This window comes from Nostoc sp. DedQUE08, from assembly GCF_034530895.1.
GTDB lineage: Bacteria > Cyanobacteriota > Cyanobacteriia > Cyanobacteriales > Nostocaceae > Nostoc.
The window spans coordinates 1-55265 of the sequence record NZ_JAVRCD010000045.1; the positions used below are offsets into that span (position 1 = coordinate 1).

Sequence of the window (55265 nt, forward strand, 5' to 3'; positions counted from 1 at the left end):
CTTACGACTTTATTCTTGAAGCCTTATTTAGCGCAGCTTCATAAAGAATTGGTATAAGCAACTTTGCAAAGTCTCAACTGTTGGCTCGCAGTACAGTTACAAAATTTTTCAAAGGTGAGCCAATTCAGCTTGATTCCTTTAAAAGGATATGTGAAGCACTGAAATTGAATTGGAGAGAAATTGCAGAGTTAACAGAAGAACAACCAAACCAGTTACCAACAAGTAATTGCAGTAGCCCTAACAGTGATGAGGTGGTAGAGCAAGTGCAACCAGAACGCCGTCAAGTAACTGTAATAGATAAACAAAGTAAAAAAAATAGATTAGTTATCACTTTAGAAGGTGATATACATTCAGTTCAAAACTGGAATATTATTCAATCTGTTCTACGAGAATATTCAGGTGACACTATAGAAATTACTGATATCAAAGAAGGCAGCATCAGATTATTTGTCGAAGGTTCTCTAAAGGATATTAAGCGGCTTGTATCTCGCATTGAATCAGGAGAACTAAAAACAGTAACAGGCTTTCCTGTTGAAGATGTTGAAGTTTTAAGCGAAAGTTCAGATGATGACGAAAGTACTGAATCTGATGAAAAATGGCGCTTAGTACAGGAGATTGTTAGTCAGGGAGCCATACATCGAAACTTGAGTAGTGCTGACTTAAGCGATGCTGACCTGAGCAGTGCCGACTTGAGTGATGCTGACCTGAGCGGTGCCGACTTGAGTGATGCTGACCTGCGCGATGCTGACCTGAGCAGTGCCGACCTGCGCGGTGCCAATCTGATCGGTGCTGACCTGCGCAGTGCCAATCTGATCGATGCCAACCTGATTGGTGCCGACCTGAGCTATGCCGACCTGAGCTATGCCAACCTGGACGGTGCCAACCTGATTGGTGCCAATCTGAGCAATGCCGACCTGATGGATGCCAACCTCAGCAGTGCCAACCTCAGACGTTCCAACCTCAGACGTGCCAACCTCAGCAGTGCCAACCTCAGACGTGCCAACCTCAGCAGTGCAAACCCGATTGATGACGACCACTCCTTATTTTTCATGTACAGCTATACCGACTTCAGCGATGCCGACCTCAGCAATGCCGACCTCACCGGTGCCATGCTGGGTGATGCTAACCTGAGCGGTGCTATTGTTGCAAATGCCCTATTTAGATACACTTTAGGACTTACAGAGGATACTAAACGTGACCTAGAACGACGAGGGGCTATTTTTGGCGATCGCCCCCCAGTTCGGAGTCCAAGATAAGAAACGTCCTGAAAAATTTTTCACAACCGAGAGCGATCGCTCTTCAACCAACCGAAATTATCCACAAGTTATCCACATGACAGAGGTAACATTGTGATTTTACCCCCTGCATGACCAAATTTTGAACCATAGCGTGACCAAAAGTTAACGTAATTTCAAGCTTTTGAGCAAATCTTCAACTTAACTTTATGAATCAAATTATGTCCGCGTGTTTTAAATGTGAATCATAATACGACCAAAAGTTTTATTTTTTGACTTGGTAAAAAATGCCGAGTAAGACACACTAATTTCGCCGAAAATTTTAAACTTTCGGTCAAAATATGATTCAAAACGTCCACAATATGGTTCAAAAACATGTTTAGTCGAAAATTCAGTGATTAAGCGATCGCCCGATACTTGGTTTTAAAAGCTCTCGATCAATAACACGTACAAATGAACTATAAAACCCACGTTGCTTTCTAGAATTAAGTTTTGAGGTTTTGGACTCCATTTATAACTTTGAAGTATATGTTGTCCTAGTGCGGTGTGAAGCGTATCGTGTCCGTTTGGTCAAAATATGGTTCAAATCACAAACATTTTGGTGAGGGCGATCGCTTTCAATAACCTGAAGTTAGCCAAAAAGCGATTTGGGCAAGGGCGATCGCGCTATCGTCTGCCTACTTGCTTGGATATCTAGGTATCCAAGCAAGTAGGTATGTTTTTGGTAAAACGCGATCACACTTATGTGTGCGCCAGTTTTGAGCAAGTCGCGATCGCTTAAAGTAGCTGAAAAATTCGTGAGTCAGTGAAGCGATTTTCGGGGCTTCGTGAGCTTCACTTGATTGGATAACTAGTTATCCAATTGTAAAACAAGCTGATTGCACTTTGATTGCTTCTGTAACAAAAACAATCAGACACCAGCCTTCAGTTGACTGCGGAAGACAGCAACGATCTGTTGTCGTAGAATAGTGTATACACGCGGTAAAAAAGCTGTAAATATAGTTTGTCAAGGTCAAACAGTTCTTAATTGGTGTTGTCCAAAGGCGCAAAAAGTAGGAGAGTGTAGCGGTGTCCACTGCGATCGTGATTTTTACTCATGAGTTTGAGCAGATCCGACAAAGAAAGATCAGCACATCATCGAATTTTGAGCAATTAACTGCCAAGATTCGTAAATTAACCCATAGAGTTAAGCAGGAGTGGAGCAATCTTTCTGTTGAAGACCGCGAAGGGTTAAAAGAGTTTGCATATAATTGGCTCGAACCACCAGCACCAAAAGGTGTGTTTAGCTTGAAACTAGAAATTTGGGCAATAATTTACTTTTTCTATTTGCGCGCAACCAATCAGAGAGAAGCTTTCAGGTCTTGCATGAAGGCTATGAATACACTAGTTGAAACTATTTTGGATGCTGTTGAGCGCCAAGAACCTAGCTATCAATCGGTTTTATCTGATACTCTAGAACAATTGTACTCAGGTGCAATCCAGGGTGAAGAGCTAAAACCGGAGGAAACCCGTGACTGGTTGCGAAGCTTATCAGATGAGGCGCTTGGAGAGGTTTAATACTAGCCTCAAAAAACTAATCAAAAGTCATTACCGTAAAAATGAAAGAGCTAGAAATTCTTTTTTGGAGTTAGTAGAAGACTACATAGACAAACTCCGTGAGAATCCTGGCTCTAATTCATTTTCAGAGGATGAAGGATTTCCTAAAGGGTCACATCAACCAGACTTTAAATTCAGGAAAATCAAGTTTAGAACGCCAGAATTAGATGGCGCTGCTGGGCAATGTCGTTTCATGTATGTGGTTTATGAAGCAAGGCATATTGTTTATCTGTTGTGGATATACACCCACGAGGAATTTGCCAAAAGACCATCTGACGACGATTTAAGAAAAGAATTTGTCGGCATTCAACAAGAGGTAGAGCAAGAACAAGTTTAGGCTTGCCCAAAAATTTTTCACATCCCCGCAGCCATAACCTGACCTCGTGAAAAATTATTCATGATCTTCGCCGCGTCATCAATAGGGTTAGCAGTGGAAACAGAAATACTTCGCGGTGTATTAGCCAAAGTGATAATCGCACTACTCAAAGCATCCAGCCTCTGCTCAATCCCCTGGTTTGCCATTTTCAGCGCCTCCACAAATTGATTGCCTCCAGCAGACTCACGCGGTTGAATGCTAACCGAATTTAAAGCAAGAGCCTTTTATCCATTGGCAGATATCGGCTTTAGCCTATGCGGGAAATTTCACAGATTCACGCTCGCGTTTCATTTCCTACCTCTGCCGCTGATAAGCCTCAAACAAACTTTCTTCAGGCTTGAAGTTAAGCTTGGGCATCTGATTAATATCGATTCTTTGGGGAAGTGCTAACTCTGGATTAGCTTGCTTGTGTTCTCACCTCAGCAGACGACAAACTTATTTATTTACCCGGTTTTTTCCCAGTTTCTATCAAACCCAATGCAGTAGAACGTCTGCGCCTTGTTTCACCAGCTTGAAAGTTTTGGGTTTCTGTGCGTTTCTGTGCCTTGGTTAACTTTCTGTTCTTGAGTCTGGCAGCAATTTCAGGCTGGTCGTTCAGGTTAGCTTGGGCACTCTCTAAGTATAATTAGCTATATTTTAAAAATTCACTTAAACAAAACTTTTACTAGAAAAAGTATTGGTGACTGGTTATCTATAAGAAATAAGCCAAGATTTTATAAAGAACTAGCTCTTAAATAAATATTAAGTTTGTGGCTTTTAAATGCGACTTCACCTTGCAGCCGTCCGTTTATTTCGTCCATCGCCAATCCACGAGCGCTTTTCATTTGGTCTATAGTTTCGCTGGTTTGACGTGCGATCGCACTTCAAATTGTTGTTTCAGGACAAATTAGGCTTCTTGCCCAGCGTTCAATCAACTCAGAACGCGATATGTGTTCCTCTGCGGCAGCTTCAGTAATATTTTTGATAGCTGTGGGGGTCAGTGTTAGATTGAGTTTCCCCTTAACTTCTTCGTACAAAATTGGCGCACCTCTTCTTCGTGCTTTGCCTTTACGATAACCTTTAGGCATTTTGTAATTAGCTTTTTTTTCAATCATAGTAAAAGCCTCATTAAATTCAAGCTCAGATAATACGCCTGACCGAAATTTTACACTTTTTACAGACTGAAATTAAAAAGCAAAATTCTCAGAAGCCTTACCTGAGCTATAAGATTTACTAAATATAACTTTAGTTTATACGTATTTAATGCTATTAAATACGCCTTTACAACCGTTATATAACTTATATAACGGCTATTTTAATTTTTATATAACGCTTGACTGGCTTTTGATAGTTCATAATATAATTTTCATAGCCTAGTTTTCAGTTTTTACTAATAATATTTTTTTCTTCTAAAATACGAAGTAGAGTGTTTGATGCTCTTAGCATTTAAAGATAATATTAGTACTAATAGTAAGTGAAAACTTCACTAGTTAAGCGATTAGCGCAACAATCCGTTTTTTCCCCATACCTGCTTTTACCTTTGGTTTAAAGGGATATAAGTAGTGAATCAGATAACCGAGTGCATCAGACAGGTGGGTTAATAGCGGATTTTCTGACTTTTTGATTTGTCCCTCATCCCAGGTAACTTGCTCTAAATCTTTGATTAAATTTTGGCAATTTTCAAAGTGGATAAAAATGCGATCGCTGCGTAATGCTAAATTAACTGAGTGTACCCTGTTAGTGACATGGAGTGCACATTGCATTAAAAACGTTATGTAATGGAAATATACGTAATCCAACAGAACTTATAGGTTAGTTCTGGCGTATTAATTACGCATTGACAAAAATCAGTTTTTTTATATAACGCTGGGGATGTACACGATGACTAGTAAATCTGTTCTTGAACTTAAAGAGCTTTATATCAAGCAAGCAGAAAGTCAAAACCATGCTGGAATATTAAACACAATATTTACAAGATTTTTAGTCCCTATGTGGGGAGGAAACAAACCAAAAGGTGCAAGAGCTAATAATAAAGATATAGAATATGCTTCTAATTATTTAAAACAGATATCGCTTGATCAGCTTACGAATATTACACAAGAGTTTGAGAAATTGCTCATCGACAACAATGTAGCCTCACAAACCAAACGAGTTTACCGATTTGCGTTAAGAAGATTTTTAGATTGGATTGCAGAACAAAATCTTTCTGAATTGCATCAAAAATCTGAAGAAATTGAGCCACAAAAAGAAAAATTAAGTTTAAAGTCTCCTGCTGGTAGTCCTAGAGCAGACTGGCAACATTACAGTCCACACAAAATTAAGTTTAAAAAACCTTATACCCTTTGTGTAAAAGATAACAAGGGTAATCTTATCTATCCTAATGATTATATCAATCCTCAGTTAGCAATTGAAATAGAGGATTTTCAAAAACATAGAGCGAAAGTAGGATGTTCACTAGGTACTATAAAAACTGATGTCCAAAGAATCAAACAGCTATTAGGATGGTTGCATCGCCATAAAGAAATTCCACTAGATAAATTAAGCTTAACTAATTTATTTACGCATTCAACACTTTACGTAACAGGCAGCCGTGATCAAGACGAAGACAATATATCAGATTATCTACTAAAACAACATAAATCAAAGCAATTTGCTGAAAAGAATGCAATGCAATCAATATGTTTGATAGATGAGTATTTTGAATTTTTAAAATGTCATCCTCGCACTGAGGGGCATAATTTAACAACTTTTACAGCAATTGCTAAGTTTGTTTACAAGAATGAGCTTGCTGTACTAACTTCTAGCCCTGAAAATGAAATCCCAATCTTTAGACAATTAAAGTTATTGGCTGAAAGTATTGATAAAAGAACAAAGATTACTCCACCGACTGTACCTTTTATCTCAAAAAGCGTTCCTTGGGAGGTAGTAATACAAGTTTTAGAACGGCTACGAACAGAAGCAAGTGAAGAAGTGTTTGAAACAAACAGAAGAAGTAGAAGAAATTTTTATTACAGTATTCAAACTTTCTTGTCTTTAGCATTTATGACTGTAATTCCTCCTTTAAGACCTAGAGTTTTTTATGAGTTAGAGCTAGGAGAAACTCTTGTTAAAGGCATTTATAAAAATTCAATTTTTATCCCAGCTTCAAATCTAAAAAACCCAGATGAAGCTTTATGGTATATTCATTTGATGCCTCACCAATATAAAACAGGTAAAATTTACGGGGAATGGTGGAGTACAATACCAAATGTAGAATTCCCTAATGGTAAAAAACTTTATAGTTACATAGATGTGTGGCTTAAAGACGGAAGAAACTATGGTAGAGAATGTAATCATAATTACTTCTTTCGTAGAAAACAAACTTATGAACAATTAAATAGTCATGCGTGGAGGCAAAGACTTGAAAGAGCGTTTTTTAGGCTAACTGGTGTTCCAGTTTCACCCAAGGAATTAAGAAAAATTTATGTAACCTTTCTAAAAGACAGTGGAGCAACAGAAGTAGAGCTTGAAGCTGCGGCAATTGCAATGCAACATTCTCGGAAAATGCAATCCACTATTTATGATCAGCAAACACAACAAAACAAAATAGCTCCTATGCTAGCCTTCAATGAAAGAAAGTTGAAAGAAATCTGGGCTAAGTTAGGAGAATTAACTTTTAATTCCTCTACCATAACAGCAACAAATCAAGTAATTGAGAAAAGGTTTACTCGTTTAAATCTTTTGTACAAAGAGGCAATAAATGAAGTTAATAGGCTTCGCAAGGTTAACATGACCAATGAGCAAATAATTCATGTCTTATGGGACGCAACCCCAGTAAAAAGAAGTAAATACCAAGAAGCGATTGCAGAGCTTGAGGAATTAACGAAAGGGTAGTCACAATGAGGACTGATTCAATGTAGAATGTGCCAAACAATTAGTTTAAGTGAGTTTATCAAATGACTACTACTAATGATGAATTAAAAGCGGCTGCTATCGCAATGCAACACTCTAAAGAGCAGCAATCAAAAGCCTACGAAGTAATACTAGAGCAAAAGAAAAATAGTTAGAGAAACTAACAAAGTAGGTAAATGGGTGGCATGAGCCACCCATTTACTTATGAGAACTCAACTTGAGAGAATCGCAGTTCTAATAAGTGAACATTGCCAGAAGGCTAATTTTCGCCGCTCAAATGGGAATAATCACACCAAGGGGGAACAGTAAAAGGTGATCACACATGGATGTTAAAGATAAAATCCGCGATATCTTAAGCGAAACATAATCGGGCTTTAGAAAAATCCTGTCTTATGAATTAGTCGAAAGTGACCTCACAGGCAAAACATACGAAGTTACATTCAAAGAAGTTATCTGCGGTGTCAGTGGTGTAGATACTAAAAGAATATGGATCTCTATTAAAGACTTGGCGACTTAACCACACTCTGTAATAAAACAACCCTTTGGTCAAATTAACCCCCTTTCGAGGTCGTCAGATTTAATTCGTTCAGTCTGTCGGTGATTTTTGAATAGCCCAATCCCTCCCCCCGTAGTTGCTTGGCAAGTGCGATCGCACCTTTTTTAGGTTGCACAGTCACGAATAGCTGCAACCCTTGCACAATAGGGTTATTGGACAAGTTTAGCCATGATTAATGATTGTTTTGTTGGGCTGCACAGCCGAAAATGCCTGTAACCCTTATACAGTAGGGTTATTGGATTACTTTTTCTCTGATCGATAGCTGATTGACTTTGGTGCAGATTTTCAACAATGACTAATACCCCTGAAGGCTTACCCAGCATGGGTTAAGCCTGCATTAAATATAGTAATTTACCTATAAAAAAATGCAAGAACAACTGCACAGGATGGATATGAGCCAGGAGAGTGTCAACAGCCGCCTATGGGATGCAACGCCCTGTGCAGGGAAGAAGTGCCAAAGTGCGATCGCACCTGCGGAGACAGCTAAATGGCTCAAACCTTTGTATGTTAAGCTTTTGCTGTGATGTCATTTAGAAAATATAACTCTAAGCTGTGTAAAGAATGTGTGATTTGTAACCTTAGCTCTATACACTTAGTATTTTTTATTGCAATAATAATATAAACACAAAATTAAATAAGCTATTTGTAACAATGTTGATAACTTTTAACTAAATCAATTTCTGCTGCTTTTTTGACCGTATAAGAATTTCTACATTAGTAAAATCAAAAAATTAGTTTAGTATGTGGCAAAATTTCTATAAAGAATTATCTGATATATTATTTGAGAAAACAGAATGGAAAATTACGTTATCAATTTCTAAATGGTCACTACCAGAGATAAAAATATTATTTATAGATAAGGAAAATATCAATTCTCATCAAGTTTTAAAGAGAAAAATTTATGATATAAAACTATTAAAAGATATCAAAAAAAATAATAAAACTAGCCAAACATTTTACTATTATATGCCTATAGATACTAGCGATCAAACAGAAGTTATTAAATATATCCATATAGTAGAATATGATTCTTCTAAAGAGTATACACATAGAAATAGCTGTTTAACTACAAGAATATTCATTAATAAAGAACAAACCTCTAATATTGAATTTTTATCTAATAGAATAATAGAAGAAATTCCTTTTAAACCAGCAGACAAACTTCCCAAAATATTTTGATTGTATACTTCCTTAATATTCAACCTATCGCTATTGATAATGATTCAGCCGGAATACGCGCAAAACCGGACACATTATAAATTTTTGTTACGATATTATCGGCTTAATATGGGACGCGACACCCCGCGCACGAAAAAGAAGTACCAAAGTGAGATCACAGAGTTTGCTTACGCCAGATGTCACCCCCAAATTAGCCGCTAGGTGCAACGAAAACCGCAACGGTCATCAATGCAAATTCTGATGCAGTCGGAGCGCGATCGCTAACTCTCCTGATTGGGACTTAACCCCAATTAGGAACTTTAGAACTGTACTTTTTATTTACAATCGTGAACACTCAAACTCACGCCAGAATTGCCAGTATCGTTGGCAGCCAGATTCACAATCCCTACTTGACCCCAGAAGCATCTAGCGCGGGTTCCTACCTGGAAGGCGCAAAACCACATTATGCACAACAACCTGAGATCGAGCCAATTGGCTTTGGTTCTTACTGGGAAGGCAGAAAACCACGTTATGCGCGGCTTTATATAAGTCAAGCCAATTGGCTTTATTCCGTTGCAGTGCAACAGAAAACGCAACGCTCCTGACTGCAAATATTGATGCACTCGTAGCGCAACACCTAACTTCTAACTTGCAACTCCTAACTTCCAACTTCCACCAACTAGCTGATGGAAGTCGGAAGTCATTCAAAGTGCTAGTTTACGCTCAAGTCGTGCCTTTTATTTTTCCAAAGTACTTTTTTAATACAAACCTGACCCTATCCTTTTGCACTTCATCGAACAATTTGTCTACCAAGTATTTTTTTAGAGAATCAGATATAAGACTATAATTAATTTTTAGTATATTACTTGACATAGTTCTGACCCGACGGCTCGTTTTTCTACTGCCTCTTGCTGCCTGAGACATAGACGATCCTGACACTGAATTAACGTCTTCAAAGTACTTGTTTACCCAAGCCCGTATATGTGCTTTCCGAATTTTTCTTTGTTTTTTCATTTATTTGTTTTGAGAGAACATTTATATTATACCAAAGATACTTAGAAAATATCCGACGAAACATGAATACATTTCATAACAAGCTATTGAAATTAAAACTTATTATGATATAATCCTAAACTCGAACACTGCACAAGGCATGATTGCCCAAAAACTGCAACGAGCTTTCGACGATTGCGTACAAAATCGCTGCCCGAATCGCGGTAGACTTTCGGTAAAAAGTTCCAAAACGCCTATGCGGATCATACCTGTACTTGGCAATAACGCTGCAAGCATAAGCAGGTTTAATCAGCCAACGTTGGGATGCGGGTTGTAGCGATCGCGATTGATAAGTTGGAATTGATGAGGCGCGATCGCCATCGTGTCGCCAACGGAGTTACAATACTTTGGGTCATCAATTACACGTTTTCTGTCAAACGTGTAATCCCCTATCGATCACAAAAATGAAAGTAGACGGCAACGGACAAGGCAAGATTTTAACCCAAGACGAACTAAGGCGATTATTCACCGAGGGATTTCTTAGCCCCCGCGATCATCTATGGCGGGTGGTTACGCCATCGCACTCCATAAAGATAGGGGAACATCAGGCTCAAGCAGCAGCTTCGTGATGCTAATTTCCAGGCATCAATAAATTTCCAGAGCTTGTAGAGCATTTGGTAAAGGGGCTGAACTGCTAATACATTTTTGAGAGTAATTTTAAAAATTCACTGACTACCTCATCTGGTTGATTATTACATCTTGATACACCAAAACGCTCAACCACTCGTATTCCATGATGCCGGAAAAGGCGGTCTCGTTCTTGTTCCTCAAATAGTGTTGTGGCTGTGTGGTACGGGCCATCGACCTCAAGAATACCCAATTTACCCTGCCAACAGATTAAAAAATCTGCTTCTTTATTTGCTCGACCTTTAATTTTTTTTGGATCATTAAGGCGGGCTAAACAATTGGGCCAAAAAATGACACCAGATCGTTCAAGTGCCTGAGCAATTTTAATCTCGACATTCGAGCGGAACCGCAGCCTTTCCCAAGTGTAAAGAGGGCGTTCTAAACTGATGGGAATTCCTTGATTGTTAACAGAAATTTTAAAGCTATTTAGTCCATTTATAGGAATAGCAATGCCATAATAATTGAAGGCTATACCATCAGGTAGTTTAGCTCTATCTAATTTTGCACCTGAAAAATCTGCTCCGATTATGTTTGCGTTTCTAAGGTCTGCTTCCGACAAATTGGCATTTGTAAAATTTGCATAACGCAAATCTGCTTCCACAAAACATGCTTTATTAAGGTTCCCCTCATATAAAGACGCAAATCTTAAATCTACATTTTTTAAAGATGCTTCTTTGAGGATGGCAAAGTTAATACGGGCATCAGTAAGTTTTGCTCCATTTAGCACAGCTTGAGACAAATTTGCTTTCACCAACTTGACCCCACGTAAATCTGCTCCATCCAAGCGAGCAGATCGTAAATCAGCCTCGGACAAATCTGCATCCTGTAAATTTGCTTCTACTAGGTAGGCTTGCTTCAATTTCGCACGAGAAAAATTAAACTCTTTTAAATATTGATGATTTAGTCCAATACCAGATAAATTCTCTCCTTGAAAATCTGTTTGTCCGTAGGAGAAGTTATAGTTTTCAAAGAATTTTTGGTGAGCTAAACGATTTTCATCCATAAAAGAGCTTTTTTTCATACATAATATTTGGGCGATATAGTCTTGCAAGTAAGTTAGAGTAATTTAAACATTGCTATAAGTAAGGGCAATTTCTTTTTAAATGTAATGCCACTCTAGCGAGGCAATTGGGGAATTTAGCCATTTTTAAGAACGTTACGCTAACTATCATTTAATTCCATGTGACTTCTTAGTAAAACTCACAATGTTGGTATAAATATCATTTTTAGTAATTTTATATACTCAAACTAGCTTTGAGCCAAACTTGAAAACTTAGACTTGTAACTAAAATATGTCATTTTTGCATATTTTAACAAGCAATGTAACCTCCCAGCATGGGAGGTTCCATATACTCAATAAGGTACAAGGCATTTCTTAAGCGACTGCGGGAGGCGCGGCAAGAAGCTAATTTGACGCAAGTGGAAGTCGCCAATAAGCTGAATCAGCCTCAATCGTATGTTTCGCGTTGCGAATCTGGCGAAAGGCGTGTGGATGTCGTAGAACTGACTGACTTTGCGATGATTTACAAAAAGCCTTTGGATTATTTTGTAAATTTCACGCTTGATAATAACAGTGATTAAAATAGTACCCAGTAGTATCTAATATATTTGTGCTTGTAATTCCCTTAGTGTGGCTGCTAAAGTCTCATTCATCTTCAATCTAACTTTTCCTATAAGGCAATCTGGTAGTGATTGACCATAGCAGTATTTTAGGTGTTAAGCGATGATGCCTACGGCGGCAAGCTCCACCCATCAAACGTTTGCGTTCAGCGTCTCGTAGAGAGGAAACCAAGTGATCGCCCCACCCCATTCTTAGAGGAAACGAGCGATCACCTCACTGGACTTTTATGGTTTGGATGTATCGGTCAAAGCCTGGGTTGCCTGCAATGATACCTGCTAGGTGTAGCGACTGCCGTGCCTTTACTCTCGTGGCAGTTGTGGTTGGCTTCGTTGTGTTGTTTTTGGCAATTGTCCTAGTTTTGACGGCTACGATTAACAGCTTACGCCTTCAGCAATGAACATATTTTGCGATGCCGTACCCGCCCACCGTAGGCTCACGCCCAAAAATTAACATTCATTGATGATGTCCTCACTAGCATCGTACTGGCGTAATACACTGAAAGTAAGAAGTCGGGTAGTTGACCGTGGAATTATTAACACTACAAGGACAACCAGCAAGTGTTCTCGGTTTGGCAGGGCAATCGATAGATGCTGCAACTGTTTTGTTGGCATTTGAGGCGGGAATCAATTACTTTTTCTTTTACAATTTGGAATCTGAAAACTTCTTGGATGGCTTAAAATCTCTGTTGGTCACAAAGCGTGAGCAAGTCTTGGTGGCAACGGGGAGTGAAAATCGGGATATACAATTCTTTACGCAATTACTTGGACTCTGTGCGCCATAGCCTAGATGTCGAGCAGGTGGATGTATTTTTTATTGAATATGTTTCGCCTACTGACGACATAGCCCAGGTTCAGATGTTGCTTGATGAACTTTATTCGTGGAAAGATAAAGGACTTGTGCGCTATGTGGGAGTCACCACACACAACCGGCGTATACAAAGACTGCTGGTTGTGATCGCTATAAGGCGACTCCTTTGTGAGCATCGCAATTTTCTATTCAGTTTTCATCAATGCTTCTAACTGAGCTAACAACTTCTCTACTTTGGATTTTTTCTTTGGGTCATCCCACACTTTAGCTTTTTTGAAGCGTTGGAAGGTATCATCAACGCGGTCTTTTATGGATGCTGATTCTGTTTGCTTTGATGACTCTGATGTAGACTCCTGCTTAATTTCTTGAATCTTACGCTTGATTTCGCTCAGTGAGAGATTGTAAGCGATCGCATCTTCTAAGAATTGTTTTCTTGTTTTTTCATCTTGAATTCGGGCAATTGCCTTTGCCTTAGTATATTCGAGTTGCCCAGAACGCAGTACTTCTAGCACATCTAGAGGTAGATTGAGCAGTGGTAGGCGATTTTTGACAAACGATTGCCAACTCATCCGTCCCAAAGACGCAAATAATTCTTCAATTATCTTGGTTTGTTGTTGAGACATAACGTTATGTCTCAGTTCGGAATTTTCATCATAGCGATCGCAAACGTTTCTCATGCGATTGAGATGACTAATTACTTCATGGAGTGCCATCTCCAACCGCAACACCAACAATTCGAGGATACCTTCAGTTTCTTCTAGGGGGTTGAGGTCTTCGCGTTGCAGGTTTTCAACGAGGCGCACTTGGTATGCAGTTCCATCATCCATTTTCCTGGAAATGATGGGAACCTCGGTTAATGCTACCATTGATGCGGCCCTATAGCGTCGTTCCCCTGCGACTAATTCATAATCCCCACCAGGGAGCGGACGCACTAACAAAGGTTCAAGGATACCTAGCTCTTTGATTGAGCGTGATAGTTCTTCCAGCTTTTGAGGGTCGAAGTAACGCCGGGGCTGTGAGGCAGGCAGCTTGATTAAGTTGATGGCAACAGTGTTTGGTAAATTAGCCGTACTTTCAATTTGGTTAAAGCTTTCGCCTAGTAAGGCGGCTACACCTTTTAATTGACTGCTATAGGGTTGGTCTTTTTTGCTCACTGTAGTTTTTCTAAACTGAGGGCGATTTTTTTTAGTACAGCGACAGCAGGATGTTTGGAATTATATAGTGCTAAGGGTATGCGTGCCTCACTTGCATCAGCAAAGGCAATAGATTTAGGAATGGGTTCGTAAACTGTGGCCAGGGGTGAAAGTTGTTCTGCGATTGCTTTCATGGTTCTGCTTTCTTGGGCAGTACGTGCATCATACATTGTGGGGATGAAGCCAGCAATTGTAAGTGTTTTATTAGCTCCTTTGCGGAGTGTGGCTACAGTTCTTAATAGTAAATCAGTTCCTTGAAAGGATTTGAATTGGCACTGAATAGGTACTAAGACATGGGTTGCTGCTACTAAGCTAATAACGCTGAGGATGCCTAAAGATGGCGGACAATCTATCAAAATAAAATCATACTTGTCCAAGATAGGGGCAAGTGCATTTTTTAGGCGCATTTCCCGCATCAACGCAGCAACTAGTTCTAGTTCTGCGGCACTTAAGTTGATGTTGGCTGGCACTAAACCCATGCTGTGAATAGGTTCAGAGTGAATTGGTAACGGTTCTTCACCCACCACTGCTTCGTAGACAGTTTTGGCAGTAATGTCCGGTTCTAGCCCCATAAATGTTGTCAGTGATGCTTGGGGGTCAAGGTCTATGAGGAGAACGCGATTTTTCTTTTTTTGAGCGAGGTGATAGCCCAAGTTCATAGTTAAACTTGTCTTTCCCACTCCCCCTGATTGATTAAATAGTGCAATAATACGGGTTTTGCTCACAAGTGATAAATTACAGTTGTAATTAAAAATGCCTCTAATACAGGCAGATTGTAGCTCTGGAATAAAGGTAATACAACTGTAAACAGTACATTTGTTGTCACAAATTAAGGTTGTAAGGGCTGTAAGGTAGTTGTCAAGCTTCTTGGTCAGAAGACGCGACAAAAGGCGATCGCACAAAACAAAAGAAGTGCGATCGCTTGACTCAAACAAAAAGGCGATCGCAGTGCAATACTGGATCGCCTTTCCTCTAAGAAAAATCGTTAGTTGAAAGCCTGAGCGATGCCTGCGGCGGCCTACGCCTACACAAAAAAAATCCACCAAGGAGGTACTGCCCCTCCTATGTCTGTGTTATCAGCACAGCGCCTCACTTTTCGGCTTCTGGTGGAAAGCGGAAGATGGAAGAATCGAACTTCTGGGTGTTACCCCACCCCGGTTTTCTAGATCGGTTGCCAACCATTTAGCGGCATCTTCCTTGGGTGTCTGACGGGGCTTGTTCGCGTAAGCGTTCCTGTTCGCGGAGCGTCCCGGAGGAAAGGGTACCCGTTATGACTGGTTCCACAAAAGGGCGCCGCGACCGCTTTGGCTTCAGACACCAAGAGTGGATTCGGTGAGGCTTGAACTCACAACCTCCTGTGTGCAAAACAGGCGCTCTCCCAATTAGAGCTACGAACCCATGAGCAGGAGTGGTAGGGGTCGAACCTACATTGCTCGATTTAGAAGATCGATGCCTTATCCATTAGGCAACACTCCCATAAATTGGTAGCCCTGGCAGGGATTGAACCTACGACTTCCTCTTTGTAAGAGAGGCACTCTCCCAACTGAGTTACAGGGCTAAAAGAGCGATTGACGAGACTCGAACTCGTACCGTGAGTTTGGAAGACTCTGATGCTGCCATTACACCACAATCGCATTTGGGGGCTGGTGACAGGAGTTGAACCTGCAACTCATCGCTTACAAGGCAATCGCTCTGCCACATTGAGCTACACCAGCATTTGGTAGCGGAGCCGGGATTTGAACCCGGTATGTGAAGGCTTATGAGAAAAGAGAGCGCACCATAGCTCTATCTCCGCGATACCCCTGACTGGATTTGAACCAGCAACTTCCAAATTTTAAGTTTGGCACCTCTTCCACTTGGGTTACAGGGATAAGTTTTGGTGGGCGCTACAGGGGTCGAACCTGTGTCAGCCTGATTAAGAGTCAGGAGCATAACCGTTCTGCCAAACGCCCTAGTGTTGGTGGGTCGCCCAGGGGTTGAACCTGGATGAATCCGCTTAAAAGGCGGCTGCATACCCGCTCTGCCAACGACCCAATTTAATACCCTTGGTGGGAGTTGAACCCACAAAATCTGGTTTCTAAGACCAGCACGTTTGCCAGTTTCGTCACAAGGGCAAATGGTCGGGATGGTAGGATTTGAACCTACGACTCCTTGTCCCCAAAACAAGGCTTCTAGACCACTGAATTACATCCCGATATCTGGTACTCCTGGCGGGAGTTGAACCCGTACACAGACTGTTTTTGAGATAGCCGCCTCTTCCAGTTGGGCTACAGGAGTATACATAGGCTGGGAAGGAAGGAATCGAACCCTCAAACTTCGCATTCAAAGTGCGACGGCTTTGCCTGTTTGCCTACTTCCCAATAAATGGCTGCCCCAGTAGGATTTGAACCTACAACCCCCGCGTTAACAGCGCGTCGCTCTGCCATTGAGCTATGGGGCAATGTGCCAGTCCCCCAGATCCGGATTGAACGGATGACCTCCTGTTCTTCAGACAGGCGCTACTACCAACTGAGCTACCGGGGGATAAGCGAGAACGGAGAGACTTGAACTCTCAATCTTCAGTTTCGTAATCTGAGATGTTATCCAGTTACACCACGTTCTCATAAGGCGGAGAGAGAGGGAGTTGAACCCACAGTGAGATGATGAATCTCACAACTGTTTAGCAAACAGCTTGCTCTGCCAATAGCAATCTCTCCATAATGGGCCGGGTAGGATTTGAACCTACGGGGCACATAGGCATCCGTTTTACAGACGGCTTCCTTCAACCGGACTTGGATACCGACCCAAATCAACGTCCACTTTGTAGAAATACATCCACAAAGGATGGAGTGAAGGGGAATCGAACCCCTATCCAGCAAGCGTCCGTTTGTTGGTTTCGTTGCTGTCGATCACCATTCGTCACCCCATGAGGCAGTGCAGACGGGACTCGTTCGCGTAAGCGTTCCCGAAGGGTACCCGCTAATTACACGCTTGAAAGACATGCCGCTTGGCCACTTCGCTTCTGCACCATTTATGCCGTGTAAGTTAAAAAAGCTGTTGATTCATACACAGGAATTGAACCTGCATAGACTGTTTAATAGACAGTTGCCTTACCATTAGGCGAGTATGTAAGCTTTTTCGGTCAGGACACGGCAACGCACAGACAAGGATTTGAACCCTGACCAAAGGTTTTGGAGACCCTGGTGCTGCCGTTACACCATCTGTGCATTTGGTAGCAGCGACGGGAGTTGAACCCGTATATCCTCGGTTATGAGCCGAGTACCTTGCCGTTAGGTGACGCTGCAACGTTTGGAGTCCAGGGCGAGAGTCGAACTCGCACAGTCGGTTTTGCAGACCAACACCCTACCATTAGGCGACCTGGACATACTACGAGGACGACAGGAATCGAACCTGTGACCACTTGCCTCGGAAACAAGCGCTCTTTCCGACTGAGCTACATCCTCATTTGGAAGCCTTGACGGGAGTTGCACCCGCTTCTCCGTGCTTGAGAGGCACAGCGACTTGTCTATTTGTCCACAAGGCTACACGGGGATGATGGGATTTGAACCCACGATCTTTCGCACGAATATAGCGACTGCTTTAAACCGGACTAAGCTACACCCCCACGTTGGATGGCAATTATTTAGTTTTCATGGTTCAGAAGTGTTTGCGCTATGCCTTTTTGAGAGGCTGTAGTGCTTTACTACATTTATGCTACACAACATGTTACAAGATGTCAAGGGCATACTACAAACTTTTTGAAAGAACTGAGAGGGCAGTGTTACGTAATCGAGCTTATTGCCCTCTCTGACTAGGTTTGAAGTTAATTACTCGTTCTCACTCAGGCGTTGTGCGTTCCAAAACTGTTCAGCAAATACAACTGCTGGGTGAATTGGGGCTTTAGGCTTGCTTTTGAGTACCATTCCAGCTTCATGAGGTAAGCGATCGCTCTTAGTTGAATTACACTTTTCACACGCAGTTACAACGTTGTCCCAACTGTGCTGCCCACCTTTTGAGCGGGGGATTACATGGTCAAGCGTCAGACGCTTGCTGCTGCCGCAGTATTGGCAGGTGTGGCTATCACGCTTGAGTACCTCACGCCGATTTACAGGTGGTACTTTCCAATGGCGTTCGGGATTACCAACGGTCAAGCGAATATGTTCGGGAACTTGTAGTACAACGCTGGGTGAGCGGACTTCCCACTGCTTTGTAGTGCCAAAATTCAACGATTCTGCCTGACCTGTGACTAACAGCACGATTGCTCGTTTAATGTTGATACGTGCCAGTGGTAGGTAGTTCTTAGAGAACACCACCACCGAATTTTGTAATATGTGTGGTTGAGCTTGCATCACTGATTCACTCCTCAAAAAATAACCCCCGCCTCTGAGATTCAGGAGCGGGGGTCAGGTAGTTGATACTTTTTGCCCTGGTTGAGGAAAATTGGCGTATCATCGAATTTTGTAGTATTTGTAATCAATACTAATTCTAATAATACAATTGTAGTATGTATTTGTCTACTACACACTTCTAGGGGATGAGCATCGCAGCACCAATGCCTTGAAGGTGGAGGCTAATTTTGGTTTTTTGCGTACTCAAAAGTGCAAATACTCAAAGAGATTCTTTTTCTTAGAGGAAACTTTGAATTGATGCGATAAATGAGGGACATGAGAGCGATCGCCATGCATCCTCTAAGAAAATTGTTAATTGAGAGTCTGGGCGATCGCTTCCCAATCTGGTCTAAAGTTTTCCCCTTCCATGAACTAGCCCTCATCCCCCGGCTTATACTCTAGCCCTTCACCCTCACCAGGGACTATTTTTTGAGCAGTGTTATTAAGAATTTGCTCCCACATTTCATCAAAGGTAATACCCCGCTTTTTGGCTAGATACTCCACCCGCTCTTTGATTAACTTATCCCGCTCCTGAAGCTTGGCACATAGCAGGGATTGAGCTTGCACAACCTTAGTACGACCGTTTACCCATGCGTCCACAGTCAGCACATCATTGTAATATTCCCCCAAACCGGGGATAGCTAACCTTTCATCCTTTCTGGGCATTTCGTCCTTTCTGGGAAATATCTCTACTGCATCCATATTGCTACCTAAGCGCTGCTATTGTGCCAAATCTGCCCCAGAATTGGCACAAAAAAGGTTTATTCAAATACTTTATCCCGTATTTGGGTCAAATATGGTACAAATTTGCCCATATTTGATAGGATGCAAGAGTACATAAGATATAGCTATAGCCAAGTCAAAGATGAATTTTCGTCAAGTTATTGCCATAACAACAAGCCTTGTTCTATCTGGGACTAGTTTATATAAAGGCCCAGTTAACGCGAATCCTGCGGTACTTGCACCCGCCGCTTTTTGTGCAGGCACGGCTGGGGTAGGATGTGTGCTTGTTGGAGTTGCTATTATAGGTGGCACTGTTTACTATGTCTGGCAATCTGGGGACGGAAAGCATTATGCAGCAGATGCAAATGGAGAGATTAACAATTCTGAGAGATTGGTTGGTACAGCGAAGCCTTTGCAGAGTTCAGCTATTTCTGGAATAGAAGCAGCAAAACTAGGAGATGCTCACTGGGCTAATACTGTCACCGACTGTTACAAGATTGGTAAAAAGTTAGGTAAAACACTCAAGAGACATCACATTGCTGTTGGTGGTGGATACTGGTGTATTTTCCCTGGAGAACAAACAAGTTTTGGAGATAACAGATGAACTTGCAAGAATTACAACAGTTCAACGAGCTAAGAGGCGACACGCTATTAACATCCATCCTGACTTTTCCTAGCTTTAATGCACCAGGATATGAACTTACGGGTGGAATGGAGGTTTGTTGTGGAGTCAATGATGCAATTGCTGAGATTGAGCCTATAGTCTGGACTGCTGGTTACAAAAACAACCCGGAACATGAATGGAAGCTGGTTAGCTACGAGGTGTTTGTACCTCAAAAAATGGTTTTAGTAGCTCCTGACAATATGCATTCGTGCGAAACTGCAACAATACATAATGCTGTCATATTTTGCTATTACAGTCCGATAAAACCAGAAGTAATTAACCAGTTGATTCAACAAAATCAACCTTGGGTTTTAGACAAGAGTAATAGTTAAAATTAAGATTCTTTTACTGCGCCCAATAGATACAATTGGCAATTCCTCACTTATCCCTCCAGTGATGTCAGTCTTAGGCTGGGAGTGGATAGGTAAGGGGAGTTGAGGGGTTATAGGGTGGGAGTTTTTTGAAGCTTTACTCAATTTCAGTTTCTTCAGACGCTCGAACGCCGCTATCATCTTGCACGGTTTGGAGAACTGATTCCAGACGATAACCAGCCTCACGAAGATAATATCCAGCCGCACCCACGTCTTCAAACACGCTGTCAAATTGGGGATGAGTTGAAGGAAAAATCTTTCTCAGGCGATCGCTGATTCCTGAGAGTTCTTGCTGAATTGCGATTAGTTCTTGAGTATCATCATCCATACTTATTCACCACAAAGATAGCTGCCCCGGTGAAACATTTGATTTCCCTCCCCTATGGTATAAAAGGTGACAAGCACTGCAAAGAGCTATAAGGTTGCCTCTATGGTTATTTGCTGGATTTCTGTCCCAATGATGTACCTGTAGCGTGTACACTCTGCGTTTTGAACGTGTTAGATGTGATGTTTTTTCACCAGGGGGTATGCAGTGTAACCCGCACTTTTGACAACGCCACTGGGCTTGTTGCTTAACTGAAGTGGCAATTTCCGACCAATTATCTGGATATAGAGAATGGGTAAACGTCATCAGTCTAATTAAACTAAAGCTTTGAGAATTGTAATGCTTTCTAGCAGTACGAAAGCTTAACCAAATTCATTCATACATATAGGCGATGGCTCCGCCCACCGCAGGCATCGCTACTAGCCATAAATATCTTTTAATACAGCTTCTAGCCCCACATTTAAATCTTGCAGTGCTGCATCCAAACTTTCATAACTTTCTTTTCCTTGCCAAAGCATTCCACCACAATCGAGTGCGCGTATAAAAGAATTGAGAGGACTATCTACGTCATAACCAATTTCAATCCAGCCTTCATGCTCATCTACCCAACGAGCAATATTTGGGTAAGTTTTTTCAAATGAAACTTTCACATTTTCCTCCAGAACTAATCACCACATCACTCATCATCATCTGGCAAATACAAAGCGCTGCTATCAGTCAGCCGTTTATGGAATTATCAACCAATCAAAACCTCGGCAACACTGTACCCGTCCCCGCATCCTTCTTCACTCTTACATACCCCTTGGTAGTATCGCTCTTGCTGTGTCCCAACTGGTCTTGCACCTGAAAAAGCGGTTTACTCTCCACCGCCCTCGTTGCATGAGAATGCCGTAACCAGTGACACGAAAACTTCACCTTCGCCGTTTCAGATATATCTTGAATCAATCTTTTAATTGCCCGATCGCTCAACGGCAACCCCCTTTTTGCTGGGTCAGGTGACATGTTCGGGAACACGGGCATCTTATCACTAGCCATCCCCCGATACTTCTTGAAAACGAGCGAAGTCTCATGGTCTAACCCAATCTCGCGGTACTTGCCACCTTTGCCTCGGAACTTAATCGTATAGTATCCCCGATTTCTATCCTCTGGTGTCGGGTCGGGATACCACTGGAAATTATGCCAATATAACCCCGGATAATCTTCTCTCGGTTTAAAAGGTACATCACCTGGAACCGTCACGCGACCCACTTCACCAACCCGCATCCCACTATAAAAAAGTAGAGAGAACACCAACCAATGCTGCCCCCCTAACTGTTTGGCAGCATCAGCTAGCTTCGTCATCTCCCAATCTTCTAGATATCGCTCAGATTTAGGTAAATCACTAAAATTATCGTAATTTATACTACTTGCAATATTCCGCAAGAAATAGCCACAATTCTCAGCCGAACCGTAACTCCACAGCGATCGCAACATTAGTACTTGGTTAGATTTAGTATAAGGGGAAACCTCACCCCAACTAGCAACAAACTCCAGTAACAATGTTAGCTGGATTAATCTTAAATCAGGTATACCTTCATTGCGTACCCAATCAAGCAATTTTTGACCAAATCGGTAGTATTTTCGCTTAGTTTGTTCGCGGTTTTGACTACCCGCCCAAGCTAAAATTAATTCCTCATCATTACCCACCGCAGGCGTGCGGTAATAATATTGCCGAATTACCTCCGATACTAATTCTGGAGTTACTTGCTGTGAGGTATTTGGCGATACAACTTTTCCTAGTTGGGGAGAGTGAATCTCTACGGAGCTAATTTCAATATTGGTAACATCCATCTGGTCTTTAGGGTTACGCGACGATAAACATATAGCTTCCTGGAAGTGCCGTTTCAGGAAGCTTTTATATTTTACAATGCAAGCGTGGATATGCCGGCATTGCCTGCTCTGGTATTTGTCGCCAAGCAACAAAGAAGGCTGTTGGTTTTTTTGTCATAAATCTGTAGCATTTGAACGGCGAACGCCTACGGCGAAACCTAGCTAATCACGCTAGTCCGCGCATCATGATAGTGTCAAGGTAGTTATCAAGATAAAGACGCGCTCACCTTTGTCGCGGACAGTTTGGTTTTACCTAGACATTACCTAGATATGAGCAATACAGGGAGAAGAAAGAAGCTAGCATCCTTCAACTGCGACCAAAAGATGTGGGAGCAGTTTATCGCTCGTTGCAACTCGAAAGGCACAACGGCAACAGCCACGCTCACCCGATTTATCGAACTTTACCTAGATGGTTCAGATGATGACCTTGATGAAATTGCTGGTAATGAAAATAAGCGCCTGGACTCTTTAGAACAAAAAGTTGAAGAGATAACAACCCGAATGACACAGCTAACTGAGGCGATTATTAAAATTCAAGACTATCTCAACAAGCAACCGAGGCGACAGAATAAATCCTACAACAACAACAATTCATACCTAAACAGGCAAACTTCCCGTATTCAACCATTAACAGAAGAAAGCCTAGCTGCAAGACTTGGTGTAAATCAAGAAACTGTACGTAAGGAGCGGATTAATTTACCACCACCGCTTTTTGTGGCATGGTGCAAGGGCAAAGATAGAGCAGGGTTAGGGTGGGAATTTAACGAAAATACGGGGTTATATCATCCTGTAAGTTAGTATTTTGATTAATTTAATCTGCAATCTTTTTCTAAAATTTATGCCTTTAATCATCAGTCGTTTTCAGGCTTTGGCTCTTGCAACTGCATTAATTGCTCTGTTGGGATGTTCGCCAGCGCAAACCCAGGTGCCAACACCGACAATAGAAAAACCATTACAGCCAACGCCGATTGTATCTACCTCAATAAGCATTCATTTGCTGTTGGGAAATCCTAGCGGCGCAACTCCAACGAGCATTACTCCAGATAATTATTTAATGGTAAAAAACCAGTACGCACTTTCCTACAATCAAAGCAAGGGAACTGCTAACTGGGTAGCTTGGCAGTTAAATAAGTCATGGCTGGGTGATGCAGAACGCCAAAATAACTTCCGCCCTGATAATACTTTGCCTGCGGGTTGGACGCGAATAACTCCCAGTGCTTACACAGGCTCAGGATACGATAAGGGTCACATTGCACCATCGGGCGATCGCACCCGCACAGTAGAGGATAACACCGCCACCTTTTTGATGACCAACATGATGCCGCAGACACCCGATAACAATAGAAATACGTGGGGAAATTTAGAAGATTATTGTCGAGGCTTGGTAAGCCAAGGTAAGGAACTGTATATCGTAGCTGGGCCTTTTGGCAGTCTTGGTGAACCTCTTAAGAGTAAAGTGACAGTTCCCACATCAACTTGGAAAATCGTTGTCGTACTAGATAATCCTGGCTCTGGGATTAATGGTATTACCGCTAATACTCGTGTCATCGCGGTGAACATCCCTAACCAGGAAGAATTAAATAATGATTGGAGAGCTTACAAAGTAAGTGTTGATGAATTAGAAAAACTCACAGGATATGATTTTATTTCTAATGTTTCGCCAAATATCCAAGAAGTTATTGAAAGCAAAGTAGATAATTTGTAAAAAGGTCAAGTTTCAACAACTTTCGTAGAAATACCCGCTAAATTTACCGCCGGGGTTTGACCAACTACATAAACATCAATTTCTTTGTTGCCGAGGCGATACACCTGCAAATTAGTCAGGTTTTTCTTAAGTTCCTGCACAAGGGTTTTAAATCGTTTTACGGTTGCTTTCTCTTCTTCCTCATGCCAATCTTCTTCTGTCGTTGCCACTTGAAAAAAATCGTCAACCCCCACGATTTTAATGGGTGTGTCTTGAGGATGATTTGTCTGTTGTACAACTTTTTCAGGTGTGACAGGGGGTGTAATACCTGACCACAAGAAAACTTCAAACGGGTACTCCGACTCACTCATCATAAGTAAACCATCTGCTGCTGTACGAAGCTGGTCTAGGATTTCTGAATTAGTTTTGGTCATAAGCACTTAGTAGAGCGTAGTTTACCGCCGCAGGTTAGGCATCGCACATAAAATACTATCCACCTCGCCGTGCATCCACCACACCCGTAAGCCGCATTTATTAACTGAGGCGAACGCTGCTTGGCAGATTTACAAGCGTAGGCGCAGGCATCGCCACATACACTGTGCAAAATATTTGTGTGGCAGGTATTTTATTATACCTTGTATAATAAAGCCATTATTTTTGAATTTCCTCCAGCCAACTCTATTAAGGGAAAAAGTTATATGAAACTAATTAAAAAAGTTTTAGCAATCTGTTTTTTATTATTTGGCATTCCCTTTTCTGGTGTGATGATTCTAGAAATTATGAATCCCAAAACTCCTGCTCAAGAAAAAGAAAATGATGTAGCGGCTTTAACTATTCTTACTATTCCATCAACCATTCTAGGAGGCTGGTTGAGTTGGTCTTTAGTGCAGCAGAATCGAAAGGAAAAAGCATTACTTCTGGAATCAGAACAAAAGCGTCTTCAGTTAGTGTTCTTAGAATTAATTGAGCAAAATGCTGGCAGAATAACGGTATTGCAACTGGCAAAAAATGCTGAAATATCAACCCAGTTAGCTAAACAATATTTAGATGAGAAAGCCAAGGAACTTAATGCTGCTTTTGAAGTAAATGAAGAGGGAAATGTTTTGTATCATTTCTCTTGACACACTTTTATGGACTGTAGTCGAGGTCAAACTCATATCCGCGTAAAACAACTGGAGTTTGAGAGAAAATGATTTATAAAATAACCATCGAAAAGTAAAGACTATGCCAGACTTCAGTAGTGAACCGATACCTGAATTAAAAAATCCGAAAGATTTCTTTCATTCTGGTGACTTGACCTTGAGAATCTCAGGAGAAATAGTGCCTGTAGTTGATGTCCATCTAGGGCAACAGCAATCGATTTACTTTGAGCATCATATTTTACTGTGGAAACATCCGAATGTTCGCCTCGGTGTCAAAGGTTTAAAAGGGGCAGCCAAGCGTTTCTTTGCTGGACTGCAAATTTTTATCAGTGAAGCACATGGGCCAGGGAATATTGCTTTCTCTCGTGAGGCTCCAGGACAGATTGTGGTGCTGCAATTAGAGCGTGGACAGACAGTGGACGTGCGCGAACATCAGTTTTTACTCGCTACCAGTAATATTGAGTACAGTTTCTTTTTTCAGCGAGGGCTGGCAAACCTCTTTTTTAGCCGCAGTGGTGGTTTATTTATTGACCGCTTCATTGGTCAACAACAGGGAGGGCTGCTTTTAATCCACGGTTACGGTAATGTCTTTGAAAAGTACCTTGCTCCTGGGGAAGTACTCGATGTTGAGCCAGGAGCATGGTTATGGAAAGACTCATCAGTGAAGATGGAGACAGTAACGGCGCTGCAATCTAGTGGCGGCATCTTCGGAGCAATTGGAGTAATGCTTGGCGGTATTTCATTCACTCTCAACCGTTTTATTGGCCCTGGTCGTTTGGGGTTACAGTCTATGACTTATCACCCACCAGCACCAGAGGGCGCTACTCAAATCGGTGGCAGCAGTAATTTGAGTTAAAGTAGCAGCAATTAAATCAAAAACTATTAACTAATCTGGTTCAATTTCAGCAATTAAATTCTGAAGGTATTCACGCGCTTCTAACAAAGTTAAATACAAAAAATTACCGTTTTTATCATGTATTTCGTATTCATTGAGAACAACACGATCGGCATCTTCCCCCCACCCAAAACCGAAAATTAGCCCATTAGCACAAGCCTTGCTGCCAAGCTCACTGATTTCTAAAAGTATGTCTTTATATTCTGCTTTTAGCTTTCCTATCCTAATCATTTCATCAAGTATGTCTTGATATTCAGCATTAGTTTCATTCATAACCAGAGGGCCATAGCCTTTGATTATCCCCTAAAACTCATCAACAACTACACAGTATCATCCATCCACCCACACGGGCAATCACAGTGAACACGCGCTGACCAGTCCCGGTCAAATTCAGCACCGCACTGGGGACACTTGCCAGTAAACATCGGATGCCAATCAATCAATTCTAATTGTTCTTCTGGTGTCCATCTCTGGCGGGGCTGCACAATCAACTCGCCGTTGTAGTAGCTTGCCCCTTCTGGTTCCCACAGTTCTGCTGGTTCGGCGTTGGGGTCTTCTCGAAAGTCAAGGCAACTATCACTGTCTACCCCATCTGGATGGACAAGACAGACGAGGTGGGGATCGTGTGAGTAGAGGAGGCAGCGATCGCAGTCTGGAATTTTCATAGTACCAGTGTACTGCTTTAAAAAAGCGATCGCTCTAGTAAAATCAAAAACCACCCACATCATGTAGGTGGAGAACAAAAGAGATTGTATATCTTTTATCACTTGCCGAACAGTTTATTAAGCACATCAGCTAGACGGTAGCCTGCCAAACTCATCCGACGTTCTGCTATTGGTTTGGCGGTAGCAGCATAATTTGGCGGTAAGACTTTTCCATCATTCTTATCAGTGCTGCCAGAAAGTTTACCATTCAGATATACTTTTTGTTTTGCTATCCTAAAACTCTCTAATTTTGCCCAATTATTAAATTGAGTTTCTCTTAATTCTGGCAATTTACTGCGTTGATAGTCGGCTCTTATCTTGGTTGCAGTGTTGCGAACAGTTTGAAATCTTTCGCTTCCAAGAATCAGGTCATCCCATAATTTATGCAAACTGATAGTCTGGCTATCTGGTTTAACTTTAATATAAAAACGTGTACCACCTCTATCACCTTCCGGTTCAGGATATTGGTTATTTATCAGTTTTGTGGCGTGCAACGGCTGATGTACATCCCCTACTAGATGGAATAGCCAGCATATTGCAACTGCTTTTTCGCTGTTGGTGGCATTACTTTGAACAATATCAAGATTTTTTTTAAATGCGTAGAGAATATTTTCTTCACCTGCAATTTCACGAGGGATTGAGTTTGAGGCATTGCTTGGTTGATAAGGAAAGTTGATGTAGTGCCAAGTTGGGCGATCAAATGTTTGATTGCCACGGGCTTCATCTGGCCATTTTGCAGCCCACATAAACAAGTACAGGTTTTTATCTTCAGTAGAAATATTAGATTGATTAAGAGAATTCCACTGCTGCTCAAATTTAGAGTATTCGGGATGTTCTCTTAAAATCGCGGCTATTTTCTCAATTACTTGTTGATGATTTTGCTTAAGTTCACTGTAGGCAATTGCGCCGGAAACCATGTGTCCAGCTTTATTCCAAGCAAAAGCCGGGTGCTGCCAAATCAGAATTGTTGATAATGCTGTCAAGAAAGAAAACTTAAGGTAATTTTTTGTTATAAAATATATTTTTTGAATGGGAAATCTCTTAATCATAATCATCTCGCTAATAATTGAGTATCAATACAAATCTTAACTTTGTAATCGCACGAATCACCTGAGTCATTACCAATTCTTAAATATTGGTTTCTGTTAAAGTTACAGAAATTCAGCAAAACTTTTAGCGATCGCAATTTAGCTGTGGTTGTATAAAAAGAGGTTAAAAGGCTGTGAAGATGGAATTAACATTTAGTAATCATTGAGGTGATTATCTGAAATTCAAATAACAAAAAATATCAAAAACTTATATATATTATTCAAGCAATAGGTGTGGCGATCACTTTTTCTCGTTTAGGTATAGTTGCTCTCTTGTCAAGCCTGGGAGCGCAATCATTGTAACGCTGCTTGTAGCCTCTGTTGCAATCGAGTATATCGCTCCTGGGACTTCGTAGAACGAACGCACATACTTATTGCCTTTTGGCTGCCAATAATAATCGCCAGCTTCTTGGCACGGGTCAACCCCGTATAAAGTAAATTTCGAGTCAGCATCATGTAATGTTGCGTATACAAAGGCAAAATTACTACTGGGTATTCTGAGCCTTGCGACTTATGTATACTCACGCTCCAGGCTAAAGCCAGTTCATTCATGTCAGCATAATCATAAGTAACATCCCGTTCTTGATACTGTACAATTACTTCCTGTTCCTCAGTATCAATAGTAGTAATAAATCCCACATCACCGTTAAAAACTTCGCGTTGGTAATCGTTGGTTAATTGAATTACCCTATCACCAACTCTAAAAATAGTCCCACCCCTGGTAATTTCAACTTTTTCAGGGCTAGGTGGATTGATTAACTGTTGCAGTACGTTATTGAGATTGCGTGTACCGACTAATCCCCGTGACATTGGTGCAAGCACTTGTACATCAGTAGCAGGATTAAAACCAAGTTTGGGAATAAAATCTGCAATCAACTCGCTAATCACCTGCACCCCATGTTCTGGTTGTAATCCTCCACCATGCCAAAGACAATCAGATTGAGGTGTGTCTGAAATTGATTCAATATTGGGATATTGCCCCCGGTTAATTAGATGCGATGCAGTAATGATTTTGCTAGTAGCAGCTTGACGAAATACTTGAGTGAGGCGCACCACAGGTACTTGACGCGAATTAATTAAATCAGCCAGCACGTTACCCGCACCTACCGATGGCAATTGGTCAATATCTCCCACCAGCAGGAGTTGAGCATTTTCGGAAACTGCTTGAACTAAAGAATACGCTAGAAACAAGTCGAGCATACTAGCTTCGTCTACAATAATTGCACTGTGGGGTAATGGATTAGTGCGATCGCGTTTAAAACTGCGAGTTCTGGGGTCAAATTCCAGTAGGCGGTGAATGGTTTTAGCTTCCAGTCCCGTCATCTCGCCTAACCTTTGCGCTGCCCGTCCAGTTGGTGCAGCTAGGGCAATTGATTTACCCATTGCCTTCCACAGTGAGACTATGGTGCTAGTGCAGAATGTCTTACCGACACCAGGGCCACCTGTAATTACGGTGAATCGAGAGTAAGCAGCCGTCTCTACTGCTTGTTGTTGTTCGGGTGATAGTGAAACTTGGCGGCTACTGCTAAAACGCTCAAGCCAAGCGCGGACGCGAGGAATATCAGGGTTGATGGGGTGGGTGAGGCGTTCGCGTACCAATTGGGCTAAGTTTTGTTCGGTGTAGAAGTAAGTAGGCTTGTAGCAATTGAGCGTTTTATCGGCATCACGTTCTCTAATTAGCTCATCTTTCAAAGCCATATCTTTGATAGTCACAGCGATGTCATCTTCTGTTGGTTGATGGTCAGCAGTAGTGAGCAGTTTAATCACGTTCTCAATCAGTTCGCTCTGTGGTAAGTAGCAATGTCCATCTTCGGCAGCTTCACTTAAAACATGGGTCATCCCTGCACAGTAGCGAAACTCGGAATCTGCGGGAACCCCCAAATTACGGGCAATTTTATCAGCAGTTAAAAAACCAATGCCATAGATATCAGTCGCTAACTGGTAAGGATTATGGGTAACTGTATCTATGGATTTATCGCCGTATTGCTTGTAAATTTTGACTGCGTAAGTGGTGCTAACGCCGTGACCTTGCAGAAATACCATCACTTCTTTAATGGCTTTTTGCTCGTTCCAGGCTCTTTGAATCATGGCAATCCGCTTTTTGGCAATGCCGTTGACTTCGCTCAAGCGCTCGATTTGGTTTTCAATAATATCTAGAGTCTCTATACCAAAATGGGCAACTATCCGTTTAGCAGTGACTGGCCCCACACCCTTAATTAGACCGCTACCTAAATACTTCTCAATTCCTGTGAGGGTGGCAGGTTTAGTTTCTTTGTAGTTAACAACTTGAAACTGCAAACCATACTGGGGATGTTCGCGCCAAAAACCAGTTAATTGCAGCGTTTGTCCTGGCTGGATATCTGCAAAGCTACCAGTAATTGTAGTTAGTTCCTTTGCACTAGGGCGTTGCAAACGTGCCACAGTATAACCTGATTCTTGAGAGTAATAGGTCAGGCGTTCTACCACTCCGGTAATTGATTCGTGTTTGGGAGTGGCGTTAACTTGCTGCTGGCTTGGTAGAGGTGTGGTGGACATCACTTTCAACAAACGGCGCAGCCATTATACTCGATACTTACTGCTCCAGAAGTCATAGGGTTGGCGTTTATAGTATTTATGTACTATTAAATAAATTTAAGCATTATATTTTAAATATTTCTAGCGTTTCAAAGTAAAGTTTCAAGCCGTTTTTAGTATATACACCCTGCTTTTACGAATATATTTAACTAGCGAAAGTTTTCAAGGAGGTCAACAAACTAAATGAATAAGATGGGATTGGTAGTTGCAGCAGTTGTTATCATGTCACCTTTGACCTTAGCTGTAAACAATGTGCAAGCTGTGAACGAGCTAGTATTAGTAACTAAAAGTAATCAACCAGAACAGTCTGTGCAAAGAACTTTTACAAGCCTCATAAATGCTGTTGAACAAAACAACTACACTCAGTTTATTTCTCTTGGAAATGCTGCTTTCAAAGAAGGTATTACAAAGGAAACATTTACACAAGTTAGTGGACAGTTGGCTCCTCGCATCAAAAAAGGGTATTCGGCAGTTTTCTTGGCAAATCTGAAGCAGCAAGGGTATCAAGTTTATTTATGGAAACTGACATTTTTAGATGGTGGTGATGATGTCTTAGCTAGACTTAGCCTCAAAGATGGAAAAATAGGTGGATTTTGGCTCAATTAGGCGATCGCCCAAGAGGTCTAATTTTTCCTCTAAGAATTTTTTATGGGCGATGGTCTACGCGTTCGCTTGTATTTGCTAGGGAGCGATCGCTTTTGTACCCCCTGAATGGTTACAAACGATTCTTGATTTGAGCTATCCGCACGCGCTTACGCTACCCCTTGAACGGCATTGCACTCTAACAAAAGAATAGCGCCTACCTAAATATAGGCAGGCGCTATTCAAATAATTTAAGCTCAGGGAGAAAATATAGTGAAATGAGTTCCCTGATTTTTACGATTAATTAATTCCAATTTGATTGATTACAAAGCACTGCGGCTAGTTAACGCGTTCCACAAGAAAACAGCGACAATTGCGCCAAGAACCGCTACTGCAATACCTGGAATGCTAAGACCAGGAGCCGCTAGAGCTAAGGTTCCTGTATTGAAGAATACACCCAGACTGCCACCAACAAAAGCACCAATAATTCCTAATAAGATTGTTCCGAGAATTCCGCCACCTTGATGACCGGGGTAGATAGCCTTTGCAATAGCACCAGCAATTAGACCTAAAACAATCCAAGCAAGAATATTCATTGTTTTAATTTGAGCAACGTTTTTCATCGACAAATACACAATAGCAATCCAAACATTGACATTCAATCTATCAGCAGAATCAATGATTAATAGCCTTGAGGATGAATGCTGTTACTTCTGGTGATATACCCCGTAACTCAAATGGATAATAAATTAAAAAAAAGCTCCTAGTTGGTCTAAAACTAGGGGCTTATTAATTCATTGCTTGATAATTGCAGTATATGCATTTTTAATGATTTATCTCATCTACTTGAAGAATTAAGCTATGTTTGAAAGCCGAATATTAATTTGATAAGGTGAAGGAGTAAATGGCTTGTAGCTGCGACCAATGTTTAAGATGTCATCAATTGCTGGCTTGCTCCCATTCGCCACCGTTACAACTACCTTGGCACTGGCAACAATTGTTTTCTACCCATCAAAAACTCTTTCACAAACATCAAGCGATGGGCGCAACACAGTTCCCCAGGCAGGTTGCCTATCTGGGTATCCTGATGGCACATATCAAGGTTCGCGCCCAGTTACGCGCTATGAATTTGCTGCTGGCTTGAATACGTGCCTAGAGAGGCTAAATCAACTTATTCCCGTTAACAGGGCGGATTTAGCAACGAAGCAAGATTTGGAAATTCTGCTCAAACGACAAAGGGAATTAAACCACCAACTTCAAGAACTCAACGAGCGAGTTGATACCCCACCTGCTACAAAATAAGTATTCGACAGCAGTTAGTTTATGCGATTGCTCCTCTACCTCATTTAATTTTTCCTCTCTGCGAGACACTACGTGAACGCTTGTATTCTGTAAAAGCGATCGCTCCAGAAAGTGTGCAACTTTTCCTCTAAGAATTTATGAAAGGCGATCGCCACCGGACTGTTAGATTTTTATACAAAGATGGAGAGCAGTGATTAGCAGTATTAAAACCAGTCACATATTAATAGCAGCTATCACTAATTATTGAAGGTAAACATAATTATGGAGCGAGAAATATGCTTCGATTATTTAATTCATTTGCATCCAAGCTCGGCAGTATTAAAGAGCAAAAAACTGAGGGAATGGCGGCGGTTGTTGCCTATTTAATGTTTGCCTCTTACTGTTTAACACTAGTAGCTATACTTTGCGTGGTAGTTGTTTTGTAGTCTAAGTTTTCAATCAGCATAATCTAGGTGGGATGAAACTCTTATAAAACTAAGAACATAGTCACAAGACTATGTTCTTAGTTTATCAGACAAATTTACTTGGTATGCCGAAAAGTAATTTGCTTCAAACCCCCATAATCAGTTACTAGATATTCTCTTAATCTAGCTTGGAAATTCTTCTGTTCATTTTCATGAATTAGGTTTAAATTATGACCAATAACATAGTCGGCTTCTGTCATCCAAAAATCAAGTATTTGGTCTATTTGAGCGATTTCTAGGATATCTGCTATCCGTTGTGCTTCTGATTCTGATAAACTACTTAGACTTGCTAAAGAACAATACTCTCGGATAATGTTCTTCTGCTCATGAGTTAATGGTAACTCTGGATTTTTAATTTCCTTTGAGAAAGAAAAATTGACCATTGGTACTAGCTCCTTATCACCAAATTCTGTTCGGACTTACATATCCATCTAGTTGTAGAATTCGTTAGAGATACGCAGTATCCTTTTAATTTCCAGTTTGTGAACATATTTGGCTTGGTTAACCTCCTATTATACAGTGAGAATATTTTAGTTTTGTGACCTTACATAATGAATAGTGAAAATATTTTACTTTTGTGACCGCTAATGGCGAAAATTTAGAAAAATTTTATTAACAAGTCACAAAAAAATCATTTTTGTCACTAACAAGTAAAGTAAATCCATTTTTCAACCGAATAAGAAGCCGTAACACTTCCTACTTAGTTAACTGGAGGCAATCGGATGCTATCTTGTGGTCGTAAGGCATTTGACACAGAATTTCAGGTCTTGCTTGATTCTGGGAGTTCTTCTGCCCACTCGATGTTAGCTTTCATTAAGCGCAGCCTTGCCCAATTCAATCTCAGTAATTCTTATAGTCCTACCTGGGTACTAAATGAGGCATATATGCGTGGAATCAAACTTATGGCAAAAGGTGAACACATTGATAAACCGCTTGCTTGGATTCGAGCAACAGCTTATAACATCATCAGGGAACAGAGCCGAGAACGTAACAGATTTTCACAACTTGATGAAAGCATGATTGAATTTCATGTTAATTGCAGGTTTACCGTTTCTGAAGAAATTGAAGAGGAATTATTCAAAAGAGTAAACCTAGCGTTTGAAAAATTAGAACCAGAAGAAAAAGAAATTTTGAGATTGAAGATGCTCAAAGATTTATCATGGAAGGAAATTAAATTGCATTTAATTTTACAAGGGAAAGAAGTTCAGAATGAAGCAACATTACGTAAACGCAAAGAAAGAGCTTTAAAGCATCTTCGCAGCATATATCATTCTTTGGAACTTCAAAATGTTTAGCATTCTTGAATGCAATTATAAAAGTGTTTGAATACCATTAGTTTTATCTAGCAATGTCTAAAGAATAAATCTGAACGCTTACGAGATATCTGTATAATTTATATTGCTTGGTTATGCATCAAGAAAGTGTAGGGTGAAGCGACCCACCTATCACCAGGCGATGTTTGACGAAAAGCCGCTATGCGTCGGGAGCATATCTACCCTGTTTGGATCGCTGACTCTTTAAGTTTTCCTCGCTTGAATGCTTTTAGCTAGGATATTCGCTCAAAGTGAGGGCGATAACTTCGTTAAGCTGCGCTAACGCTCTGGCAATGAAAGTGAAATAATAAACTAGTATGCCTTGCTAGGAGATGCAGCGATGACCTACACCATGCACGACGCTCAAGAAGTAGCAAAGCTGGCTGCTAGTGATGTCTCCGCTTGGCTTTGCTCCAAACCAGAAACTATTAGCGTTGTTAATGTTGAAAATGACCCAGATTACCAGCGCAGAGATATTGACCTCATCTGGACAACGCACAGTGGCGAAATTTTGATTGAGATTAAGGGCGATAGGTGGAATAAAACTCGTAACTTGTTCTTTGAAACTCACAGCAATTTAGAACGTGGAACCCCCGGCTGCTTTATGTACACCGAGGCAGACTGGCTATTTTATTACTTTGTCAACACTCGGCTTTTGTATCGGTTGCCGATGCCAAAAACGCGGGAGTGGTTTCACATCACCATGCGGCGGTTTCGGGAGCGTTCGACTACAACACCAGTGGGGAGTAGCTATTACACCACTGTGGGGCGATTAGTGCCGATTACTACGGTGATGCTGGAAGTGTCAGGGGTGAAGATGGAGCAGTTGTAGGGGGCGAGGGGGCGATCGCTCCTATTCTTAGAGGAAATATCGCAGCAGGGCGATCGCCTATGGTGGGCTTTAGTTATCGCCCAGGCTTTCCTCTAAGAATCTCAGTTCAACAGCACTGAAAAAATCTACTTTATAACACGTAATAAAAAGTACTGGAAAATATTTAAATACGGATATTCACTGATGAATATTGAGATTTTGCGTGGCTAAGATGTAGCAAATAATATAGCATCAGCTACTTAAGCTAGAAGGTAAAGTTTCAAAATAAATGACTATTAAAAAACCCTTGGCTATCAACCAGCCAGAGGTAGGGCAGATCATTCGTGATTTGCGGCTTGCCTTCGGGCTTACGCAAGAACAGTTTGCAGCAACTCTTGGTGTGACATTTTCTACAATCAATCGTTGGGAGAATGGGCATTCTAAACCCTCGCCGCTAGCAATGGAGAAGATAGAGGGGATGTTGGAGAAGATGGGCGACGAAGGGCAGGATTTGTTGACTAAGTATTTATCGAATTAGTTTTTGGCTCAGTTTTGGTGTGAGCGATGACTACGGCTGCAAGCTACACAGTTCGTCTGGTTTATGTTTTCGGCAATGATGCGAGTGCAATAGTAGAGGTGAAGTAGCGATCGCGCTTAACCTTTTAGTAGTCAGTTCGCATTCCGTTCGCTCAATGTTCAGCCTGAAATTAAAAAGGTGAGTAATTAATGAAGAGACAAACATTGCTTGGGATGATGGCAAGCTTAACAGTTTTGGGTGTAAGCTTCCTACCAGTTCAGGCTCAAAAAACAACAACCAATCAACCAAATTCTAACTTACTCAATGCAATCAAAGAGACTATTCACAAAGAATTTGCAGATGCTGATTGGAATGAGATTAAAAAAGATATTACATTTCAATATACTGAAGTAGATTTAAATAAAGACGGCACTAAAGAAACTCTTGTTAGCATTCAAAAGGGTTTTCCTTGTAATAATCGTCATTGTCCTGTCTATATTTATCAAAAAAACGGTAATAATTATCGCTTCATTTCGTATGTATTTACCTCACGAGGTGAATTGCAAGTAGCCATACTTCTCAGCCGCAGTAAAGGTTGGATTAATATTGCTGCCCCCGTGTTCACTTATGAACCAAGAGAAATAGCTTGGAGAGTCTTCAAATTTGATGGAAAAAAATATCAACTTACTTACCAAAAATTAAGTTCAGCACCGAAGCAGATTGTGTTGCGCGAGACTCCTAGCTCCAAATATACTTTTCCTGAGTCAGAAGAGAGGACAGATATTTTTCAGCAACAGATAAATACAGAAACTTCAGCCAAGGTAAATATAGGTTGTGCGCCTAAGAGCAATCAATCTCGTATTCTCTCCACCCCTAACCCTAATGATATTCATCCTAATTGGAGGGGCGAAAGCTATATTGGAACATCTTGGAGTTTAATAGCAAAAGAAATTATTAAAAACAACACATTCATTTATCTTAAAGGCGATTTATACTCCCCACGTGGAGGACTTATAAATGAAAATGTCTTTGTTATAGAAAATGAGTGGGATTGTTCTCCTAACTGAAATCATCAAATCTATTTAACGTGTAAAACAAAACTATTGACAGCAATTTTAAACATCAGGTAAAGCATCTAATGAACGGTAATACAAACATAAGAACTAATCAGCAAGTCTTTGAAATCACAGGCGCTCCCGCCCAAGTTTGGGGAAATGTGTTAGTTCCAGCAAGAGGATCAATGACTGTCAAAATTACAGGCGATACTCTTCAAGGAACAGTCAAAACTGGTCTAGAAAAGAAAGAGTCTTGGATACGCATTCAAAATATTGACTCAGTTGAAATCTTAGAATCACCCATCTATGCATTGCTAGTTATTGGAGGCTTTCTAGCTTTTTTAGCTTTGGGCGCATTCAAGCAATCTTTTATATTAGGTTCAATTCTACTTGTTGCAGGTGTCGGTATTATTCTGTATGCAATAAACAATAAACGTCGATATTTAGCAATTTACAGTTATCGCAATGCAATAGTTGTTTTCATGAATAAATCTCCAGAACTTTATCAGCAGTTTGCTATGAATGTGTTGGCATTATCGCGCAAACTAAATGCACCCATCAACACACAAACAAGACAACCTCAAACCCAAATTCAAGCTTAGTTGATGAAGTCTATGTATGCGAACCCCAGGATAGGGGATATAAATTAAAGCTTCACTAAAATAAATTGCGTAGGCGTAGACATCATTTTCCCCATTCTTAGAGGAAAACTTGCGTGCGATCGCTGTCTTAACATTACATTAAACATAATTGACTAAAAATGGTTTAAGGAATAGAGCATCGAGTCAAGGGTAATTCTATTGTCTTGGTCGGAGGTAAACTTCCGTATTACTTAAAATTGCAGACAGGTAAGCTATTAGATTTACTAGTTGTAATCTCTATAACAAATGACAGAGTGTAGATAAATTGAAAGGTTAGTGTTCGCAGTTAAAAAGGAATGGAATGTTATATGACCAAAAAATTACAAAATCTAGAGAGTGTTAAGGTAATACCTTCATCAAAAGCAAATAGGGTTGCAAAAGTTGCAAAAAGGCTAGGTAGATTGTCTTTAACAGGAATAGTTACCTTTGGCATTGGAGCATTCACGATTTTTGACCGCTACAACAACTATTGGGACAAAACAATATTTCGCGTCCAGACGGTTGATTTTAATATATTGTCTCACACTCTACCAACGAAACTTTCTTACGCCTTAATTCAAAATAAATCTGAAGAACTACAACGTACATTAGATAGCAACTATAGCTTATTTGGATTAATTGTGACAGATCCTAGCGGAGAGAAAGTTATTGCTTCATCAGGAAATGGTTCTAGCCGTAGCTCTTGGAAAGCAGCACTTAATCCACAAGAACTAAAAAATCATCCTTATGATTTGCTACTTGACCCTCCTCCTTTATATTCACAATGGAGTTATGAAGACTCTCGTGCTGTTGAGCGTACTGCTACAAGTTTAACGAATCAAGGTCGAGTTATTGGTAGGGTTTACTATGTCAGAGGTGTAAGACCTACTTTTGAAGATGATTTCTTCAAGTGGCTTAGTAATCCTATTGCCACAAGCAGTCGTATTGAAACCTATACAATGACTATGTTAGCGTGTCTAACGGGTGGCTTGGCTTTCTGGATTCTTTGGGAATATCTTCTTTACAAAAAACAAGTACAAAAAGAAGAAGCAGAACACATAGAAAACACGTTACGTCAGCAAAAAGACAGCTTATTACTACAGTTAAGAGAGCGAATCAATCAAATTAAAGTTCTCCAAAAGCAATGGGAGCAAGAGCGCATAAATTCGATAAAACAAGCTGAAGAATTACATAGTTATAATCAGCAACTACAACAAGAAATCTCACAACTAAAAAATACAGTAATATCAGTTCCGGCTGTCACCAATTTGCAAAGTACGAAGGGTGAGTTAGATAAGGCTCGAACCGAAGCTGAATCCGCCAGGCAAAAGCAGCAAGAACAAGAATCTCAAATTCAGCTATTAAATCATCAGTTACAGGTTTATCAAAGTCAGCTTACAGGAGCTATACATCAAGGAAAATCATTGAAACTGCTTCAAAGTCAAATAGAAGAAGTTGAAAGTGCTAGGTCAATAGCTGAGTTAGAGCTAGGACGACTTCGTAATAGTGAACATCAATTTATAGATACCATAACTAGTTTAGAGAAACAGTTAGCTTCTCAGCAAGATATTCAAGCTCAACTAAATAGGCAGCTTGAAATTTTGCAACGAACGCTTATAGAACGAGAGCGGCAAAAACAGGAATCTCACCAGAAGGCTGAAAGAGCAATTCAGCAAATGGCACGTCTCACGGAGGAAATTGAAATAATTAAAGAGGATATGGGCAGACACCCTCTCAATGATTTTGAACAAGCCGTGTTAAATTGCCTACAGAGTAATTTACCCCAAAAAGAAATACTTACGCAGTTTGATGTTGGTAATGGTGGAGACAATAGTAAGTTTACAGACTTTATAGTTATACTCACAAACTGCATCATTGTTTTAGAGGTTAAGTCTTATAAAGGAGTAATTGAGCCAACTGGAGATTTACGCAATACAAATTGGATATGTCGAAGAGGAAGTGACACAATTATAGTCAATGCTTGTTGGGGTCAAAATCCTTACCAACAAGTTAAAATTTATACAGACTCTCTTCTAAGGCGTACTAGAAACTCTAGCAGAATCAGAAACCTAAAACTCCCTGTATATGGTTTAGTTGTATTTCCGTCAGAAGCAAGCATTGCTTCTAGTATTGAGTCGAATATTGGTGGATTTTATCGTGTTACAACATTAAACAATTTGCCACAAACTATTCAGGATATTAATCTCAAGGCTCATTCTCAAAATGCTAGAAGAATGACCCCTCAGCAGATTGCACAGTCTTTAATAGCTTAATTTAATTCTAGAGCAACTTAACTTTTAATTTTATTTCCATTCTCAGAGGAAACCCAAGCGATCGCACCCCAAAAACCCATATAAACATCTACCATTTATGGCCACACTAATTCCCTCATTAAATAGCTGCTCAATGCGAATGACCCCTGGCGAGAGGAGGTTAGCGCAGCGCATGGAGGAAAAATTAGAAGATGATTACCTGCTATGGTATGACGTACCAGTAGGTAAAAAGCAATTACACCCAGACTTTATAGTGCTGCATCCCAGCCGGGGCTTATTTATTCTGGAAGTCAAAGACTGGAAACTAGACATTATTCAAAATATCAACCCTTCCACAGTCACATTGCTTACTGAGGATGGAATCAAGGAAGTTCAACACCCACTACAACAGGCCAGAGATTATGCCCTAGCAGTCAACAAAATGCTAGAAAAAGACCCCGCCCTGGTGCAGCAAGAAGGTAAATATCAGGGTAAGCTGGTCATTCCCTATGGTTACGGCGTGGTATTCACCAACATCACGCGCAAGGATTTTGAGCAAAGTGAACTACCAGCAGTATTTGAGGAACACTTAGTTATCTGCAAAGATGAGATGTATGAAAAGGTTGATGCAGGGGAATTTCAGCAACGACTTTGGGATTTATCTGCATATCAATTTGGCAAGACCCTCACCAGCAGTCAAATAGATAGAATCCGGTGGCATATCTTCCCAGATTTACGACCAAATCAGCAGTTTGCTCCTGACAGTTCCTCAGATGAAGAAACTCCCGAAACCGTTATCCCAGACATCCTGAAAATTATGGACTTGCAACAGGAACAGTTGGCACGGAGTTTAGGAGACGGACATCGAGTAATTCATGGTGTAGCGGGTTCTGGAAAAACCATGATTTTAGCCTACCGTTGTCAGCATCTTGCTCAAGTCAGTAATAAACCAATTTTGGTGCTGTGCTTCAACGTCTCTCTTGCTGCCAAGCTAAGGCAGGTGGTTCAAGAAGATCCGAACAAAATCAGTCGCATCAAAGTACGACACTTTCATGGCTGGTGTATGGATTTACTCAAAAAGTATGACATCCCCAGACCCGACTCTAGGGAGTATCAAGGTGAAGATTATGTAGACCAATTGGTTCAAAGAGTAATTACTGCCGTCGATGCCCAGTTAATACCATCTGGCACTTATGGCGCTGTCATGCTGGACGAAGGACACGACTTTAAACCAGAGTGGTTAAAGTTGATTGCCCAGATGGTCAATCCCGAAACCAATTCATTGCTTATCCTCTATGACGATGCCCAAAACCTCTACGGTGAAAAACGCACTCAGAAATTTAGCTTTAAGAGTGTGGGCATCCAGGCACAGGGACGCACCACCATATTTAAACTCAACTACCGCAACACAGAGCAGGTGTTAAAGGTAGCCTACGAATTTGCGAAGGAAGTAATGCAACCCACCACCGGGGATGATGACCAAGTGGTATTGGTAGAACCTGCCAGTGCCGGACGGCAAGGCCCCAAACCAGACCTCATCCGTTTACCCAGTTTTAAACACGAGGTAGATTACCTAGCAGGGCGAGTCCAACAATTACACGAGCGAGATATCCCCTGGAACGAAATAGCAATTATTTACCGCTCCAAGTTTATGGGCGATCGCATATATAATCACTTTCAACAAGCCCAAATCCCAATCGAATGGGTAAACGCCAATAGCGAGAGCCGCAACTATCACCTGGACGAACAAAGCATCAAACTCATAACCATGCACTCATCTAAAGGGCTAGAGTTCCCAGTGGTGCTTATTCCTGGCATTGGTTTTATGCCTGACCAGTACGGACACGGCACACCAGAAGAAGAAGCGCGATTACTTTACGTGGCGATGACACGGGCAATTGAGCAGTTGATTTTGACAAGCGATCGCCCTTCAGAATTCACCAGCCGTTTGGAGACAGTATTAGGTAAAGTAATTTGATTGTGTTTATCCTTCATTCAAGCAAGGAAAGCGATCGCTCTCTCCATCAAGAGAGGAAAAGTTAAAGATGCGTAGTTTACCGTCGCAGACATTGCTCCTCCCATACTTAAAAAATTGTAATATATTAAAGCAATCACTTCCAGCGGCCGTTGCATTAGCGCTCACCCGATTTTCAAAAAATCTACCAAGTTATAAAACTCAATTCTAGAAACAATTTAAACCTATTATTAGTCTGATAATAAGTCTGTTAAATCCCTACCATATATATAATAAGAATTTTGGTACTCTTCTGGAATATTATTCATTGATTCACTATTTTCTTGAAGATATTTACTATTACTCTGTTGAAGCGTTTTAAGTTTTTGATGTATGGGTGAAGATGTATCTTTTCTACCGCTATTAATATAGTTTAAAATATCTTCCCTTAACTTATTCAATCTATTATGAGTAGCTAAAGGATTATCTGAAGATAGAGTATAAGCTGTTCTATAGTCATGCCCAGCCTCTCTCAATCTCTTCCATTCTTCGCATCTGGACTTTTGATTTAATGGTTCCATTGGATTAAATCTATCGCTGTAATTGAAGTATATTTAAATTAGTTTAATTATTATATATTACCTATCTGGATAATCCCTTATTTTGCTACAGCAGACATTGAGACATACATCGAGCGCATGAAAACCATCGACGCGATCGCCCACCCCAACCATGACTGAAACCCACAACCTCGGCATGACCGATACTGAGTATGCAAAGCTACTAAGCCAAGGCTACGACCCCAACCTAGAATACCAGTTCGTTGAGCTTGGCGAGGGCGTAGACCAAGCCAGGAAGCTAGCGCGAGTAGTGGGACTGACCAAAGACAAAGCACCGGAGACTGAGGAGGAGTGGCAAGAATTTATGGCAGTGTGGGGGGATACTTGCGATGGTTCTCTTGAAAAGTGAGCGATGCCTGCGGCGGTCTACGCTTACGCTTCCCATTCTTAGAGGAAACTTTTTAATTAATAAATTTATGTCTAAAACAACACTTTTCTCTGGACTTACTCTCAGTTTAATACTGGGTTTATTCTCCAGTAGTCCAATCACTGCTCAAGAAATATACATTGACAATAACTGTAAACAAAATCAGCAATTAAATGAATTTGATAAGTTTACTATTTTCTATAAATCCGAATTTAAAACCAAAGGGCAAACATACTGGTTTTACTCAGGTAGGTATCAAGATGGAACTACAATTGTTTGTATTTCTCAACCAGGATTTAAACAAGCAAAACCTTTAAACATACAACAAATACAGTCTGGTTACATCGATAAAATCGACAAAGACCCACGCAATAAAACAGCCTTTCTCGTTACCGTCCGCGAGGGTAATGGTTCCTATGTCCCAATGTTCCAATACCGACTCAATTTGTCTACACCTTCTAAACCTGCACTAACTAAACTACGGACTTGGACATCAGGACAGTAGTTGCCCTGCTCCAGCGGGCAGGTATGCGATCGCACCTCCTAATTCTTAGACGGTGGACACCCATCGCATGGTAAATGTAGATTTATGAAAATCAAGATTTACTATGCTCATTTAACTCCAGAAGAGTGCGATTCACCGCAATGTATTCCCGATATTCAATCAATGGAAGTAGAGATACCAGACGAAATCATTGATGTTCAAAAAGCTTTGAATGAGTGGAGCGCTAAGGCTGGTGTAACACTTTTTGATTGGAAGAAAAAACGTGTTCAGGACTAGGGCGATCGCACTTTCACCGACCATGTGAACTACTACATCTCAGCAGGATTTCAGCGAACTCGTCTTGTTGTCGATGCGCTCGATCGCTAAGTTGGCGCGGTAGCCGCCCGCAGACTGCCGTAGTAACAGCGTCTTGTAGTTCGCACCGTCGTATAGACACCATGCGCTGCCAGTCCGGTTCCAGATTGACGTGACCTTGTTGTTGAACACATATCCACCGATCGGGTTAGCCAGATTGGCAGAACCTTTGGCGAAATACGCAAAAGACCCGTTGTAGGTGGAGTTCGTCCAGATGCAGAACTTGCCGGAGGGGCAGTCAGCCGAGTTGGCGGTCGCCGGGGAGGCGATGCCGACGGCGGTGACTAGGGAGGTCATCGCGAGCAGCAACGTTAGGGCGGGGCGTGCAGCCTGTCGGGAGCGTCGCGAAGCGGCGGCGCTCTTATCGGCGGATATTATGGGTTGCTCCTTCATCAGTTTTTCCATTTAATGGGACTTTGTAGGAAATGCTGTTGTTCTCTGTTTACTGGCGTTGCTGTTACTCACTTGCATCGCCGACATAATTATTTGGCTGGCAGTTGCAAATTATATAATGAGCATTACGAATAAACACTTTATCAGTATTGTATTAAAGAGCCTAAATATTTAACAATCAGTCAAAAGCTATACATTAAGCAAATAGTAACTGTCTATCTGCTGGCGTAGATAACCGTTATTAAGAACAGATGCGGCTTCATCACACCAACAAACCAAAGTAAATATCAAACGACAGGACAAAAAAGCTTCTTTGTCCCCAGTTTAGTTTTTACAGACAACTTGTAATGTTTTGTTGCGGTAGCGTGAGGTGCTATGAGGTCAAATTGGGGAAAGTAGGGAAGTTGCGATCAGTTAAAACCTTTTGCTTCTAATTTAGTTTGCAATTAGAACCTGGAAATTACTCCTAAATCCGTATTCTTCACCACCCCAAGAAACGTAGCAGGTTTGATTTGGTGGATAGTATTTCCCAGGTGTATACTCTCCATCAACAATGGTAGAGCAAATGTATAAAATAGTTCCATTATTATCTTCAGTACCTCCTTGAATATAATAAGGATTAAAGGGTTTAACAGTAGTCTGTGAAACCTCGGCTAATGCAGGTACTCCTATGGAAACTGCTATTCCAACTGCTAGGAGTTTAGCAATACAATTAAATTTTATTAAATTTGTTGCGAGTGTTTTCAATTGCATATTCAATCAACTCCCATTTTTTAATAGTTGTTACTGAATTTATACAAAACGCAAAATAATGTAAGAATATGAAAAATCCAACTTTCAAAGAGTGGTGAATAATAAGTTGAATATTTGAAAATATTCAACTTATTAAAAATCTAATTTAATATTTTCATTTTTTATATGCATTCGTAAAATAAAAATAAAAAGTTACATTTATATTCAAAAACTATTTTGGTAAATGCTTAAGGAAGCTTTATCCGGTTTGGTAAAGGTTGATTATTGCTAGCGATGCCTACGGCAGCTACGTCTACACGGTTAGTATAGGCTGGTAGCGATACTGGCTTTTCCCGTTAAGTCGTGAAACAACGAAATAGCATGCCAAAGGGCGATCGCCAGAATTCCCCGCATCCTTGACTGCTTGCTGACGCAAGCGAACGACGATGGCTTCGCCGGTCATCCTGAAGTGGTAATCATTGGGTATTGGGGTTGGGGAATGGGGGCGATCGCACAGTCGCACAGCAGGAGACGCGGCAACGCCTGAGTCGTCAGCAGCGTAGCTGCCAGTCCTTACTCTGACTCACTCCAAGAGATAGCGATCGCCCCAATTCTTAGAGGAAAACCCAAAAGCGATCGCATACAAAAAAGCCCAGTCATCTCATAACTGGGCTTTTAGCATCTCAATCAATTATTGGAGGTAGAGTATTTTCATCACAACCAATTAAGCAGCAGGTTGCTCTAGATTAACCTTGACAACTTTGTTCTTTTCTTGCTCAGACTTGGGTAGTGTCAAATTCAAAATGCCGTCTTTATAATCTGCGGTGACATTGGTATTTTGAACCCTAGCAGATAGAGGAATTACACGTTGGAACTTGCCGTAGTAGAATTCACTTCTTGTAGTGCCATTGTTTTCGGTTTTAGTTTGGGACTTGCGCTCACCGCTAATGCGAACAGCATCTTGGGTGACTTGAATATCCAGGTCTTTAGCTTCAAGTCCTGGGAGTTCAAGCTTCAAATGAATAGCATCATCAGTTTCGTGCAACTCAGCAGCCGGAACTTTGATAAAATCTCTGTCAAACCGTGCAGATGGTACTCTGGTATCTCCAAATAAGCTGTTGATTTGACGTTCTAAAGCGTTCAATTCTTGCCAGGGGTTGTAACGAACTAGTGCCATAACTCTTACTCTCTTTAAATAGTTCCTGCTTAATCGTTTTTGCACTTCGTTTTGTGCTTATGTATTCATAATAAGTATGGTTATAAGTCCTGTAAATTCGGTTATTCTCACCCAATAATTGATGATTACCACACCAAATTAGCCAGTAAAAAAGATTACGGTTTACTCGAATTTTGCGGTTCGGTAAACCAGAATAATAACTATTAATGTCACTAATAATCAACTAATAAATCTGCTATTGAAGGGGATTTGCTTTGGCGCTAAACTTTACTTTCTTCTACCCAAACGGTTGCCCCCAGCGCTCCCAGTTTTCTTTGTTAAATGGACTACGCCACTTCAAAATTAAACTCAACTCCAACTCCTGCCGTGCGCGTCGGTCAACAGGGCTGTCCCACCAAAAAGCGATGTTGACTGCTGTGTTCATCCCATAGCGATAATGTAAATCTTGGTAGCTGGCGATGTAATCCTTGCAGGCATGAATCCCTTTCCACCGCTTGTTACTACGGCACGTCTCACCCACATACAAAATTAAGCCAGTCGCAGAGTCAACGATGAAGTACAGACACGCATCGCCGGGGCTATCTGCTGGCATCCTCCAAAACGAGAGCGATGCCTACGGCGGGCTACGCCTACGCACCTGCAACTGTAACGGATCGATCCGGTCTGGGTCGCAGTGGTTGGATACAAGGTCAAACAGCGTCACCTGTCTTGCTGGCTGACTTTTCCTCATCTTTTGTTGATACTCAAGTATTTGGGACTTCCACTTCAGCAGAGCATTAGCACTCATCACCAGCGCTTCTGTCAAAAGTGCTGGTGTGGGTTTCACGTCTGGAAATAAGTTTAGCTGATTGGGTTCCAAGGGTATTACGGGGAGCGTGCCGACTAGCTGATTATCCCCCAGAACTGAATCGAGTAAACCTGTTAACGGGTTTAGGGGAGTGATGCCTACGGTGGTCACTGAGCCTGTCGAAGTGCGGTAAACTACGCACTCCTGTAATCACTATCGCCTATATTCAACAATTGCAATCAACAGTTCAGTTTAGTAGAGTGTCACCCCACTGTTGTAAGCGTTCACGAAACTGGTGTAGTCGTACTCGACTTGAGTTGCATAGTCTAGAGCAAAGTTAACAATTTCATCTTTGAATACACCCTTGTTAGGGCTGGTGATATCAGTCACTTCCTTGTCAACGCTTTCTGAAACAATGCTAGCATCGTAATCTTTATCAGAGATAGCATGGTTCTTAGCAACGACCTTACCTGCATATCCCATCGCATCCATGAATTTTGATTTAGTGGTTAGTAAGGTATAGTCAAAGTCCACCTGGTAAGGGGATTTTTCATGCAGCATAAAGGGGATACCACTGACCGTAGTGTAGCCAACCAAGGGGTCAGTATTAGAGAGCATCGCTTTAGTGGCAATTGTCACCCTCGCCCCTTGATGATTTCCATAGACTGAACTTGGTAGTAAACCTGGAACTGCGATCGCTACGGCGCTAGAAGCTTCCTGTTTCATCTCCAAAATGCGATCGTCGTCGGTTGCTGAAGTTGGGCCCTCAATCAGCAAGTAATACCGATACTTACCAAGACTACCAGTACCGGAACCTAATTTGAGACGAATATCTTTTAGGGTGTAGTAACTATTGCTGTAGCGCTTACTGCTAGGAATCGAAGCGATGTAGCTGCTCATTGCCCCAGTAATATCTGAGTAGGTGCTGCTGGATACAGGCTGGAGTTCAGAGGTTGTCTGAAAAACTCGATTGCTACTGCTATTTAGCAGCGTGTACTTATTTAGCAAACTAGAGCGGCTCTTGGCTGCTGCCTGTTGAATTAAATCCTTGACCACACCGTTGGTATTGCTCTCTTGCAAACGGTATGATAGCTCGTCGTTAGTCCCCTTAAAGTCGCTCATCTTGTTGAGGTAAGCATCCAGAAAATTTCGGACAATATCTTGACCATCACTGGAGCTTAGACCGTTTTCTTTGGCTGCTAGGAGAATCGAGACTGCCATACGTCGCAAATCCCAAACATAAGGGCCAAGATAACCTTCATCAAAGTCAGTAGTATCAAAGACGTTATTATCGTTGCCATCTCTCATTCCCCCAAGATTTTGCAGATGCATATCCCCCTCTAACCAAATGGCATCAGTAGAGGAATTGACAAATGCTGAACTCGGTAATGTTTGCATATCACGATAGAAAATGTCAGCCGTTCCTCGATAAAAGGCGAAGGGGCTAGCTGTCATCTTTTGCATTTTCGTTGCCAGTTCTTGGGGCAATTGAGAAGCAAAGGGATGGTTGTATTGGTAAATTTCATTTTCTACCCAAGTTGAACGGGGAGTTGCAGCAACAGATATAAATGTAGACCCCACAATTAAGATGAAGACGGCTACGACTCTGGATATGTGTTTGAGCATGAAATTCTCTTAGGCGGTAAAGAAATTAACTCTTGCTGGACTCTTGTGTAGACACAACCATCCAACAACAATTCTTTTACCACCTTGAGTCAGAACTTATAAAGTGATTTAAAGCACAATGTAACAACTATTCATAGCCAGTAAAAAGATTGCTCTCAAGTATTTTACCCTGCCCCCAATCAAGCAAACGCGAGTAGCGTCTCCTAGAGGGGAAAATAGAGCGATCGCCAACGCCTTCACTTTCCTTTTTTCCTCTAAGAAATTTTGGGGTATCCATTAATACAAGCGGTTAGCGCTCAGAGGATATCAAAGAATTATGGTCTTTGATATTCAATCCGCACTTGCTTAATGTCAATTTGCTCAGATTCTAAAAATACGAGTTTTTCTACTTGCTGTAATCCCAAATTATCAAATTGTTTGAGTTCCGAGTCTGATAACGCCCAAGGTGGGCCAGAGGGTTCATCTTCTGTATCTCGAACACGAGTAATCAGCAAAAGTGTGCCACCGGGAGCAACAAGGGATGAAACTGAAGAAATAACCCAAGAACGCACATTCAAGGGCAAAGCTTGAATATTACGACATTCAAAAACAAAGTTAAAAGCTTGATGCCATTGTGAGGGAATTGCTAACAAATCTGCAACTATGTAGTTGACAGTCGAATTAGGAAATCGCTCTTGACACCAAGCGATCGCTGTCGGTGAAATATCAAAGGCAGTTACTTCAAATCCTAGATTTGCTAAAGCTTCGGCATCATCTCCCAAGCCACAACCAATGACTAGCGCCTTTTGAAGAGAAGCGAACGGTTGATGATTCGTCAACCAATCTTGTAGATAAGGGTGAGGAGTTAACTTTGCCCAAGGAATTTTTGCTGTATCACCTTTAGCTTCGGTATATAACACTTCAAACCATGCCGATGGTTCTGATTTTTCTAAAGCTTCGGCAGCTAACTGTTTAACATGAAGCTGTAAATTTTCTCTTTGTTGTTCAAACATAAAAACTGATATTACTAACAATTGTGCGAAACTTCCGAATACCCTAAGTATTGTAGATGAGGAAAAGCGATGCCTACGCTTCACTCTATTACACTTAGATTCTTCAAATCAACATTACACTAATCCAGAAGATAGATACATTTTTAAAAATTTGAAGCACACTGGTAAGAACAAATTCAACTTCTAAATCATGGTGTGGCAATGTGGCTAAAATATGGTGTAAATGAAGATGGGATATTGATATGTATTGAAGATATCAACAGAGGGAGGACTTTACTTAAGTGCCCTTACTGTAATGGTGAGTTAACTGCCAAGAAAGGCAAGGTAAAAGAACACCATTTTGCTCATCATGGAGAAACTTGTCGAAGAGTAGCTAACCGGGAATTTCCAACTCTGCCTCTCTATGATAATTTCAACATTCAGCTATCTGGCAAGGATTTAGCACAGTTAAAATTACTCTGGAAGGAATACGGAGCCAAAAATTATCCTATTAGTTCTTACTTAGTTACTCCTGGTTTGCTCAAAGCAGGAATGTTAAGAAAAAATGTTTATATTAAACCACCTGAATATGAATTTAGTGATTTAGGTAAAGTTCCTGTTGGAGCGCTAGAGTTAACGCGATTCAACGATGTGCAAGAGCCGTTATTACTTAAAAAACTGCTGAAACTTGAGCTAGCTTTGAAACACGCCGAATATAAAAATGCCCCAAATTTGGCATATCGACTTACTGATTTAAAGCTGTATCGCGCTCAACTTCAACGTATTCTATGCTCTAGTCTGTATTTTTTAGAGATTGAAACTAATATTGGAATTATCTACAAGATAGGAGTAACCACTAGACCCGTTATCAAGCGAGTAGCAGAAGTAAAAATTGATTTACTTGCTCATTATTCGAGTGCTGCTATTAAAGTATTAGGAACTTGGGAGCATAGAGGTAATGTTGAACTGTATTTCAAACACCGCTATCAGGGCTTTAATTATCCCATCGGAAGTTTAACTGAGTACTATAAGTTTAATACCGAGGATGTCAAAATCGTCCTAAGTGACTTGCAAAAAATGAAACCTAAAATACTTTCTAAAGTTGAAATAGATATTCTTGAGGAAAATACTACGTGGGAGCAAGTTGCTGTGTAGCATTTTGGTATGAACTACTGCGATCGCCATTTTCCTCTAAGAAACTGGAACCGGAGGGCGATAAGCCCACACATTTAGTACTGCTATTTGTTTACTGAAAAGCTTGGAATAGTTCTGATATTTTCGCCTTGAGTGCTGCAATCGCCTCTTCTAAAGTATCACTTGGGTCTGTATCTACTAAATGGGCATCGCCTACATCAGCACTTGACCACAGATAGCTATGTAGCCCTACCGTTAAACATCCTTGCCATTTATCCTCATGATTAGTGTCAAGTGTAATGAAAAACCGCCGGGGTATTATTAATTCTTCAGTTTTAATCACAAACTCTCCCCATACCGAGAAACCAAAATACTCCTCGTTTTTTTCATTGTTGTATTCCCAATCAGCTAAGTTGGGAAAAGCAGCTTTAACTTGCTCTAAAACTTGTTGTATTTCAGGTTCTGTTAATAGCATTAATTTAAATTTAGCCCTTCTAAAAATTCTACCTGCTGCGGCGTGGCTTGTCTTACTTCGTACATTCCAGGTGTGAACCTCGTGTGCCAAATATCAGCCCATATAAAGTTTACTCCGGCTGCGATCGCTGCCTTCTCATCCTCATCTCTATCGCCTATCATCCAACTTTTAGTTAAATCAATTTTAAAGTCATTAGCTGCACGATAAATCATCCCCGCCCCAGGCTTTCTAAATTTTCTATCTAGTGGTGTAGAATAGCTTTCATCATAAGCTCGACTGATAGCATAAAAATGTGTTTCAGCTTCGGTGTTGTCTTCTATTTTTTCTACATTATCTCTATCGACTTTAAAGCAAATGTATCCTTTCATATCTGGACAAAAGTAAATTGCTTCCATTTCAGGAATTAGAGAAAGTGTGTATTGCTGTTCAGCGATCGCATCCTCCAAACTCTTTAAAGGCTTCCCAGTATCACGGTTGATGGTGTCACACCCACCTTGATTAGTAATACCAATGATTGTATAGCCCTGGCGTTTATGATGTGCGATCGCTTCATGCACACCCGCCATTATTCGCTGTCCTGTAGGCTGTTGGATAAATTTACCATCAGTTGATTCTCTTACAGTCCCGTCTAAATCCAGAAATAATCCCTTATACATCTGTTAAAATTCCTTTTCTATCTTCGTAATCTTTAATTAGTAGTCCAAGTAAAACTAAATAATCTCGTTCATCTTCTAACAAATATCCTTTATCAATCAGGATATCTACGTGCCTTTGAACTTTGTCATATTGTTCTTGAGAATGTATAGGACGTGACTGTTAAGATTTCTTAGCTTTCGCCCTCCTAATAAAGTCGATTATTTCCTCTAAACTAACCCCTTCTTTCTGCATTGATTGAATAAGTGTGATCGCACCCACAGGAATACTACCAATACTCCGCCCCTTCCACTCGCCGTCTATCTTCTCTTCCCAATTGAAACCCCAGCGCCAATGAGTAGGATTATCAGTCTGCCTGTGTCCGATGACACGGGGGTAGCTTGCGATGCTTCCATTTTTCAGCTTCTTATTCTCAATATATTTGTACAAGCAGCCTATACGCTGTCTGCCTTTGGGCTTTTGCACAACTTCTTCGCGGCCTTCAGTTTCCTCTAAGAAATTTGCGGGTGCTAAACCGCACATACCACAGCCACCACTTAAATATATGTGCTGTAATTCGCAGCTAGGGCAAAGTACAAGTGGCTCTGATTTATCCTCTAAGAATTTATCTATTAGGCACTGAGGAGCGATGCCTGCGGCGGGCTGCGCCAACGCCAACTCAGCAATGTACAGTTCATCCCTTTCCCAGAAGTACCATTTATCTTTTTCTGTTTCCCAGTCAACAACAAAGAAAGTTGAACAACAGTTTTTAACTATGCCAACATTTTCTCTTGCATCGCAGATATAAAGGTCTACTTTGATATTTGACTTTTTAAGCTGCTGTGACGAGATTGGCGAGATAACAGACTCGTTTAATTGCGATCGCTGCTTGGAGGGGGCAGACGGCACGGGCGTAGAGGTCGTTACATTCCCGGCGCTTGTTGAGGTAGCGAGGTACTCCTGGGTAAATGGGAGCTGTATAGAGATTGTCTCGCCACCATCCATCAATACTTTTTCCACCCAACCAACGGGGAACCCCATCATCCACCCTGGCACGGCGGGATTTAGTTTGTCGCCCTTGGCTAAATGTGGCTTTAATTTCTGCTCCAATCTGGTCGCCCCAGCTGGCCTGCATCCCGTTGAGCCTTTGCAATATGTTGTTGGTGTAGGCAACAACGAAGAGTCTGTTCCTTTGGTGCGGCGCTCCGATTTCCGCCGCCGATATGAGCTGCGGATCGTCCCAGTGATAGCCGACCATTCGGAGTCCACCAAGAATTGCTCGTAATCCTTTATGGATAAGCCCTTCAGGATTTTCAATGATGACGAAACTGGGGCAGCCGTCGGCGATGCAGCGCAGGGCTTCAAACCAGAGTGATGATTCTGGGTGTTCGAGTCCTGTACCGTTGCCTGCGGTGCTGGTTCCAGTACAAGGAAATCCAATTGTGTAAAGGCTAAATTCCCCCGGCTGAGGGTAATAGTTTGTGATGTCGCTGTGTATGGGGATTTTTGGGAATCTGTAGCTGAGGACTGCTTGAGCGTCGGGGTTGTTTTCAATGAAGAGTTCTGTTTTGATAAACTCAGCTGCTCCAACTGCCTTAATTCCGAGTTCAAAACCGGCGATTCCTGCAAAAAAGCTGGCGTGTCTAAGCTGCATTCTGTCGCCTCCTGTATCTCATCCTCACTTGATTTTCGATAGTTCCAACCCTGCATTTGTTTGAGGGTGTATTCTTTAGAATGCCCGTTATCCCAGGTGATGCCGATTTTCTTGTGTACGCTCGATACAGTACCGTATCGTTCGCCTGGGGTGATAATGCGATCGCCTACGGTAAAGCTTGCTAAACCTACCTCAAAATCGCCTACAGAATACTTACTCATATTTGTCAACGCACTTTTTTTGTATCAATAAATGCAGACTAGTTTTGTTAACACGCCAGATTTTTGAACTGAGTAAACTGTGCATCAAACAACAGTTTTGTTGTTCCTGTTGGCCCGCCCCTATTTTTAGCGATAATTACTTCTGCAATACCTCTATCAATCGTATCGGGAAAATAATATTCATCCCGATAAAGGAGCAAAACTAAATCCGAATCTTCCTCAATTCGCCCTGATTCTCGCAAATCCGACATCATGGGACGCTTGATATTACGGCTCTCTACACCGCGATTCAATTGCGACAAAATAACAATAGTTGTGTTACATTCACGAGCTAATTGTTTTAACTGTCTGGTGATTTTTCCGATTTGAAAAGCGATGTTGTAGCTATCACCATCCGTCCCTTCCATTAGTTGCAAATAATCAATACCAACCATGCCAATGCGACCGTATTGGGCAACAATCCGTTTCACCTTAGAACGTATCGCACTAACAGTTATCACGGGTGAATCGTCAATATAAACGGACAACTCGCTCAACCTACCGATTGATTGTGCTAAAGGTTCCCACTGGTGTTTAGTAATCTTGCCCTGTTGCAAATAGCTTGATTCAATTCTGGCATCTTGGGATAAAAATCTATCTCCCCATTCTTCTTTGCTCATTTCAAGACTAAAAATAACAGTTGGTAGCAATTCATCAAGGGAGATATTAAAGGCTAAATTCCCTAAAAACGATGATTTTCCCATTGCTGGACGACCAGCAATTGTTATGAGCTTTCCCGGTTGAAATCCTCCTATCATTGCATCTAGGTCATAAAATCCAGTTTTAACCCCAGATGGTGATATACCCATACTTTTTTCTTCAATGCTGGAGTAGGCATTTACCAAGATTTCATTGAGGGGAATTGGTTCGGATATTGATGAAATCGCACTATTATTTATCTCTAAAATTTTTGATTCAGCCGTCTCTAATTGTTTGGTTATTTCTTCTTCTTGGTCGTGTGCCAAATGTACAATCTCATTGCCAGCCTTGATTAATTCCCGCCGCAGATATTTTTCCATCACCAAAGAAGCCAAAGCATCGATGTTGACAGCTGATACCGTCCGGTCTACAAGGGTTGCTAATTTATTTCTCCCGCCAATACGCACAAGTATTTTGTGGTCAGTCAGCCAACTTGTAACTGAGAGCAAGTCTGTGGGTTTGCCTTGTGCGTGGAGCCTGAGTGCTGCTTGATAAATGTCTTTGTGAGCGCTGATGTAAAAGGCTTCGGCAACAAGAGTATCGCTAACTCGACTAATCGCTTCTGGATCGAGCATGATTCCGCCCAAAATCGCCTCTTCCGCCTCGATATTTTGGGGAGGCAGCTTGCTATTTTCACCAAAATTTAGATTCTCAGACATTACTTACTTGCTTGCGCTTTTACTAAGTTTTCTATGGGTATCGGGTTGCTTGCTAAAAATTCGCGCACGTCCTCGCGGGCAGTTTTCGCCCAATTGAGCCAGCTACAGTAAAAGTCATCTTTTAAAAATTGTTCGAGCCTCGCGCTGTCGCCCGATTGAGCAGCCCCGCAAACTAAAGTCTGTAGTTGTCCGTACCACATTTGATGCTGCGCTTGGCTGTAAGCCCCAAAATTGTACTTCTGGTTTTGATTTTCGTTCTCATCGCAGGTCGGGAACCATTGCTCAGACAATTCCTCAAAGTTTTTCTCAATCCATTTGAGCGGTAATTGGACTGGGGGGTTTTTAAGTTCTGCTGCTTTTTTCTTACCAAATTTTAAAAAACTCTCTTTCTCGCCTTCTGAGAGAGAGTCTATAAAATCTAAATAAGTCTTATTAATCTTAGGGGTGCTGGAATCTTTGGCTGGTGCGGCTTTCGGCTGGCGTTTGTTGCGTGGCGATCGCGCAAGTTGCGTAGCGATCGCGCAAGTTGCGTCACGATCACCTAAGTTGCCGTCAGGCAACAAAGTTGCCTCATCGCAACTTGTTGTCTCACTGCAACTTGTTGCCTCATCGCAACTTGTTGTCTCATCGCAACAATGCAAGCCCTTGGTGAGAACGTGAACCTTGACTTTAATAAGCTCCATATCGACAAACCCCTTTTCATCCAACGCTTTGAGAGCGCGTCCTACAGTGCTGCGGTGAACTGGCTTTTCTGCGGTAGATAAATCCTTGGCAATCCGTGCTGGCGATACTTCCATTCCGGTGCTGTATGGGTCGAGAGTGCGAAGGTAGTAGAGTACATCCCTCTGTGC

Annotated in this window: 65 protein-coding genes and 25 tRNA genes (1 of these 90 running past the window's edge); 32 read left to right on the forward strand and 58 right to left on the reverse strand. The window is 41.3% G+C overall.

The annotated features are described in order from the left end of the window. The first annotated feature begins 164 nt into the window (after positions 1–164). From RMY64_RS25330 to RMY64_RS25340, 3 genes are all read left to right on the forward strand, one after another. Positions 165–1256 (forward strand): pentapeptide repeat-containing protein, encoded by a 1092-nt coding sequence (locus RMY64_RS25330; RefSeq protein ID WP_322701433.1) that lies wholly within the window; start codon positions 165–167, stop codon positions 1254–1256. A 1047-nt stretch (positions 1257–2303) separates the two neighbouring features. Next, positions 2304–2792 carry a hypothetical protein gene (locus tag RMY64_RS25335; RefSeq protein WP_322701434.1) on the forward strand — a complete coding sequence of 163 codons (489 nt, stop codon included), beginning with the start codon at positions 2304–2306 and terminating at the stop codon, positions 2790–2792. Positions 2793–2856: 64 nt separating this feature from the next. Then, positions 2857–3168, forward strand: coding sequence for a hypothetical protein (locus RMY64_RS25340; RefSeq protein WP_322701435.1), 312 nt, complete (start codon positions 2857–2859; stop codon positions 3166–3168). 17 nt (positions 3169–3185) lie between these two features. On the opposite strand, the gene RMY64_RS25345 is transcribed toward RMY64_RS25340, so the two are convergent. The 3 genes from RMY64_RS25345 to RMY64_RS25355 all read right to left on the reverse strand — a co-directional run bounded on the left by RMY64_RS25345 (position 3186) and on the right by RMY64_RS25355 (position 4949). Beyond that, on the reverse strand, positions 3186–3353 hold the full coding sequence (locus tag RMY64_RS25345; RefSeq protein WP_322701436.1) for a hypothetical protein: 168 nt from the start codon (positions 3351–3353) through the stop codon (positions 3186–3188). Between the two features lie 717 nt (positions 3354–4070). Further along, positions 4071–4301: a ribbon-helix-helix protein, CopG family gene (locus RMY64_RS25350; protein WP_322701437.1), complete on the reverse strand. Its 231-nt coding sequence runs from the start codon at positions 4299–4301 to the stop codon at positions 4071–4073. Positions 4302–4676: 375 nt separating this feature from the next. Further along, on the reverse strand, positions 4677–4949 hold the full coding sequence (locus tag RMY64_RS25355) for a hypothetical protein (RefSeq protein WP_322701438.1): 273 nt from the start codon (positions 4947–4949) through the stop codon (positions 4677–4679). Between the two features lie 118 nt (positions 4950–5067). Between RMY64_RS25355 and RMY64_RS25360 the strand changes: the two genes are divergently transcribed. The 5 genes from RMY64_RS25360 (at position 5068) to RMY64_RS25380 (ending at position 10413) form a co-directional block, all read left to right on the forward strand. Further along, on the forward strand, positions 5068–7059 hold the full coding sequence (locus tag RMY64_RS25360) for a hypothetical protein (RefSeq protein WP_322701439.1): 1992 nt from the start codon (positions 5068–5070) through the stop codon (positions 7057–7059). A gap of 966 nt (positions 7060–8025) precedes the next feature. Then, on the forward strand, positions 8026–8157 hold the full coding sequence (locus RMY64_RS25365; RefSeq protein WP_322701440.1) for a hypothetical protein: 132 nt from the start codon (positions 8026–8028) through the stop codon (positions 8155–8157). A gap of 217 nt (positions 8158–8374) precedes the next feature. Then, positions 8375–8812: a hypothetical protein gene (locus RMY64_RS25370; protein ID WP_322701441.1), complete on the forward strand. Its 438-nt coding sequence runs from the start codon at positions 8375–8377 to the stop codon at positions 8810–8812. A gap of 326 nt (positions 8813–9138) precedes the next feature. Continuing rightward, entirely contained in the window at positions 9139–9396 is a 258-nt protein-coding gene (locus tag RMY64_RS25375; RefSeq protein ID WP_322701442.1) for a hypothetical protein, read from the forward strand. A gap of 852 nt (positions 9397–10248) precedes the next feature. Beyond that, complete coding sequence (locus RMY64_RS25380) at positions 10249–10413, forward strand: hypothetical protein (RefSeq protein ID WP_322701443.1); 165 nt, start codon at positions 10249–10251, stop codon at positions 10411–10413. 65 nt (positions 10414–10478) lie between these two features. On the opposite strand, the gene RMY64_RS25385 is transcribed toward RMY64_RS25380, so the two are convergent. Then, positions 10479–11474: a pentapeptide repeat-containing protein gene (locus tag RMY64_RS25385; RefSeq protein WP_322701444.1), complete on the reverse strand. Its 996-nt coding sequence runs from the start codon at positions 11472–11474 to the stop codon at positions 10479–10481. Between the two features lie 332 nt (positions 11475–11806). Between RMY64_RS25385 and RMY64_RS25390 the strand changes: the two genes are divergently transcribed. From RMY64_RS25390 to RMY64_RS25405, 4 genes are all read left to right on the forward strand, one after another. After that, a complete protein-coding gene (locus RMY64_RS25390) occupies positions 11807–12052 on the forward strand; it encodes a helix-turn-helix transcriptional regulator (protein WP_322701445.1) in 246 nt (81 codons plus the stop codon). A 305-nt stretch (positions 12053–12357) separates the two neighbouring features. Next, positions 12358–12489, forward strand: a complete 132-nt coding sequence (locus RMY64_RS25395; RefSeq protein ID WP_322701446.1) for a hypothetical protein — start codon at positions 12358–12360, stop codon at positions 12487–12489. Positions 12490–12615: 126 nt separating this feature from the next. Continuing rightward, a complete protein-coding gene (locus tag RMY64_RS25400; RefSeq protein WP_322701447.1) occupies positions 12616–12873 on the forward strand; it encodes a hypothetical protein in 258 nt (85 codons plus the stop codon). A 16-nt stretch (positions 12874–12889) separates the two neighbouring features. After that, a complete protein-coding gene (locus RMY64_RS25405) occupies positions 12890–13111 on the forward strand; it encodes a hypothetical protein (protein ID WP_322701448.1) in 222 nt (73 codons plus the stop codon). Here the strand turns inward: RMY64_RS25405 and RMY64_RS25410 are convergent. The 29 genes from RMY64_RS25410 to RMY64_RS25550 all read right to left on the reverse strand — a co-directional run bounded on the left by RMY64_RS25410 (position 13085) and on the right by RMY64_RS25550 (position 19161). Then, positions 13085–14053 (reverse strand): ParB/RepB/Spo0J family partition protein, encoded by a 969-nt coding sequence (locus RMY64_RS25410; protein WP_322701449.1) that lies wholly within the window; start codon positions 14051–14053, stop codon positions 13085–13087. The two genes, RMY64_RS25405 and RMY64_RS25410, sit on opposite strands and share 27 nt — an antisense overlap. Next, a complete protein-coding gene (locus RMY64_RS25415; RefSeq protein WP_322701505.1) occupies positions 14050–14817 on the reverse strand; it encodes a ParA family protein in 768 nt (255 codons plus the stop codon). Before RMY64_RS25415 ends, RMY64_RS25410 begins: the two co-directional genes overlap by 4 nt. 599 nt (positions 14818–15416) lie before the next feature. Beyond that, a tRNA-Ala gene (locus tag RMY64_RS25420) sits at positions 15417–15490 on the reverse strand. Positions 15491–15495: 5 nt separating this feature from the next. After that, positions 15496–15568: transfer RNA gene (locus RMY64_RS25425), tRNA-Arg, on the reverse strand. Positions 15569–15574: 6 nt separating this feature from the next. Then, a tRNA-Val gene (locus RMY64_RS25430) sits at positions 15575–15650 on the reverse strand. Positions 15651–15655: 5 nt separating this feature from the next. Further along, positions 15656–15726 (reverse strand) — tRNA-Gly (locus RMY64_RS25435). A 7-nt stretch (positions 15727–15733) separates the two neighbouring features. Continuing rightward, positions 15734–15807: transfer RNA gene (locus tag RMY64_RS25440), tRNA-Thr, on the reverse strand. An 82-nt stretch (positions 15808–15889) separates the two neighbouring features. After that, positions 15890–15963: transfer RNA gene (locus RMY64_RS25445), tRNA-Leu, on the reverse strand. A gap of 6 nt (positions 15964–15969) precedes the next feature. After that, positions 15970–16044: transfer RNA gene (locus tag RMY64_RS25450), tRNA-Lys, on the reverse strand. Between the two features lie 6 nt (positions 16045–16050). After that, positions 16051–16125: transfer RNA gene (locus RMY64_RS25455), tRNA-Lys, on the reverse strand. Between the two features lie 7 nt (positions 16126–16132). Next, positions 16133–16206, reverse strand: a tRNA-Leu gene (locus tag RMY64_RS25460). 3 nt (positions 16207–16209) lie between these two features. Next, positions 16210–16286, reverse strand: a tRNA-Pro gene (locus RMY64_RS25465). 5 nt (positions 16287–16291) lie between these two features. After that, positions 16292–16369 (reverse strand) — tRNA-Leu (locus RMY64_RS25470). 9 nt (positions 16370–16378) lie between these two features. Beyond that, positions 16379–16452 (reverse strand) — tRNA-Gln (locus tag RMY64_RS25475). A 5-nt stretch (positions 16453–16457) separates the two neighbouring features. Beyond that, positions 16458–16532, reverse strand: a tRNA-Asn gene (locus RMY64_RS25480). A 9-nt stretch (positions 16533–16541) separates the two neighbouring features. Next, positions 16542–16615, reverse strand: a tRNA-Phe gene (locus RMY64_RS25485). A gap of 5 nt (positions 16616–16620) precedes the next feature. Beyond that, positions 16621–16694, reverse strand: a tRNA-Arg gene (locus RMY64_RS25490). A gap of 6 nt (positions 16695–16700) precedes the next feature. After that, positions 16701–16788, reverse strand: a tRNA-Ser gene (locus RMY64_RS25495). A gap of 4 nt (positions 16789–16792) precedes the next feature. Continuing rightward, positions 16793–16877 (reverse strand) — tRNA-Tyr (locus RMY64_RS25500). A 126-nt stretch (positions 16878–17003) separates the two neighbouring features. Beyond that, positions 17004–17100, reverse strand: a tRNA-Glu gene (locus RMY64_RS25505). A gap of 34 nt (positions 17101–17134) precedes the next feature. Next, positions 17135–17202: transfer RNA gene (locus tag RMY64_RS25510), tRNA-Asn, on the reverse strand. A 25-nt stretch (positions 17203–17227) separates the two neighbouring features. Further along, a tRNA-Trp gene (locus RMY64_RS25515) sits at positions 17228–17298 on the reverse strand. Between the two features lie 3 nt (positions 17299–17301). Further along, positions 17302–17376 (reverse strand) — tRNA-Ile (locus RMY64_RS25520). 5 nt (positions 17377–17381) lie between these two features. Next, positions 17382–17455 (reverse strand) — tRNA-Cys (locus RMY64_RS25525). A gap of 6 nt (positions 17456–17461) precedes the next feature. Further along, positions 17462–17535, reverse strand: a tRNA-Arg gene (locus RMY64_RS25530). 3 nt (positions 17536–17538) lie between these two features. Continuing rightward, positions 17539–17615, reverse strand: a tRNA-Glu gene (locus tag RMY64_RS25535). 3 nt (positions 17616–17618) lie between these two features. Continuing rightward, a tRNA-Tyr gene (locus tag RMY64_RS25540) sits at positions 17619–17696 on the reverse strand. 202 nt (positions 17697–17898) lie between these two features. Then, positions 17899–18420, reverse strand: coding sequence for an HNH endonuclease (locus RMY64_RS25545; protein ID WP_322701450.1), 522 nt, complete (start codon positions 18418–18420; stop codon positions 17899–17901). A gap of 411 nt (positions 18421–18831) precedes the next feature. After that, a complete protein-coding gene (locus RMY64_RS25550; protein ID WP_190730343.1) occupies positions 18832–19161 on the reverse strand; it encodes a hypothetical protein in 330 nt (109 codons plus the stop codon). 163 nt (positions 19162–19324) lie between these two features. Here RMY64_RS25550 and RMY64_RS25555 point away from each other — a divergent pair, with 163 nt between their 5' ends. After that, positions 19325–19786: a hypothetical protein gene (locus tag RMY64_RS25555; RefSeq protein WP_190730342.1), complete on the forward strand. Its 462-nt coding sequence runs from the start codon at positions 19325–19327 to the stop codon at positions 19784–19786. After that, positions 19783–20178 (forward strand): hypothetical protein, encoded by a 396-nt coding sequence (locus tag RMY64_RS25560; protein WP_190730341.1) that lies wholly within the window; start codon positions 19783–19785, stop codon positions 20176–20178. Before RMY64_RS25555 ends, RMY64_RS25560 begins: the two co-directional genes overlap by 4 nt. A 136-nt stretch (positions 20179–20314) precedes the next feature. Here RMY64_RS25560 and RMY64_RS25565 read toward each other — a convergent pair whose 3' ends face one another. The 3 genes from RMY64_RS25565 to RMY64_RS25575 form a co-directional block, all read right to left on the reverse strand. Continuing rightward, positions 20315–20545, reverse strand: a complete 231-nt coding sequence (locus RMY64_RS25565) for a hypothetical protein (protein ID WP_190730340.1) — start codon at positions 20543–20545, stop codon at positions 20315–20317. A gap of 416 nt (positions 20546–20961) precedes the next feature. Next, a complete protein-coding gene (locus tag RMY64_RS25570) occupies positions 20962–21192 on the reverse strand; it encodes a hypothetical protein (protein ID WP_190730339.1) in 231 nt (76 codons plus the stop codon). A 94-nt stretch (positions 21193–21286) separates the two neighbouring features. Continuing rightward, a complete protein-coding gene (locus tag RMY64_RS25575; RefSeq protein WP_322701451.1) occupies positions 21287–22372 on the reverse strand; it encodes a site-specific integrase in 1086 nt (361 codons plus the stop codon). A 309-nt stretch (positions 22373–22681) separates the two neighbouring features. Between RMY64_RS25575 and RMY64_RS25580 the strand changes: the two genes are divergently transcribed. Further along, the gene (locus RMY64_RS25580; RefSeq protein ID WP_322701452.1) at positions 22682–23209 is read left to right on the forward strand and encodes a hypothetical protein; all 528 of its coding nucleotides are present in this window, start codon (positions 22682–22684) and stop codon (positions 23207–23209) included. Positions 23210–23249: 40 nt separating this feature from the next. Then, the gene (locus tag RMY64_RS25585; protein WP_322701453.1) at positions 23250–24116 is read left to right on the forward strand and encodes a DNA/RNA non-specific endonuclease; all 867 of its coding nucleotides are present in this window, start codon (positions 23250–23252) and stop codon (positions 24114–24116) included. Between the two features lie 5 nt (positions 24117–24121). Here the strand turns inward: RMY64_RS25585 and RMY64_RS25590 are convergent, their stop codons facing one another. Further along, the gene (locus RMY64_RS25590; RefSeq protein ID WP_322701454.1) at positions 24122–24529 is read right to left on the reverse strand and encodes a nuclease A inhibitor family protein; all 408 of its coding nucleotides are present in this window, start codon (positions 24527–24529) and stop codon (positions 24122–24124) included. A gap of 177 nt (positions 24530–24706) precedes the next feature. On the opposite strand from RMY64_RS25590, the gene RMY64_RS25595 reads away from it, so the two are divergent. After that, complete coding sequence (locus RMY64_RS25595; protein WP_322701455.1) at positions 24707–25216, forward strand: hypothetical protein; 510 nt, start codon at positions 24707–24709, stop codon at positions 25214–25216. A 103-nt stretch (positions 25217–25319) separates the two neighbouring features. Further along, complete coding sequence (locus RMY64_RS25600; RefSeq protein WP_322701456.1) at positions 25320–26093, forward strand: AIM24 family protein; 774 nt, start codon at positions 25320–25322, stop codon at positions 26091–26093. A gap of 30 nt (positions 26094–26123) precedes the next feature. Here RMY64_RS25600 and RMY64_RS25605 read toward each other — a convergent pair whose 3' ends face one another. From RMY64_RS25605 to RMY64_RS25620, 4 genes are all read right to left on the reverse strand, one after another. Next, positions 26124–26405: a hypothetical protein gene (locus RMY64_RS25605; RefSeq protein WP_322701457.1), complete on the reverse strand. Its 282-nt coding sequence runs from the start codon at positions 26403–26405 to the stop codon at positions 26124–26126. Positions 26406–26452: 47 nt separating this feature from the next. Continuing rightward, positions 26453–26899: a hypothetical protein gene (locus RMY64_RS25610; RefSeq protein WP_322701458.1), complete on the reverse strand. Its 447-nt coding sequence runs from the start codon at positions 26897–26899 to the stop codon at positions 26453–26455. Then, positions 26896–27819 (reverse strand): S1/P1 nuclease, encoded by a 924-nt coding sequence (locus RMY64_RS25615; protein ID WP_322701459.1) that lies wholly within the window; start codon positions 27817–27819, stop codon positions 26896–26898. The genes RMY64_RS25610 and RMY64_RS25615 overlap by 4 nt, the downstream gene beginning before the upstream one ends. Before the next feature lie 399 nt (positions 27820–28218). Next, entirely contained in the window at positions 28219–30459 is a 2241-nt protein-coding gene (locus RMY64_RS25620; RefSeq protein WP_322701460.1) for an ATP-dependent RecD-like DNA helicase, read from the reverse strand. 222 nt (positions 30460–30681) lie between these two features. Between RMY64_RS25620 and RMY64_RS25625 the strand changes: the two genes are divergently transcribed. Next, the gene (locus tag RMY64_RS25625; RefSeq protein ID WP_322701461.1) at positions 30682–31104 is read left to right on the forward strand and encodes a hypothetical protein; all 423 of its coding nucleotides are present in this window, start codon (positions 30682–30684) and stop codon (positions 31102–31104) included. A gap of 299 nt (positions 31105–31403) precedes the next feature. Here the strand turns inward: RMY64_RS25625 and RMY64_RS25630 are convergent, their stop codons facing one another. Further along, entirely contained in the window at positions 31404–31676 is a 273-nt protein-coding gene (locus RMY64_RS25630; protein ID WP_179070917.1) for a GlsB/YeaQ/YmgE family stress response membrane protein, read from the reverse strand. A 337-nt stretch (positions 31677–32013) separates the two neighbouring features. Here RMY64_RS25630 and RMY64_RS25635 point away from each other — a divergent pair, with 337 nt between their 5' ends. Continuing rightward, a complete protein-coding gene (locus RMY64_RS25635) occupies positions 32014–32382 on the forward strand; it encodes an S-layer homology domain-containing protein (protein WP_322701462.1) in 369 nt (122 codons plus the stop codon). Positions 32383–32902: 520 nt separating this feature from the next. On the opposite strand, the gene RMY64_RS25640 is transcribed toward RMY64_RS25635, so the two are convergent. Next, entirely contained in the window at positions 32903–33229 is a 327-nt protein-coding gene (locus tag RMY64_RS25640) for a hypothetical protein (protein WP_322701463.1), read from the reverse strand. Between the two features lie 339 nt (positions 33230–33568). Between RMY64_RS25640 and RMY64_RS25645 the strand changes: the two genes are divergently transcribed. The 7 genes from RMY64_RS25645 to RMY64_RS25675 all read left to right on the forward strand — a co-directional run bounded on the left by RMY64_RS25645 (position 33569) and on the right by RMY64_RS25675 (position 41392). Beyond that, positions 33569–34141 carry a sigma-70 family RNA polymerase sigma factor gene (locus RMY64_RS25645; protein ID WP_322701464.1) on the forward strand — a complete coding sequence of 191 codons (573 nt, stop codon included), beginning with the start codon at positions 33569–33571 and terminating at the stop codon, positions 34139–34141. A gap of 358 nt (positions 34142–34499) precedes the next feature. Further along, positions 34500–34991, forward strand: a complete 492-nt coding sequence (locus tag RMY64_RS25650; RefSeq protein WP_322701465.1) for a hypothetical protein — start codon at positions 34500–34502, stop codon at positions 34989–34991. 268 nt (positions 34992–35259) lie between these two features. Further along, positions 35260–35508 (forward strand): helix-turn-helix transcriptional regulator, encoded by a 249-nt coding sequence (locus RMY64_RS25655; RefSeq protein ID WP_322701466.1) that lies wholly within the window; start codon positions 35260–35262, stop codon positions 35506–35508. A 188-nt stretch (positions 35509–35696) separates the two neighbouring features. Continuing rightward, positions 35697–36554 (forward strand): hypothetical protein, encoded by an 858-nt coding sequence (locus RMY64_RS25660; RefSeq protein WP_322701467.1) that lies wholly within the window; start codon positions 35697–35699, stop codon positions 36552–36554. A 71-nt stretch (positions 36555–36625) separates the two neighbouring features. Continuing rightward, on the forward strand, positions 36626–37144 hold the full coding sequence (locus RMY64_RS25665; RefSeq protein ID WP_322701468.1) for a hypothetical protein: 519 nt from the start codon (positions 36626–36628) through the stop codon (positions 37142–37144). A 347-nt stretch (positions 37145–37491) separates the two neighbouring features. Continuing rightward, positions 37492–39435 (forward strand): NERD domain-containing protein, encoded by a 1944-nt coding sequence (locus RMY64_RS25670; protein WP_322701469.1) that lies wholly within the window; start codon positions 37492–37494, stop codon positions 39433–39435. Between the two features lie 139 nt (positions 39436–39574). Next, positions 39575–41392: a 3'-5' exonuclease gene (locus RMY64_RS25675; protein ID WP_322701506.1), complete on the forward strand. Its 1818-nt coding sequence runs from the start codon at positions 39575–39577 to the stop codon at positions 41390–41392. A 17-nt stretch (positions 41393–41409) separates the two neighbouring features. Here RMY64_RS25675 and RMY64_RS25680 read toward each other — a convergent pair whose 3' ends face one another. Continuing rightward, on the reverse strand, positions 41410–41547 hold the full coding sequence (locus RMY64_RS25680) for a hypothetical protein (RefSeq protein WP_322701470.1): 138 nt from the start codon (positions 41545–41547) through the stop codon (positions 41410–41412). Between the two features lie 72 nt (positions 41548–41619). After that, entirely contained in the window at positions 41620–41949 is a 330-nt protein-coding gene (locus RMY64_RS25685; protein WP_322701471.1) for a hypothetical protein, read from the reverse strand. 151 nt (positions 41950–42100) lie between these two features. Here RMY64_RS25685 and RMY64_RS25690 point away from each other — a divergent pair, with 151 nt between their 5' ends. The 3 genes from RMY64_RS25690 to RMY64_RS25700 all read left to right on the forward strand — a co-directional run bounded on the left by RMY64_RS25690 (position 42101) and on the right by RMY64_RS25700 (position 43136). Then, positions 42101–42337 carry a hypothetical protein gene (locus tag RMY64_RS25690; protein WP_322701472.1) on the forward strand — a complete coding sequence of 79 codons (237 nt, stop codon included), beginning with the start codon at positions 42101–42103 and terminating at the stop codon, positions 42335–42337. Positions 42338–42404: 67 nt separating this feature from the next. Next, complete coding sequence (locus RMY64_RS25695) at positions 42405–42860, forward strand: hypothetical protein (RefSeq protein ID WP_322701473.1); 456 nt, start codon at positions 42405–42407, stop codon at positions 42858–42860. A gap of 84 nt (positions 42861–42944) precedes the next feature. Then, a complete protein-coding gene (locus RMY64_RS25700) occupies positions 42945–43136 on the forward strand; it encodes a hypothetical protein (RefSeq protein ID WP_322701474.1) in 192 nt (63 codons plus the stop codon). Between the two features lie 39 nt (positions 43137–43175). On the opposite strand, the gene RMY64_RS25705 is transcribed toward RMY64_RS25700, so the two are convergent. Together RMY64_RS25705 and RMY64_RS25710 are read right to left on the reverse strand one after the other, a co-directional pair. Further along, positions 43176–43619, reverse strand: coding sequence for a peptidase inhibitor family I36 protein (locus tag RMY64_RS25705; protein ID WP_322701475.1), 444 nt, complete (start codon positions 43617–43619; stop codon positions 43176–43178). Between the two features lie 423 nt (positions 43620–44042). Further along, positions 44043–44360 carry a DM9 repeat-containing protein gene (locus RMY64_RS25710; RefSeq protein WP_322701476.1) on the reverse strand — a complete coding sequence of 106 codons (318 nt, stop codon included), beginning with the start codon at positions 44358–44360 and terminating at the stop codon, positions 44043–44045. A 403-nt stretch (positions 44361–44763) separates the two neighbouring features. Between RMY64_RS25710 and RMY64_RS25715 the strand changes: the two genes are divergently transcribed. Continuing rightward, complete coding sequence (locus RMY64_RS25715) at positions 44764–44886, forward strand: hypothetical protein (protein WP_322701477.1); 123 nt, start codon at positions 44764–44766, stop codon at positions 44884–44886. 177 nt (positions 44887–45063) lie between these two features. On the opposite strand, the gene RMY64_RS25720 is transcribed toward RMY64_RS25715, so the two are convergent. From RMY64_RS25720 to RMY64_RS25740, 5 genes are all read right to left on the reverse strand, one after another. Continuing rightward, the gene (locus RMY64_RS25720; protein ID WP_322701478.1) at positions 45064–45516 is read right to left on the reverse strand and encodes an Hsp20/alpha crystallin family protein; all 453 of its coding nucleotides are present in this window, start codon (positions 45514–45516) and stop codon (positions 45064–45066) included. A 277-nt stretch (positions 45517–45793) separates the two neighbouring features. Then, positions 45794–46108: a hypothetical protein gene (locus RMY64_RS25725; RefSeq protein ID WP_322701479.1), complete on the reverse strand. Its 315-nt coding sequence runs from the start codon at positions 46106–46108 to the stop codon at positions 45794–45796. A gap of 21 nt (positions 46109–46129) precedes the next feature. Beyond that, positions 46130–46474 (reverse strand): hypothetical protein, encoded by a 345-nt coding sequence (locus RMY64_RS25730; RefSeq protein ID WP_322701480.1) that lies wholly within the window; start codon positions 46472–46474, stop codon positions 46130–46132. Between the two features lie 81 nt (positions 46475–46555). After that, positions 46556–47929: a DUF2252 domain-containing protein gene (locus tag RMY64_RS25735; RefSeq protein ID WP_322701481.1), complete on the reverse strand. Its 1374-nt coding sequence runs from the start codon at positions 47927–47929 to the stop codon at positions 46556–46558. Positions 47930–48243: 314 nt separating this feature from the next. Further along, positions 48244–48921, reverse strand: coding sequence for a class I SAM-dependent methyltransferase (locus RMY64_RS25740; RefSeq protein WP_322701482.1), 678 nt, complete (start codon positions 48919–48921; stop codon positions 48244–48246). Between the two features lie 201 nt (positions 48922–49122). Between RMY64_RS25740 and RMY64_RS25745 the strand changes: the two genes are divergently transcribed. Beyond that, positions 49123–50055: a GIY-YIG nuclease family protein gene (locus RMY64_RS25745; protein ID WP_322701483.1), complete on the forward strand. Its 933-nt coding sequence runs from the start codon at positions 49123–49125 to the stop codon at positions 50053–50055. Positions 50056–50146: 91 nt separating this feature from the next. On the opposite strand, the gene RMY64_RS25750 is transcribed toward RMY64_RS25745, so the two are convergent. The 6 genes from RMY64_RS25750 to RMY64_RS25775 form a co-directional block, all read right to left on the reverse strand. Further along, positions 50147–50509 (reverse strand): hypothetical protein, encoded by a 363-nt coding sequence (locus RMY64_RS25750; RefSeq protein ID WP_322701484.1) that lies wholly within the window; start codon positions 50507–50509, stop codon positions 50147–50149. Continuing rightward, positions 50509–51165 carry an HAD hydrolase-like protein gene (locus tag RMY64_RS25755; protein WP_322701485.1) on the reverse strand — a complete coding sequence of 219 codons (657 nt, stop codon included), beginning with the start codon at positions 51163–51165 and terminating at the stop codon, positions 50509–50511. The genes RMY64_RS25750 and RMY64_RS25755 overlap by 1 nt, the downstream gene beginning before the upstream one ends. 160 nt (positions 51166–51325) lie before the next feature. Then, positions 51326–52051 (reverse strand): hypothetical protein, encoded by a 726-nt coding sequence (locus tag RMY64_RS25760; protein ID WP_322701486.1) that lies wholly within the window; start codon positions 52049–52051, stop codon positions 51326–51328. Further along, positions 51975–52796, reverse strand: a complete 822-nt coding sequence (locus tag RMY64_RS25765) for a DNA cytosine methyltransferase (RefSeq protein WP_322701487.1) — start codon at positions 52794–52796, stop codon at positions 51975–51977. Before RMY64_RS25765 ends, RMY64_RS25760 begins: the two co-directional genes overlap by 77 nt. A gap of 268 nt (positions 52797–53064) precedes the next feature. Further along, complete coding sequence (dnaB, locus tag RMY64_RS25770) at positions 53065–54414, reverse strand: replicative DNA helicase (RefSeq protein ID WP_322701488.1); 1350 nt, start codon at positions 54412–54414, stop codon at positions 53065–53067. Next, positions 54414–55265, reverse strand: partial view of a MarR family transcriptional regulator gene (locus tag RMY64_RS25775; RefSeq protein ID WP_322701489.1) — the 3' portion only. 87 nt of this gene lie beyond the right edge of the window; 852 of the gene's 939 nt are visible here — the last part of the coding sequence; the start codon falls outside the window, past its right edge; the stop codon is at positions 54414–54416. Before RMY64_RS25775 ends, dnaB begins: the two co-directional genes overlap by 1 nt.

Coding starts and splice junctions, on each gene's coding strand:
- RMY64_RS25655 (WP_322701466.1), top strand. CDS start 35,260: ATGACTATTAAAAAACCCTTGGCTATCAACCAGCCAGAGGTAGGGCAG.
- RMY64_RS25705 (WP_322701475.1), bottom strand. CDS start 43,619: ATGGAAAAACTGATGAAGGAGCAACCCATAATATCCGCCGATAAGAGC.
- RMY64_RS25585 (WP_322701453.1), top strand. CDS start 23,250: ATGCCTTTAATCATCAGTCGTTTTCAGGCTTTGGCTCTTGCAACTGCA.
- RMY64_RS25395 (WP_322701446.1), top strand. CDS start 12,358: ATGATACCTGCTAGGTGTAGCGACTGCCGTGCCTTTACTCTCGTGGCA.
- RMY64_RS25695 (WP_322701473.1), top strand. CDS start 42,405: ATGTCTAAAACAACACTTTTCTCTGGACTTACTCTCAGTTTAATACTG.
- RMY64_RS25580 (WP_322701452.1), top strand. CDS start 22,682: ATGAGCAATACAGGGAGAAGAAAGAAGCTAGCATCCTTCAACTGCGAC.
- RMY64_RS25735 (WP_322701481.1), bottom strand. CDS start 47,929: ATGCTCAAACACATATCCAGAGTCGTAGCCGTCTTCATCTTAATTGTG.
- RMY64_RS25345 (WP_322701436.1), bottom strand. CDS start 3,353: ATGGCAAACCAGGGGATTGAGCAGAGGCTGGATGCTTTGAGTAGTGCG.
- RMY64_RS25365 (WP_322701440.1), top strand. CDS start 8,026: ATGAGCCAGGAGAGTGTCAACAGCCGCCTATGGGATGCAACGCCCTGT.
- RMY64_RS25670 (WP_322701469.1), top strand. CDS start 37,492: ATGACCAAAAAATTACAAAATCTAGAGAGTGTTAAGGTAATACCTTCA.
- RMY64_RS25650 (WP_322701465.1), top strand. CDS start 34,500: ATGACCTACACCATGCACGACGCTCAAGAAGTAGCAAAGCTGGCTGCT.
- RMY64_RS25645 (WP_322701464.1), top strand. CDS start 33,569: ATGCTATCTTGTGGTCGTAAGGCATTTGACACAGAATTTCAGGTCTTG.
- RMY64_RS25600 (WP_322701456.1), top strand. CDS start 25,320: ATGCCAGACTTCAGTAGTGAACCGATACCTGAATTAAAAAATCCGAAA.
- RMY64_RS25555 (WP_190730342.1), top strand. CDS start 19,325: ATGAATTTTCGTCAAGTTATTGCCATAACAACAAGCCTTGTTCTATCT.
- RMY64_RS25350 (WP_322701437.1), bottom strand. CDS start 4,301: ATGATTGAAAAAAAAGCTAATTACAAAATGCCTAAAGGTTATCGTAAA.
- RMY64_RS25575 (WP_322701451.1), bottom strand. CDS start 22,372: ATGGATGTTACCAATATTGAAATTAGCTCCGTAGAGATTCACTCTCCC.
- RMY64_RS25685 (WP_322701471.1), bottom strand. CDS start 41,949: ATGGAACCATTAAATCAAAAGTCCAGATGCGAAGAATGGAAGAGATTG.
- RMY64_RS25605 (WP_322701457.1), bottom strand. CDS start 26,405: ATGAATGAAACTAATGCTGAATATCAAGACATACTTGATGAAATGATT.
- RMY64_RS25680 (WP_322701470.1), bottom strand. CDS start 41,547: ATGCAACGGCCGCTGGAAGTGATTGCTTTAATATATTACAATTTTTTA.
- RMY64_RS25380 (WP_322701443.1), top strand. CDS start 10,249: ATGAAAGTAGACGGCAACGGACAAGGCAAGATTTTAACCCAAGACGAA.
- RMY64_RS25755 (WP_322701485.1), bottom strand. CDS start 51,165: ATGTATAAGGGATTATTTCTGGATTTAGACGGGACTGTAAGAGAATCA.
- RMY64_RS25625 (WP_322701461.1), top strand. CDS start 30,682: ATGAATAAGATGGGATTGGTAGTTGCAGCAGTTGTTATCATGTCACCT.
- RMY64_RS25640 (WP_322701463.1), bottom strand. CDS start 33,229: ATGGTCAATTTTTCTTTCTCAAAGGAAATTAAAAATCCAGAGTTACCA.
- RMY64_RS25675 (WP_322701506.1), top strand. CDS start 39,575: ATGACCCCTGGCGAGAGGAGGTTAGCGCAGCGCATGGAGGAAAAATTA.
- RMY64_RS25660 (WP_322701467.1), top strand. CDS start 35,697: ATGAAGAGACAAACATTGCTTGGGATGATGGCAAGCTTAACAGTTTTG.
- RMY64_RS25745 (WP_322701483.1), top strand. CDS start 49,123: ATGTGGCTAAAATATGGTGTAAATGAAGATGGGATATTGATATGTATT.
- RMY64_RS25710 (WP_322701476.1), bottom strand. CDS start 44,360: ATGCAATTGAAAACACTCGCAACAAATTTAATAAAATTTAATTGTATT.
- RMY64_RS25390 (WP_322701445.1), top strand. CDS start 11,807: ATGGGAGGTTCCATATACTCAATAAGGTACAAGGCATTTCTTAAGCGA.
- RMY64_RS25550 (WP_190730343.1), bottom strand. CDS start 19,161: ATGGATGCAGTAGAGATATTTCCCAGAAAGGACGAAATGCCCAGAAAG.
- RMY64_RS25690 (WP_322701472.1), top strand. CDS start 42,101: ATGACTGAAACCCACAACCTCGGCATGACCGATACTGAGTATGCAAAG.
- RMY64_RS25545 (WP_322701450.1), bottom strand. CDS start 18,420: ATGCAAGCTCAACCACACATATTACAAAATTCGGTGGTGGTGTTCTCT.
- RMY64_RS25750 (WP_322701484.1), bottom strand. CDS start 50,509: ATGCTATTAACAGAACCTGAAATACAACAAGTTTTAGAGCAAGTTAAA.
- RMY64_RS25740 (WP_322701482.1), bottom strand. CDS start 48,921: ATGTTTGAACAACAAAGAGAAAATTTACAGCTTCATGTTAAACAGTTA.
- RMY64_RS25355 (WP_322701438.1), bottom strand. CDS start 4,949: ATGCAATGTGCACTCCATGTCACTAACAGGGTACACTCAGTTAATTTA.
- RMY64_RS25700 (WP_322701474.1), top strand. CDS start 42,945: ATGAAAATCAAGATTTACTATGCTCATTTAACTCCAGAAGAGTGCGAT.
- RMY64_RS25385 (WP_322701444.1), bottom strand. CDS start 11,474: ATGGATGAAAATCGTTTAGCTCACCAAAAATTCTTTGAAAACTATAAC.
- RMY64_RS25635 (WP_322701462.1), top strand. CDS start 32,014: ATGTCATCAATTGCTGGCTTGCTCCCATTCGCCACCGTTACAACTACC.
- RMY64_RS25765 (WP_322701487.1), bottom strand. CDS start 52,796: ATGCAGCTTAGACACGCCAGCTTTTTTGCAGGAATCGCCGGTTTTGAA.
- RMY64_RS25630 (WP_179070917.1), bottom strand. CDS start 31,676: ATGAATATTCTTGCTTGGATTGTTTTAGGTCTAATTGCTGGTGCTATT.
- RMY64_RS25565 (WP_190730340.1), bottom strand. CDS start 20,545: ATGGATGATGATACTCAAGAACTAATCGCAATTCAGCAAGAACTCTCA.
- RMY64_RS25665 (WP_322701468.1), top strand. CDS start 36,626: ATGAACGGTAATACAAACATAAGAACTAATCAGCAAGTCTTTGAAATC.
- dnaB (WP_322701488.1), bottom strand. CDS start 54,414: ATGTCTGAGAATCTAAATTTTGGTGAAAATAGCAAGCTGCCTCCCCAA.
- RMY64_RS25360 (WP_322701439.1), top strand. CDS start 5,068: ATGACTAGTAAATCTGTTCTTGAACTTAAAGAGCTTTATATCAAGCAA.
- RMY64_RS25370 (WP_322701441.1), top strand. CDS start 8,375: ATGTGGCAAAATTTCTATAAAGAATTATCTGATATATTATTTGAGAAA.
- RMY64_RS25725 (WP_322701479.1), bottom strand. CDS start 46,108: ATGCCAGCAGATAGCCCCGGCGATGCGTGTCTGTACTTCATCGTTGAC.
- RMY64_RS25620 (WP_322701460.1), bottom strand. CDS start 30,459: ATGTCCACCACACCTCTACCAAGCCAGCAGCAAGTTAACGCCACTCCC.
- RMY64_RS25560 (WP_190730341.1), top strand. CDS start 19,783: ATGAACTTGCAAGAATTACAACAGTTCAACGAGCTAAGAGGCGACACG.
- RMY64_RS25590 (WP_322701454.1), bottom strand. CDS start 24,529: ATGACCAAAACTAATTCAGAAATCCTAGACCAGCTTCGTACAGCAGCA.
- RMY64_RS25720 (WP_322701478.1), bottom strand. CDS start 45,516: ATGGCACTAGTTCGTTACAACCCCTGGCAAGAATTGAACGCTTTAGAA.